38 protein-coding genes and 8 pseudogenes are annotated in these 43,567 nt (G+C 41.5%); 19 read left to right on the plus strand and 27 right to left on the minus strand.

The window, feature by feature from the left end:
• Positions 1-174: 174 nt before the first annotated feature.
• The 10 genes and pseudogenes from C3Z13_RS12680 to C3Z13_RS05235 all read left to right on the plus strand — a co-directional run.
• Positions 175-980: pseudogene (locus C3Z13_RS12680) on the plus strand (OPT family oligopeptide transporter); the annotation flags it as partial.
• Positions 981-1,029: 49 nt separating this feature from the next.
• A complete protein-coding gene (locus C3Z13_RS12685; RefSeq protein ID WP_281258776.1) occupies positions 1,030-2,142 on the plus strand; it encodes an OPT family oligopeptide transporter in 1,113 nt (370 codons plus the stop codon).
• Positions 2,143-2,266: 124 nt separating this feature from the next.
• A complete protein-coding gene (cysQ, locus tag C3Z13_RS05200) occupies positions 2,267-3,073 on the plus strand; it encodes a 3'(2'),5'-bisphosphate nucleotidase CysQ (RefSeq protein ID WP_103855223.1) in 807 nt (268 codons plus the stop codon).
• 70 nt (positions 3,074-3,143) lie between these two features.
• Complete coding sequence (zwf, locus tag C3Z13_RS05205; RefSeq protein WP_103855224.1) at positions 3,144-4,637, plus strand: glucose-6-phosphate dehydrogenase; 1,494 nt, start codon at positions 3,144-3,146, stop codon at positions 4,635-4,637.
• Positions 4,638-4,685: 48 nt separating this feature from the next.
• Positions 4,686-5,385, plus strand: a pseudogene (gene pgl, locus C3Z13_RS05210) (6-phosphogluconolactonase).
• Positions 5,386-5,434: 49 nt separating this feature from the next.
• Positions 5,435-5,869 (plus strand): nucleotidyltransferase substrate binding protein, encoded by a 435-nt coding sequence (locus C3Z13_RS05215; protein ID WP_103853546.1) that lies wholly within the window; start codon positions 5,435-5,437, stop codon positions 5,867-5,869.
• The gene (locus C3Z13_RS05220) at positions 5,862-6,170 is read left to right on the plus strand and encodes a nucleotidyltransferase family protein (protein ID WP_103855225.1); all 309 of its coding nucleotides are present in this window, start codon (positions 5,862-5,864) and stop codon (positions 6,168-6,170) included. The genes C3Z13_RS05215 and C3Z13_RS05220 overlap by 8 nt, the downstream gene beginning before the upstream one ends.
• Position 6,171: 1 nt before the next feature.
• Complete coding sequence (locus C3Z13_RS05225) at positions 6,172-6,531, plus strand: DUF1304 domain-containing protein (RefSeq protein WP_103855226.1); 360 nt, start codon at positions 6,172-6,174, stop codon at positions 6,529-6,531.
• A 45-nt stretch (positions 6,532-6,576) separates the two neighbouring features.
• Entirely contained in the window at positions 6,577-8,031 is a 1,455-nt protein-coding gene (gnd, locus tag C3Z13_RS05230) for a decarboxylating NADP(+)-dependent phosphogluconate dehydrogenase (protein WP_103855227.1), read from the plus strand.
• Between the two features lie 103 nt (positions 8,032-8,134).
• On the plus strand, positions 8,135-8,407 hold the full coding sequence (locus C3Z13_RS05235; RefSeq protein WP_103855228.1) for a YfcZ/YiiS family protein: 273 nt from the start codon (positions 8,135-8,137) through the stop codon (positions 8,405-8,407).
• Positions 8,408-8,509: 102 nt separating this feature from the next.
• On the opposite strand, the gene C3Z13_RS05240 is transcribed toward C3Z13_RS05235, so the two are convergent.
• The 12 genes and pseudogenes from C3Z13_RS05240 to ulaG all read right to left on the minus strand — a co-directional run bounded on the left by C3Z13_RS05240 (position 8,510) and on the right by ulaG (position 20,519).
• Positions 8,510-9,082 carry an RICIN domain-containing protein gene (locus C3Z13_RS05240; protein ID WP_103855229.1) on the minus strand — a complete coding sequence of 191 codons (573 nt, stop codon included), beginning with the start codon at positions 9,080-9,082 and terminating at the stop codon, positions 8,510-8,512.
• A gap of 9 nt (positions 9,083-9,091) precedes the next feature.
• The gene (locus C3Z13_RS12690) at positions 9,092-9,583 is read right to left on the minus strand and encodes a cytolethal distending toxin subunit B family protein (RefSeq protein ID WP_281258777.1); all 492 of its coding nucleotides are present in this window, start codon (positions 9,581-9,583) and stop codon (positions 9,092-9,094) included.
• Complete coding sequence (locus C3Z13_RS12695) at positions 9,526-9,918, minus strand: exonuclease/endonuclease/phosphatase family protein (RefSeq protein WP_281258778.1); 393 nt, start codon at positions 9,916-9,918, stop codon at positions 9,526-9,528. The genes C3Z13_RS12690 and C3Z13_RS12695 overlap by 58 nt, the downstream gene beginning before the upstream one ends.
• A gap of 11 nt (positions 9,919-9,929) precedes the next feature.
• A complete protein-coding gene (locus C3Z13_RS05250) occupies positions 9,930-10,568 on the minus strand; it encodes an RICIN domain-containing protein (RefSeq protein WP_103855230.1) in 639 nt (212 codons plus the stop codon).
• 151 nt (positions 10,569-10,719) lie between these two features.
• A pseudogene (gene iolG / locus C3Z13_RS05255) lies at positions 10,720-11,726 on the minus strand (inositol 2-dehydrogenase).
• A gap of 1 nt (position 11,727) precedes the next feature.
• Positions 11,728-12,624: a myo-inosose-2 dehydratase gene (gene iolE / locus C3Z13_RS05260; protein WP_103855231.1), complete on the minus strand. Its 897-nt coding sequence runs from the start codon at positions 12,622-12,624 to the stop codon at positions 11,728-11,730.
• A 27-nt stretch (positions 12,625-12,651) separates the two neighbouring features.
• Positions 12,652-14,591, minus strand: a pseudogene (iolD, locus tag C3Z13_RS05265) (3D-(3,5/4)-trihydroxycyclohexane-1,2-dione acylhydrolase (decyclizing)).
• Positions 14,592-14,852: 261 nt separating this feature from the next.
• Positions 14,853-16,849: pseudogene (gene tkt, locus C3Z13_RS05270) on the minus strand (transketolase).
• Positions 16,850-17,008: 159 nt separating this feature from the next.
• A pseudogene (gene araD, locus C3Z13_RS05275) lies at positions 17,009-17,702 on the minus strand (L-ribulose-5-phosphate 4-epimerase).
• Complete coding sequence (locus C3Z13_RS05280) at positions 17,696-18,556, minus strand: L-ribulose-5-phosphate 3-epimerase (protein WP_103855233.1); 861 nt, start codon at positions 18,554-18,556, stop codon at positions 17,696-17,698. Before C3Z13_RS05280 ends, araD begins: the two are co-directional and overlap by 7 nt.
• A 48-nt stretch (positions 18,557-18,604) precedes the next feature.
• Positions 18,605-19,351 (minus strand): HTH-type transcriptional regulator UlaR, encoded by a 747-nt coding sequence (gene ulaR / locus C3Z13_RS05285; RefSeq protein WP_103855234.1) that lies wholly within the window; start codon positions 19,349-19,351, stop codon positions 18,605-18,607.
• Positions 19,352-19,427: 76 nt separating this feature from the next.
• Entirely contained in the window at positions 19,428-20,519 is a 1,092-nt protein-coding gene (gene ulaG / locus C3Z13_RS05290) for an L-ascorbate 6-phosphate lactonase (protein WP_103855235.1), read from the minus strand.
• A 315-nt stretch (positions 20,520-20,834) separates the two neighbouring features.
• Here ulaG and C3Z13_RS05295 point away from each other — a divergent pair, with 315 nt between their 5' ends.
• Genes C3Z13_RS05295 through C3Z13_RS05305 form a run of 3 tightly spaced genes read left to right on the plus strand, consistent with a single transcriptional unit; the run spans position 20,835 to position 23,847 of the window.
• On the plus strand, positions 20,835-22,613 hold the full coding sequence (locus C3Z13_RS05295) for a PTS ascorbate-specific subunit IIBC (RefSeq protein ID WP_103855236.1): 1,779 nt from the start codon (positions 20,835-20,837) through the stop codon (positions 22,611-22,613).
• Between the two features lie 56 nt (positions 22,614-22,669).
• Positions 22,670-23,143, plus strand: coding sequence for a PTS sugar transporter subunit IIA (locus tag C3Z13_RS05300; RefSeq protein ID WP_103855237.1), 474 nt, complete (start codon positions 22,670-22,672; stop codon positions 23,141-23,143).
• A gap of 23 nt (positions 23,144-23,166) precedes the next feature.
• On the plus strand, positions 23,167-23,847 hold the full coding sequence (locus C3Z13_RS05305; protein ID WP_103855238.1) for a 3-keto-L-gulonate-6-phosphate decarboxylase UlaD: 681 nt from the start codon (positions 23,167-23,169) through the stop codon (positions 23,845-23,847).
• A 279-nt stretch (positions 23,848-24,126) separates the two neighbouring features.
• On the opposite strand, the pseudogene hemB reads toward C3Z13_RS05305, so the two are convergent.
• The 10 genes and pseudogenes from hemB to C3Z13_RS05355 form a co-directional block, all read right to left on the minus strand.
• Positions 24,127-25,151 (minus strand): annotated as a pseudogene (gene hemB / locus C3Z13_RS05310) (porphobilinogen synthase).
• A gap of 78 nt (positions 25,152-25,229) precedes the next feature.
• Positions 25,230-26,015 (minus strand): twin-arginine translocase subunit TatC, encoded by a 786-nt coding sequence (gene tatC / locus C3Z13_RS05315; RefSeq protein ID WP_103855239.1) that lies wholly within the window; start codon positions 26,013-26,015, stop codon positions 25,230-25,232.
• A 9-nt stretch (positions 26,016-26,024) separates the two neighbouring features.
• Positions 26,025-26,597, minus strand: a complete 573-nt coding sequence (tatB, locus tag C3Z13_RS05320) for a Sec-independent protein translocase protein TatB (protein WP_103855240.1) — start codon at positions 26,595-26,597, stop codon at positions 26,025-26,027.
• Positions 26,598-26,600: 3 nt separating this feature from the next.
• Positions 26,601-26,828 carry a Sec-independent protein translocase subunit TatA gene (gene tatA, locus C3Z13_RS05325; RefSeq protein ID WP_103855241.1) on the minus strand — a complete coding sequence of 76 codons (228 nt, stop codon included), beginning with the start codon at positions 26,826-26,828 and terminating at the stop codon, positions 26,601-26,603.
• A 131-nt stretch (positions 26,829-26,959) separates the two neighbouring features.
• On the minus strand, positions 26,960-28,597 hold the full coding sequence (gene ubiB / locus C3Z13_RS05330) for a ubiquinone biosynthesis regulatory protein kinase UbiB (protein WP_103855254.1): 1,638 nt from the start codon (positions 28,595-28,597) through the stop codon (positions 26,960-26,962).
• A 72-nt stretch (positions 28,598-28,669) separates the two neighbouring features.
• Positions 28,670-29,065, minus strand: a complete 396-nt coding sequence (locus C3Z13_RS12250; RefSeq protein WP_342750348.1) for a ubiquinone biosynthesis accessory factor UbiJ — start codon at positions 29,063-29,065, stop codon at positions 28,670-28,672.
• Between the two features lie 171 nt (positions 29,066-29,236).
• Entirely contained in the window at positions 29,237-30,079 is an 843-nt protein-coding gene (gene ubiE, locus C3Z13_RS05340; RefSeq protein WP_245872564.1) for a bifunctional demethylmenaquinone methyltransferase/2-methoxy-6-polyprenyl-1,4-benzoquinol methylase UbiE, read from the minus strand.
• A gap of 122 nt (positions 30,080-30,201) precedes the next feature.
• Positions 30,202-31,587: a DASS family sodium-coupled anion symporter gene (locus C3Z13_RS05345; protein WP_103855242.1), complete on the minus strand. Its 1,386-nt coding sequence runs from the start codon at positions 31,585-31,587 to the stop codon at positions 30,202-30,204.
• 225 nt (positions 31,588-31,812) lie between these two features.
• Positions 31,813-32,313, minus strand: coding sequence for a ribonuclease E activity regulator RraA (gene rraA, locus C3Z13_RS05350; RefSeq protein ID WP_103855243.1), 501 nt, complete (start codon positions 32,311-32,313; stop codon positions 31,813-31,815).
• Between the two features lie 49 nt (positions 32,314-32,362).
• Entirely contained in the window at positions 32,363-33,268 is a 906-nt protein-coding gene (locus C3Z13_RS05355) for a 1,4-dihydroxy-2-naphthoate polyprenyltransferase (protein ID WP_103855244.1), read from the minus strand.
• Between the two features lie 103 nt (positions 33,269-33,371).
• Between C3Z13_RS05355 and tsaA the strand changes: the two genes are divergently transcribed.
• Entirely contained in the window at positions 33,372-34,088 is a 717-nt protein-coding gene (gene tsaA / locus C3Z13_RS05360) for a tRNA (N6-threonylcarbamoyladenosine(37)-N6)-methyltransferase TrmO (protein ID WP_103855245.1), read from the plus strand.
• Positions 34,089-34,156: 68 nt separating this feature from the next.
• Here the strand turns inward: tsaA and C3Z13_RS05365 are convergent, their stop codons facing one another.
• Positions 34,157-34,894, minus strand: coding sequence for an MIP/aquaporin family protein (locus C3Z13_RS05365; RefSeq protein WP_103855246.1), 738 nt, complete (start codon positions 34,892-34,894; stop codon positions 34,157-34,159).
• Positions 34,895-35,295: 401 nt separating this feature from the next.
• On the opposite strand from C3Z13_RS05365, the gene glpK reads away from it, so the two are divergent.
• The 4 genes and pseudogenes from glpK to C3Z13_RS12705 form a co-directional block, all read left to right on the plus strand.
• The gene (gene glpK / locus C3Z13_RS05370; protein ID WP_103854131.1) at positions 35,296-36,804 is read left to right on the plus strand and encodes a glycerol kinase GlpK; all 1,509 of its coding nucleotides are present in this window, start codon (positions 35,296-35,298) and stop codon (positions 36,802-36,804) included.
• A 157-nt stretch (positions 36,805-36,961) separates the two neighbouring features.
• On the plus strand, positions 36,962-37,696 hold the full coding sequence (locus C3Z13_RS05375) for a hypothetical protein (RefSeq protein ID WP_103855247.1): 735 nt from the start codon (positions 36,962-36,964) through the stop codon (positions 37,694-37,696).
• A gap of 285 nt (positions 37,697-37,981) precedes the next feature.
• Positions 37,982-38,716, plus strand: a complete 735-nt coding sequence (locus C3Z13_RS12700; protein ID WP_281258779.1) for a pertactin-like passenger domain-containing protein — start codon at positions 37,982-37,984, stop codon at positions 38,714-38,716.
• Positions 38,680-39,543: pseudogene (locus C3Z13_RS12705) on the plus strand (autotransporter outer membrane beta-barrel domain-containing protein); the annotation flags it as partial. The gene C3Z13_RS12700 and the pseudogene C3Z13_RS12705, both read left to right, overlap by 37 nt.
• 108 nt (positions 39,544-39,651) lie before the next feature.
• Here the strand turns inward: C3Z13_RS12705 and C3Z13_RS05390 are convergent.
• From C3Z13_RS05390 to rpe, 4 genes are all read right to left on the minus strand, one after another.
• Positions 39,652-40,284 (minus strand): hypothetical protein, encoded by a 633-nt coding sequence (locus C3Z13_RS05390; protein ID WP_103855250.1) that lies wholly within the window; start codon positions 40,282-40,284, stop codon positions 39,652-39,654.
• A gap of 141 nt (positions 40,285-40,425) precedes the next feature.
• Positions 40,426-41,427 carry a tryptophan--tRNA ligase gene (trpS, locus tag C3Z13_RS05395; protein WP_103855251.1) on the minus strand — a complete coding sequence of 334 codons (1,002 nt, stop codon included), beginning with the start codon at positions 41,425-41,427 and terminating at the stop codon, positions 40,426-40,428.
• A gap of 23 nt (positions 41,428-41,450) precedes the next feature.
• Positions 41,451-42,125 (minus strand): phosphoglycolate phosphatase, encoded by a 675-nt coding sequence (locus C3Z13_RS05400; RefSeq protein ID WP_103855252.1) that lies wholly within the window; start codon positions 42,123-42,125, stop codon positions 41,451-41,453.
• The gene (rpe, locus tag C3Z13_RS05405; protein WP_103855253.1) at positions 42,125-42,799 is read right to left on the minus strand and encodes a ribulose-phosphate 3-epimerase; all 675 of its coding nucleotides are present in this window, start codon (positions 42,797-42,799) and stop codon (positions 42,125-42,127) included. Before rpe ends, C3Z13_RS05400 begins: the two co-directional genes overlap by 1 nt.
• Before the next feature lie 153 nt (positions 42,800-42,952).
• On the opposite strand from rpe, the gene C3Z13_RS05410 reads away from it, so the two are divergent.
• Positions 42,953-43,564 carry a LysE/ArgO family amino acid transporter gene (locus tag C3Z13_RS05410; RefSeq protein ID WP_103854130.1) on the plus strand — a complete coding sequence of 204 codons (612 nt, stop codon included), beginning with the start codon at positions 42,953-42,955 and terminating at the stop codon, positions 43,562-43,564.
• The last annotated feature ends 3 nt before the right edge of the window (positions 43,565-43,567 follow it).

Here is a 43,567-nt window from a genome sequence, read left to right on the forward strand (position 1 = left end):
TTTAAAGTGCGGTAGTTTTTCCGTATTTTATGCCATTAGGCAAGATTTAGACAAAATTTGATCCGATCTAACAAAATTCAGATAGAATGAAGCATTTTCATAACTAAATTGAGGAAAATTATGCAAACGACAATACCAAATTCGCCCAGTTTAAAAGAGCTAACCTTTCGGGGAATGCTCTTAGGGGCGTTAATTACGGTGATTTTCACCGCATCAAATGTTTATCTTGGGCTAAAAGTAGGGCTAACTTTTGCCTCTTCAATTCCAGCCGCCGTGATTTCAATGGCGGTGCTGAAAATGTTTTCGGGTTCAAATATCTTAGAAAATAATATGGTACAAACCCAAGCCTCCGCAGCAGGTACACTTTCTTCGGTGATTTTTGTGATCCCGGGTTTGTTGATGATGGGCTATTGGCAAGATTTCCCTTTCTGGCAAACCTTGTTAATTTGTGCCGCGGGGGAATTTTAGGGGTGATTTTCACCGTGCCATTACGCCAAGTGATGGTAGCGAAAAGTGATCTGCCTTATCCAGAAGGCGTTGCCGCCGCGGAAATTCTCAAAGCCGGCAACCACGAAGAAGGAAAAGGCGATAGCGGCATTAAAGAGATCGCAACAGGTGGTGTGATTGCCGCTGTGGTGAGCTTTGCCACTAACGGTTTACGCCTGATTGCCGATGGCACAAGCCTATGGTTTAAAGGAGGAAATGCCGTTTTCCAAGTGCCAATGGGCTTCTCTCTTGCCTTATTAGGGGCGGGTTATTTAGTGGGAATTGTAGGGGGTATCGCCATTTTAGTGGGAATTTTCCTCACTTGGGGCGTTGCAGTGCCTTATTTCACTAGCACCTCGCCAATGCCTATGGACGCCGATATGGTGAACTATGCAATGGGCATTTGGAAAAGCAAGGTGCGCTTTATTGGCGTGGGAACCATCGGCATTGCAGCAATTTGGACATTGCTGGTGTTAATGAAACCAATGATCCAAGGAATGGCGCAATCTTTCCGCGCATTAAAAGATCCCTCTGCGCAAACCAATGATCGCACACAGCTTGATTTATATCACAATCGCCGCAATCGCCTTGATTATGGTGGCACTTCACCACTTCATTGCGCAAGCACCGATTGCCACAGAATATGCCTTATTATTCGTCATTGTGTGTACCTTTTTAGCTGTGTTTATCGGCTTTTTCGTTGCCGCAGCCTGTGGTTATATGGCAGGGCTTGTAGGATCATCATCTAGCCCAATCTCAGGCATTGGGATTATTTCCGTGGTGCTAATTTCCCTCACTTTAATGCTATTAGGCAAAATCACGGGCTTAATCGACAGCACGGAAGGAATGAAATTTTTAACCGCACTCACCATTTTCTCCGGCTCGATTGTGGTTACCACCGCGGCTATTTCCAATGATAATTTGCAAGATTTAAAAACAGGATTACTGGTTCACGCTACCCCTTGGTGTCAGCAAGTGGCATTGATTATTGGCTGTGTGGTCGGTGCCTTAGTGATCGCACCGGTGCTAGAAATTCTGTATCACGCTTATGGCTTTACAGGAGCATTGCCGCGTGCCGATATGGATCCAAGCCAAGCCCTTTCGGCCCCACAAACCACTTTAATGACCACCATCGCAACGGGCATTTTCTCCAGCAATTTAGAATGGCGTTATATCTTTATGGGGATCGGATTAGGCTTAGCCCTCATCATCATTGATACGCTATTGAAAAAAGCCAGCCAAAATCGCTTTGCCCTGCCTGCCCTCGCTGTGGGAATGGGGATTTATTTACCTCCAGTTGTAAATATGCCTATCGTCATTGGTGCGGTACTGTCTTGGTTTATTAATCGACACTTAACGACTTCTGCACAACGCAACGGCAAAAATGTTGATGATGTGAAGAAAAAAGCAGAACGCTATGGCACGTTATTTGCGGCGGGTTTAATCGTAGGGGAAAGCTTAATCGGCGTGATTCTCGCCTTTATCATCGCTGCCTCTGTGACTTCTGGTGGCTCAGACGCGCCGCTTGCGCTTTCATTAGAAAACTGGGACAGCACCGCCGAATGGCTAGGTTTAACGGTGTTCCTTGCTGGCGTGGTGATTTACGCCCTTCGTTATTGCGTGCGAAAAAAGACTAAAAATTACACCGCACTTTAATATCTCATTATTTTGTGAATAATAAAGGGGCAATTGCCCCTTTTTCTTTTCCCACTTTCACCCTTGCCTTTACTCCCCCCTTTGCTATACTTTGTGCCATTGTTTCATCACTTGGGCGGCCACTTTGTTATTCGATTCTTCTTTACTGCAATCCGTGTTGGTAATTGCTGAGCAGGCGGGCGGTCATCTTAATCGTTTTTATGGAAAAAATATCCGTCCGCAGCTCAAGGCAGATAACACGCCGGTTACCGAAGCGGATCTTTTTGTCAGCCAATTTTTAATTGAAAAACTCACCGCCTTAACGCCCGAGATTCCTGTTTTATCGGAAGAAAATTGCAAAATTCCCTTTGCTGAACGGAAACAGTGGCAAACATATTGGCTGGTCGATCCCTTAGATGGTACGCAACAATTTATTAATCGCACTGGGAATTTTTCTGTTTTAATTGCCTTGGTGCATCAACATCGCCCGGTGCTTGGGGTGATTCATTCACCGCAATCACAGCATACCTATTATGCGCTACAAGGCGCAGGGGCATACAAAAAAACGCCGCAAAAAACCACCGCACTTGAAAAACAACCTGTTAATCTTAACCACCCTATTCGCATTGCCGTTGGCTCATATTCCGCAAAAAACAAAGTACGGTCGATTTTAAATCCAAATTTTCAATACGAGTTTCAGATTATCGGCTCGAGCGGCATTAAAAGCGCCTTGGTGGCAGAAGGCACGGCAGATTGTTATGTGCGCTTAGGGGAAACAGGCGAGTGGGATACCGCCGCGGCAGAAATTATTTTAGCGGAAATGGGCGGCAAAATTTTTGATCCGCATTTCCAGCCACTCACTTATAATCAGCGGGAAACCTTGGTGAACCCTGATTTTGTGATGGTGGCAGACGCGCAGTTAAACTGGCACAACATCTTTCAATTTAATTAATGAGAACTATTGGTAATTTGCCAAATTTGGGCATATTATTACCACTCTTTTAAAAATGGATAGCAATCATATGACAAACCTCAACGCAGAAAAAAACTGTATCGTGATTTTTGGGGCTTCGGGCGATTTAACCCACCGTAAATTAATCCCCGCACTGTACAATTTATATAAACTCGGGCGTTTAGCGGAAGATTTTTCCGTGCTAGGCGTAGCAAGAACAGAAATGACCGATGAGCAATTCCGTGAAAAAATGCGTCAGGCATTGATCAAAACGGAAAAAGCGGAAGGCGAGATGCTTGAGCATTTTTGTAGCCATCTGTATTACCAAACCATCAACACTTCTGATGCGAAAGATTATGGCAAACTGGTGCCGCGTTTAGCAGAATTACACGAAAAATATCACACCGAAGGCAACACGCTTTATTATATGTCCACACCGCCAAGCCTCTATGGAGTGATTCCAGAATGCCTTGCTGCACACGGTTTAAATACCGAAGAACAGGGCTGGAAGCGTCTAATCGTGGAAAAACCTTTTGGTTACGACATTAAAACAGCCAAAACCTTAGATATTCAAATCCACCGTTTCTTTGAAGAGCATCAAATTTACCGTATCGACCATTATCTTGGTAAAGAAACCGTGCAAAACCTGTTGGTGTTGCGTTTTTCTAACGGCTTATTTGAACCTTTATGGAACCGCAACTTCATTGATTATATTGAGATCACTGGGGCTGAAAAACTTGGTGTAGAAGAGCGTGGTGGCTATTATGACGGTTCTGGCGCAATGCGTGATATGTTCCAAAACCACTTATTGCAAGTGTTGGCGATGATCGCAATGGAACCGCCTGCGATTATTAACGCCGATTCAATGCGTGATGAAGTGGCGAAAGTGCTACATTGCTTACACCCATTAAGCGAAGAAGACGTGAAAAACAATCTCGTACTCGGGCAATACACACGCGGTTTCATTGATGGCAAAGAAGTGAAAGGCTATCTTGAAGAAAAAGGCGTGCCGCCAGATTCCAATACGGAAACCTATATGGCGTTGCGTTGCGAAATTGACAACTGGCGTTGGGCGGGTGTGCCATTTTATGTACGTACCGGAAAACGCTTACCTGCACGCGTAACAGAAGTGGTGATTCATTTTAAAACCACACCACACCCAGTATTCAGCCAAAATGCGCCAGAAAACAAATTGATCATTCGCATTCAACCTGATGAAGGCATTTCAATGCGTTTCGGCTTGAAAAAACCAGGTGCGGGCTTCGAAGCCAAAGAAGTGTCAATGGATTTCCGCTATGCGGATCTAGCGCAACCAAGTTTATTAAGCGCTTACGACCGTTTATTGCTTGATGCAATGAAAGGTGATGCTACCCTATTCGCGCGTACTGATGCCGTACACGCCTGCTGGAAATTTGTGCAGCCGATTTTGGATTACAAAGCCGCGCGCGGCCGTATTTACGATTACGAAGCCGGCACTTGGGGGCCAACAGAAGCGGATAAACTGATTGCTCGCACAGGGCGCGTTTGGCGTAAACCAAGTGGTTTAATGAAGAAAAAAGTCTAACCCAATCCCCCCGCTCTTACGGGAGCTAGGGGATCTTCGGAGAACAGAATGAACAACGTTATTTTTGAAAATGCACAAAGTGCGGTGGAAAAAATCGCTGAAGAACTCAAGCAATACAGCCTTGAAGGTCGTCCTGTGCATATTTCACTTTCAGGCGGCAGCACTCCAAAACTTTTGTTTAAAACCTTGGCAGCCGCACCGTACAACCAAGCTATCCAATGGAAAAACTTGCATTTCTGGTGGGGCGATGATCGTATGGTTGCCCCTTCTGATCCGGAAAGCAATTATGGCGAAGTGCAAAAATTATTGGTTCGATCATATTGAAATTCCAGCAGAAAACATTCACCGCATTCGTGGTGAAGCCCCGGTGGAGCAGGAACTCGCGCGCTTCCAAAATGAACTGGCAGAAGTCGTGCCGAACGGAGAATTTGATTGGATTATTTTAGGAATGGGCGCAGACGGGCATACCGCCTCATTATTCCCACATCAAACCAATTTTGATGACGAGAATTTAGCGGTGATCGCCAAACACCCAGAAACAGGGCAAGTGCGAATTTCCAAAACTGCCAAATTGCTTGAGCAAGCTAAACGCATTACCTATTTGGTAACCGGTGCGGCAAAAGCGGAAATTTTAAAAGAAATCCAAAGCACACCGGCGGAAAATCTGCCTTACCCCGCGGCGAAAATCAAAGCAAAAAATGGCGTAACGGAATGGTATTTGGATAAAGACGCGGCGAAGTTGTTGTAATAAAATGAAAGTGCGGTGATTTTTTTAGGAATTTTTATTGGGAAAATAAATGGAACAACTGGATCTTTCAGCGTTAGAAAAAGCGTTTAACTCACTTGAAATGACCTTAGCCAAACTGGCGGATAAGCAATGGTTTGCCACACAAGAAAACATTGTGCAAGACACCCTTATCGCTGGTTGCATTCAAAAATTTGAATTTGTTTATGAGCTAAGTATCAAGATGATGAAACGCCAATTAAAGCTGATCGCCGAAGCTCCCGATGAAATTGACAGTGCAGATTTCCGTGATATTTTGCGTTTGAGTGCCAAAGCAGGCTTGATTGAGCAAGTGGAGGATTGGCTGCTCTATCGTAAAATGCGAAACATCACCTCGCACACTTACGATCAAAATAAGGCTCAGCAAGTTTATGAACAAATGATCGGCTTTTTAGCTTCTGCCAAAAACTTGCTCAGCCAGTTACAACAGCGTAATAACGATGATTGATATTCAACCCCAACATCTTGAAATTGTGGAAAAAATCCTCCGCACTTATTTGAGTGAATATGAAGTGCGAGCTTTTGGCTCAAGAGTAAAAGGCACGGCTCGCCCTTTTTCAGATCTTGATTTGGTGGTAATGACAACACAGCCCCTTTCTTTAAGAACGCTATGTGAAGTCGAAAATGCGTTTTCAGAAAGTGATTTACCTTGGCAAGTGGATATTGTGGATTGGGCTACAACATCGGCAGAATTTCAGCAAATTATTTTGCAGAAATCGGAAATTATTCAAGCAGGAGATAAAAAATAGAATGCTCATTCTCGCAACGCTCTTACTTTATTTCGTTGCTATAGAGCATTTTTATATTCTTTATTTAGAAATATTTGCCATTGAAAGCAAGAGTGCAAAACGAATTTTTAACCTTGAAGAGCGTTTTATCACTCAAAAGAAAGTGAAAGTCTTGTTTGCCAATCAAGGGCTATATAACGGTTTCCTTGCCGCAGGGTTGATTTTCGCTCAGCTCACTCAAAATGTGGCAATGATTTATTTCTTGCTAGGTTGTATCATTCTTGCAGCCATTTTTGGTGCCGCAACAGCAAGAAACCACAGTATTTTAATCAAGCAGGGATTACCTGCAATCTTAGCTTTCATTGCTTATATATTAAGCTAGGAAACATATAAAACAATTTTCGCAATGATTACACAGGAGAAAACAATGTCAGTAAAAGGCGATATCGGCGTTATCGGTTTAGCGGTAATGGGACAAAACTTAATTTTAAATATGAACGACCACGGCTTTAAAGTGGTGGCGTATAACCGTACCACTTCAAAAGTGGACGAGTTCTTAGAAGGGCCAGCGAAAGGCACAAATATTATCGGTGCCTATTCCTTAGAAGATCTGGCAAACAAATTAGAAAAACCACGCAAAGTAATGTTGATGGTGCGTGCGGGTGAAGTGGTTGATCAGTTTATCAACGCTTTACTACCTTATTTAGAAGAAGGCGACATCATTATTGATGGTGGAAACTCAAACTATCCAGACACCAATCGTCGCGTGAAAGAATTGGCGGAAAAAGGCATTCGCTTTGTGGGTGCTGGCGTATCTGGCGGTGAAGAGGGAGCAAGACACGGGCCTTCTATTATGCCGGGTGGTAACGCAGAAGCTTGGCCTTATGTAAAACCTATCCTACAAGCGATCTCTGCCAAAACAGACAAAGGCGAACCTTGCTGTGATTGGGTTGGTCAAGAAGGTGCGGGCCATTTCGTGAAAATGGTGCATAACGGCATTGAATACGGCGATATGCAACTTATCTGTGAAGCCTATCAATTCTTAAAAGACGGTTTAGGCTTAAGCTATGATGAAATGCAAAAAATCTTCGCTGAATGGAAAAAAACCGAGCTGGATAGCTATTTAATCGACATCACCACCGATATTCTTGGTTATAAAGATGCCGATGGCGAACCATTGGTAGAAAAAATCTTAGACACCGCAGGACAAAAAGGGACAGGTAAATGGACGGGGATCAACGCCCTCGATTTCGGTATTCCATTAACCTTAATCACCGAATCTGTGTTTGCCCGTTGCGTGTCTTCATTTAAAGATCAACGTGTTGCCGCAGCAAAATTATTCCACAAAACCATTCAACCCGTGGAAGGGGATAAACAAGTTTGGATCGAAGCAGTACGCAAAGCCCTGCTTGCGTCAAAAATTATCTCATACGCACAAGGCTTTATGTTGATCCGTGAAGCATCAGAAAACTTTGGTTGGAACATTAACTACGGCGCAACGGCCTTATTATGGCGTGAAGGTTGTATCATTCGTAGCCGTTTCTTAGGCAATATTCGTGATGCTTATGAAGCTAACCCAGATCTGATTTTCTTAGGCTCAGATCCATACTTCAAAAACATCTTGGAAAATGCCTTGGGCGATTGGCGTAAAGTGGTAGCGAAATCCATTGAAGTGGGCATTCCAATGCCTTGTATGGCCTCTGCCATCACTTTCTTAGATGGCTACACCTCAGCAAACTTGCCTGCTAATCTTTTACAAGCACAGCGTGATTATTTCGGTGCGCACACCTATGAACGCAAAGACAAACCACGCGGTGAGTTCTTCCACACCAACTGGACAGGACGCGGCGGTAACACAGCATCAACTACTTATGATGTGTAATTAAACTAACAAGCGATGGGGGTTCTCATCGCTTTTTTGCATAACATAAAGTGCGGTGTAAAATTTCGCACTTTTTCCATTTATAAAAAATAGGAGTCATAAAATGAAAAAAGAGAATCCCGTAGAATGCGTAGGCTGCAACACCTTTGATGTTGGCACTATTATCGACAACAGCAACTGCACCAGCCACGTTGAACGTGTTTATGCCACAGAAGCCGAGGCTGATCTTGCCTTACAAGAATTCACCCAAAAAGCACGTGCTGCTGAAACCGATCCCTGCCAAATTCAAGCAGAAATTATCCCAGTTGAAAATCGCTTCTTGCTAAAGGCAGATTTCACCTTTAGTTGCCAAGCAGAATCATTAATTTTGAATTAGGATTACGTTAATAAAAGAGTGAGAGTGAATACTCTCACTTTTTGCATAGAAAAAGTTTGAAAATATAATCAGCTCAAAGAGGAGAACGGTTTAAGCCCATCTTTATTGAGGAGAGACTTCAATTTCTGCCACAGGAAAAGCTGGTGACAATTTTGCTGGCATCACAGCAGGTGCAAAAAACCACAATAATTTAGGTGATGTTCGTACTGCTTCGTTTTCTTGACAAGGTGCCAATCTATAATCACTATGACTTTTTCCAGCACTCAAGCACGTATTGGTACGCATTGATTTAATCTCAACAGCACCTAACTCAGTAGGTATAATCTTCCAAAGGGATCCCGTATCTTTGGCATCACAGCTGGCGGAAATTAATCTATTTTGTATGGTATAAAGACAGCGATTTAATCCTGGCACTTTAAATTGTGTCATACCAGCCTGTTTGAGAATCGTATCCGAAGCTAACACTTCACGAATAATCCATTGTAAATTTCGGTCATCATTATATTGCCCATTCTTGAGTGGAACCCCAGTTTCTATACTTCGCAATGAAATCAATGGATCCACCTGTTCCATATCATCTACAAAATCCGCTTCAGCATCAGCCTCACTAAGTGGGGCAATAACAGTAAAAATCAGTAAAATACCCATTTTTAATAATTTGTGAACAACAATCATAATATTTCCTTAGCGTGGTACGAAAAAACCGACCGGACGATGATCAGAAAGCAACTGGCTGCGTATTTGACCAAATAAAATTGAAGCAATAATCGCAGTACCAGCAAAGCTGGCAGAATTTCCAACTACCCCATAATCTAATGTGCCTCCACTTTGTTGAGTCGGAGCAGTAGGCGCAATAATATTAATATGTCGGGCTATTCCAGGTTCTGTGGTTTCTAAAGTACGCTGTAAATTAGAAGGAACACGATTAAAGTCCCCCACAATCATCCAATTCACCGCTCGCTGTTCAGGTCGATTATTAAAATAATCAAAAACTGACCGCACAATTGCAGCGGAATCAGCCCCACGACTTGCTAGCGCATGCACGGAGAAAAAAGCATCATTACCAATTCGAATACCAATAATTGGACGCGATACCACCGTTGGTGGAGGAATAATAATCACTTCATCCGCCTGTCTTCTCGTGATAATGGCAAGATTAACGCGATTAGCCCCCACATCGACACGAGAATAATAAATAAAACGTTATCTGGACGCGAAGCTGTACCTAAATTCCAAGTATATTCATGAATAGGAATACCTATCGTTGATGGTTGAACCATTCGACTCGTTATCACGGCTGAACTAGGCAATACCCCTGCCTCTTGAATAGCTAAAATATCTGCCGCACCAGCTCCGGTTATCAACTGTCGAACACTCACATTCCATTTATTTTCATTTGCTGCTGAAGAACCTTGCAAATTCCATGTTGCAACTTTGAAATCCTCAAGCTTAGCCATGGTTTGCATACTAGTGAGTAACATACTCACCGAAAAAAAGATTTTTTTCCACATAAATTCGCCCCTTATTTAGAACTTGGAATCGGATATGAATCAAGAATAGGCGGAATAATAAACCATTGTTGATCGATGGTCGTTTGTTCTCCAGATAAGCATTTCGTAAAAGTAATTGGCATATAGACTATTGAACGTTTCATCGGAATACGTAAACATTCCTGATTAGCCGCATTTTTTAATGCTACGGCACCATTAGTTAATGGTAATAAATCAAATTGTTGACTTAAACTATTTGGATTACACCCTGTATGGATAATGCCCGTTTTATAAGCACTAATACAAGTATTAGTTCTCACATTACGAAATGACACTGAACCATTTGCATTTTTCAATATGTACCAATTTCGTAAATTGCCAAATGTCTTTGAATCAAACGGAGAATACCCCCATAGCCAATTATTTCGTGCAATAGCCCACACCGTAATAATCCCAGAAGCATTGTTCATAATACTTATCATCGGATCACCTTTTATCGCAGCACTCACCGATATCGTGGAGCGATTTTCCTGAAGGTCACCAACAACTTGACCAACTTCTCCAGGTGGGGTAGGATTATCCGTCAGTGAATTGTTAGTGGTATCCTCCGCATTTGTCTGGCTACAGCACATTGTTAGCAAACAAGTACTATAAATAATATAACGTCTCATAAAAATTCTCTAATACGGATAATATGCAAACTAATGATTGTGGGCTAATATACGCAAAATACTTTTTTTCTTCAAACTAAAAAATCAATAATTATTTATTTACTGATATAAATCATTATTTATATCAATTTATTTAATTATACAGAGGCATTCAAATTTCACTCAATAGTACTGGCCGCCCCTCTTCCAAAGATTTTTTCGCAGCTAAGGCAATCCGCACAGGTTGTAAACCATCATTACCATTGACTAATGTTGGTTTATCATTCACCACAGAATCTACGAAACATGCCATTTCATCTGCGAAAGATTGCATATAACGCTCTAAAAGAAGTATTTCGGTTTTTCTGAGATAACACCGGCTTCACTAGAGTATATCGCTGTAGAATCAGTATCATTACGCGTTTGCACCGCACCTTTCGATCCAAATACTTCAGCGCGTTGATCATAGCCATAAACGGCTTTACGGCTGTTATCAATCACGCCAATGGCACCATTAGCTAATTTCAAGGTGATTACGGCAGTATCAATATCCCCAGCTTCACCAATAGCAGGATCAACGAGCACTCCACCTACTGCATAAACTTCTGTTACTTCACTGCCTGAAAGATAACGGATCATATCAAAGTCGTGGATTGTCATATCAAAGAACATTCCACCTGATACTTTAACGTATTCGATCGGGGGGGCAGCAGGATCTCTTGAGGTAACGCGAATTAAATGAGGCTCACCAATATCTCCTGCTACAACACGTTGTTTTATGGCTTTAAAGTTATGATCAAAACGACGGTTAAATCCCACTTGGAATTTCACACCGGCCTTTTCTACTTCTTTAAGCACTTCTTGAATGCGTTCCACGTTCGCATCAATTGGTTTTTCGCAAAAAATATGCTTACCTGCCCGCGCTGCTTCAATAGAAATTGGGGCGTGAGTGTTGGTTGAAGAACAAACTAACACAGCGTCAATTTCAGGATCTTGCAGAATCTTTTGGTAATCATCATAGACATTTGGAATACCTATTTCTTTTGCCCATTGCTGAAGTTCATCAGTGACACGAATATCAGAAATAGCTTTAATTTCTGCTCCTTTAACATATTTGCTGATGCTTTCAGAATGTACGCGACCAATACGCCCAGCACCGATAATACCTACTTTAATCATATTAAACTCCTGCTACATCTTTAATATATTTACGACCTTTCACTGCATATTCAAATGGATTGGCGACAGCAGGATCTTGTTCTGCTTCTACCACCATCCAGCCTTTGTAATTATGTCTATCTAAGATTTCAAAGATAGGTTTAAAATCAATCACGCCATCACCGGGTACAGTAAATGTCCCTTTTTCACGCCCTCTAAAAAACTTAGAATTTTTCGACCGCACTTCATTAACTACATCATCGCGAACATCTTTCAAGTGAACGTGAATAATACGATCAATATATTTTTCTAGTACATCAAGCATTACCTGTTGAGAGCCTTCGGAATAGTACAGATGACCTGAATCAAATAAGAGATAAACATCATCATTTACCACCGACATATAACGATCGATTTCCTCTGGTGTTTGAATCCCTGTTCCCATATGGTGATGTAAGCACACGCGCATTCCTTTTTCAGCGGCTAATTTGGCTAATTCATTATAACCCTCTGCCAATAGTTGCCATTCTGCATCAGTGAAAACGGTTTTCTCATTAAAAATTGATTTCGGCAATCCTTGAATACTGCGGCTTTGTTCGGAACAACCGATCACTTTCGCTCCCATCGCATGTAAAAAATCACGATGTTTAATAAAATCTTGCAGTGTTTGCGCTTTTTTTCCGTCCACGAAGAAAGTGCTAAACCAAGCATTACAAATTTCTATGCCTCGAACATCAAGCTTGTGTTTCAATACTTCAACATCGCGCGGGTATTTGTTTCCTACTTCACAGCCGGTATAGCCTGCCAGCGCCATTTCACTCACACATTGCTCAAAAGTATTTTCAGCACCTAATTCAGGTAAATCATCGTTTGTCCAGCCAATAGGTGCAATCCCTAATTTTACATTTTCAGCTTTCATAATTTTTCCTTCTTAAACAATGAATAATTAATAACGTCTTGCTTCATTTATGCGTTTCACCGCATTTTCATAAGCCTGTTGAACTCGTTCTTTTTCGGAAACTTCTGCTACTCCAACGTGCCACCAACTGCCATAAGAATGCACCATTGTTTTCGGCAACACTTTCACATCAATTAGCGTAGAGACAGATTGTTTTTTCGCATCTTGCAACGCTGCGACTAACTCTTCCTCTGTGGTTACACGATAGGTCTTACACCCATAAGAAGCCGCATTCATTGCAAAATCTACTGGAACAAAAGCGCCATTGAGCTTGTTCGTATCGGCATTTCTGAAACGGAATTCTGTCGCAAAGCTATCCATACCGTGTCCAATTTGAAGATTGTTGATACAGCCGTTGGTCATATTATCAAATAATATGACATTAACTTTTTACCTTCTTGAATAGAAGTAACCAATTCAGAATGGAGCATCATATAGGAGCCATCACCTAACAGTGCATAAACTTCTCGTTGTGGCTGAGCTAATTTCACCCCAAGCGCCGCATTCACCTCATAGCCCATACAAGAATAACCATATTCTAAATGGTAAGTATTCACACCTTTCGATTGCCATACCCGCTGCAAATCACCAGGTAAACTTCCCGCCGCCCCAACAATCACATCATTTTCACCTAATGTTTCATTAAGAATGCCAAGTACCCGGCTCTGAGTTAAACGTGAATTTGTCAGCCTAATAAATTCTTCAAACACTGCTTCACAATTTAAGTTATCGTCTACTTCTGGTACAAAATCATTTTCGCTATAAGACAGGTGATAAAGACGATCCAGCTCTTTTTCAAACTGTTGTTTGGCTTGAGAAATTTCTTCTCCCCAAGCACTTTGATAACCTGTCGATGCGAGAAGTGCGGTCAATTTTTCTAAAGTTTCTTTCGCATCTGCGGTGATTTGTACCCCATCTAATTTATAAGCATCAAAACGAGAAACATTGATGTTGAGATATTTCACTTCAGGGTGCTGGAAAATCCATTTCGAAGACGTGGTAAAATCTGTATATCTTGTTCCTACACCAATAATCAGATCGGCTTCTTTGGCAAGTAAATTGGCGGACAAACAACCAGTTTCACCAACGCCACCAACATTCAAATAATGGGAAGAAACCACCGCACTTTTACCTGCTTGCGTCTCCGCAAAAGGAATATTATAAATTTCAGCAAAGGCTTTTAATTGCTCCGCAGCCTCTGAATAACGCACCCCACCACCACAAATAATGAGTGGTTTTTTCTTTGATTGGATTAACGCCAAGGCATCTTGCAACATTGGCTCTGTCGGCAATGTACGCTCAATGCGATGAATACGCTTTTCTAGGAAAGATTCCGGAAAATCATAAGCCTCCCCCTGCACATCTTGCGGTAACGCAATCGTTACCGCCCCAGTTTGCGCAGGATCGGTCAGCACACGCATAGCATTAATACAAGCTGTCATTAATTGCTCCGGACGGCTGACTCGATCCCAATATTTACTCACCGCACGGAAGGCGTCATTGGTACTAATGCTTAAATCATAAGGTTGCTCAATTTGTTGTAACACAGGATCAGGCTGACGTGTTGCAAACACATCACCTGGTAATAAAAGTAAAGGGATACGGTTGGCTGTTGCCGTTGCCGCCGCGGTAATCATATTCGCCGCACCAGGCCCCACAGAAGATGTACACGCATAGATTTGCTTACGCAATTTCTGTTTAGCAAAACCGATGGCAACGTGCGCCATTCCTTGCTCATTACGTCCTTGCCGAACGACTAAATCGCCTAAATTTTGCTCAAGTGCTTGCCCTAATCCCAGCACATTTCCGTGTCCAAAGATCCCAAAGATACCTTCAATAAACTTCGTCACCTTGCCATCAAATTCAACGTACTGATTATCTAAGAATTTTACTAAGGCTTGCGCAACTGTAAGTCTGACTGTTTTCATCTTTCTCTCCTCGTTACCCTAAAAACGAATTTCTGCATTATATAATCACACTTTTATTTCAAATAAAACAAAAATGAAAAATAAATTTCATTTTTGTGGCAGGGATCAAATTTTGAGAAAAAAGAGTTGAAAAATCTAGCAAGCATTACGCTAAAAATAACAACAAAAACAACTCAGAATAAATCAAATACTTTATATACAGACAAAAAAAACCTTGAGCCAAAACTCAAGGTTTTTATCAAGATAAAGTGCGGTGGAAAATTATAAAATTTCTTTCGCTTTAGCCACCACGTTTTCTACGGTGAAGCCGAAGAGTTTGAATAATTCACCAGCAGGAGCGGATTCGCCGAAGCTGTTCATTCCCACAATGCGTCCGCCGAAGCCAACGTATTTGTACCAAAACTCGCTAATGCCCGCTTCAACTGCAACACGTTTGGTTACGCTGCTTGGCAATACGCTTTCGCGGTAGGCTTCATCTTGTTTGTCAAACACGTTTGTGGAAGGCATTGATACCACACGGATTTTTTTACCTTCTTGACGAAGTTGCTCCGCCGCTTTCATCACTAATTCTACTTCAGAACCCGTTGCGATAAAGATTAAATCTGGTGTACCTTCACTATCGGTTAAGATATAACCACCGCGCGCCACATCAGCCAATTGTGCAGGGGTTCTGTCCATTTGAGTAAGATTTTGACGACTGAAAATCATCGCACTCGGGCCATCTTTACGCTCAACCGCTGCTTTCCACGCAACCGCTGATTCCACTTGGTCACACGGACGCCACGTTTCTAAATTTGGAATTAAACGTAATGACGCCGTTTGCTCCACAGGTTGGTGTGTCGGGCCGTCTTCCCCTAAGCCGATAGAATCGTGGGTATAAACGAAAAGCACGCGTTGTTTCATTAACGCCGCCATTCTCACTGCATTATGGGCATATTCCATAAACATTAAGAAGGTTGCGCCATAAGGAATGAAACCACCGTGTAAGGCAATCCCGTTCATAATGGCAGACATACCAAATTCACGCACGCCGTAGTTGATGTAGTTACCATCTTGATTTTCTGTCGCACGAATAGGGCGAGAACCTGACCATAAGGTTAAGTTTGAGCCTGCTAAATCTGCCGAACCACCTAAAAACTCTGGCAATAATGGGGCATAGGCTTCAATGGCATTTTGTGATGCTTTTCGGCTTGCGATGCTTGCTGGATTGGCTTGTAATTTTTCAACAAATGCTTGGCTTTCTTGCGCCCAATTTGCTGGCAATTCACCACTTAAACGGCGTTCAAGCTCTGCACTTAATTCTGGATAGGCTTGGCTATATGCTGTCCATTTTTCATTCCACGCTTGTTCTGCTTGTTTGCCTTTTTCTTTGGCGTCCCATTGCGCATAAATTTCCGCAGGGATTTCAAATGGTGCATAGTTCCAACCTAAGTTTTTACGCGTTAAAGCGATTTCTTCATCACCTAATGGCGCACCATGACTGTCGTGTGAGCCGGCTTTGTTTGGTGAGCCAAAACCAATGGTGGTTTTGCAGATAATCAAGGTTGGACGCGCTTTTTCTGCTTGCGCTTGTTTAATAGCTTCCGCAATGGCTTCTGGATTATGTCCATCAATTTGACCAATCACTTGCCAGTTATAGGCTTCAAAACGTTCTTTGGTGTTATCGGTGAACCAGCCGTCCACTTCACCATCAATAGAAATATTGTTGTCATCATAGAACGCAATTAATTTGCCTAAGCCTAAGGTGCCCGCTAATGAGCAAGCTTCGTGGGAAATCCCTTCCATTAAACAACCATCGCCTAAGAAAGCGTAAGTGTAATGGTCGATAACCTCGTGGCCTGGGCGGTTAAATTGTGCCGCTAAGGTTTTCTCGGCAATCGCCATTCCTACCGCGTTGGTAATGCCCTGACCTAATGGCCCTGTAGTGGTTTCCACACCGGGTGCATAGCCATATTCTGGGTGGCCTGGAGTTTTGGAATGTAATTGACGGAATTGTTGTAAATCTGAAATGGTTAAATCATAGCCCGTTAAATGTAAAAGGCTGTAAATTAACATTGAACCGTGTCCATTTGATAACACAAATCTATCGCGGTTTGACCATTTTGGATTGGTTGGATTATGCACTAAAAAATCACGCCATAATACTTCTGCAATGTCCGCCATTCCCATCGGCGCGCCCGGATGCCCTGATTTGGCTTTCTGCACTGCATCCATACTTAAAAACGAATGGCATTCGCTAATTCTCTTCGAGTTGACATTTTTGTTCTCCTAATTATCAAATGTAAAACTGAACTCTGGCTATTCTACCCGATTTATTATGAAAAAATAGCAATTAATTTGATTAGTTTTTCTAGGTTTTATCGTGATTCAAAAAGAAACCAAACATTACTGCTTGGTTTCTCTATCTATTGTTTTCTCTACTGCCCATAATACGCATTCTTACCGTGTTTACGGAGATAATGTTTATCCAATAATTCTTGCGGCATTGGCGTTAAATTCGGGTTGAGTTGGCGACTGAATAAATTCATATAACCAATTTCTTCTAACACCACCGCATTATGTACGGCATTATCTGAGTCAGTTCCCCAAGCAAAAGGGCCGTGGGAATGGACTAATACAGCAGGGACATCTTTCGCCTCAATTTTGCGATTACGGAAGGTTTCGACAATCACCTTGCCGGTTTCCAGTTCATACTCGCCTGCAATTTCTTCTGGCGTCATTTTTCTTGTACAAGGAATACTGCCATAGAAATAATCGGCGTGTGTGGTGCCCGCGGCAATTAAATCTAACCCTGCTTGTGCCCAAATGGTGGCGTGGCGCGAATGGGTATGCACAATGCCACCAATTTCAGGAAATTGGCGATATAATTCCAAATGCGTTGCGGTATCAGAGGACGTTTTTCGTTCCCCACACGCGTTCGCCTGTATTCACATCCACAATCACAATATCATCGGCGGTCATGGTTTCATACTCTACCCCCGAAGGTTTAATCGCCACCAATCCTGAAGTGCGGTCAATTTCACTGACATTTCCCCAAGTGAAGGTGACTAAGTGGTGTTTTGGTAAAGCCAAATTGGCTTGTAAGACTTTTTCGCGTAATTCCGCTAACATGGGAAGCCTCCTTCTTGCATTTTTTGTTCAATAAAACGGCGTGCTTTGATGATTTCTTCAATCGGCTCTTGGGCTTTTTCTGTCCACATTTCAATCAAGAAAGCACCTCGGTAATTGAGTTCAGCAAGGGTTTTAAAGCAGGTCACAAAATCCACACAGCCCTTACCAAATGGCACATCACGGAATTGCCCTGCGCAGGTTTCTGTGACTTTATAAGTATCTTTCAAATGAATCGCAGAAATCTTGTCGATGCCTAATTTCAATTCCTCTACCACATTGTCATTCCAGGCAGACAGGTTGCCGAGGTCTGGATACACGGTAAACCAAGGGGAACGGATAATGTCATCCCATTTTTTCCAACGCGTAATGGAGCTCATAAATTGCGTATCCATAATTTCCATAGAGAGGGTTACTTGATTACTTGCTGCTAACTCAACCGCCCATTCCATCCCTTGATGAAAGCGCTCAAGCGTACCTTCATCTTGCTCTTCGTAATACACATCATAGCCTGCCAGTTGAATAGTGCGAATACCAACATCTACCGCCAGCTGAATGGCTTTTTCCATGATTTCATAGGCTTTTTGGCGTGTAGTTTCATCGTGGCTGCCAAAAGGAAAGCGGCGATGCCCTGAAAGGCACATAGAGGGAATCGTCACGCCGGTATTGATGATAGTTTGCACCAGTTCAAGGCGCTGTGCTTTTGTCCAATCTAAGCGGCTGAGGCGCTCATCGCTTTCATCAATGGAGATTTCCACAAAATCAAAGCCACAGGCTTTGGCGATGGAAAGTCTATCTTGCCAGCTGATATGTTTAGGTAAGGCTTTTTCATAAATGCCTAATTTGTGTTTTCTCATTTTGTTTTCCTAATAAAATTAGTGAAATTTTGACCGCACTTATGTTTATTACGCAAGAATAACTTCAAGGCCTAATAAGGTTAGCTGTTCAATAATTTGTGGATCGGCTTCTTTACCCGTAATGAGTAAATCTATATCTTGTAATTGGGTAAATAGCATCCCTACTTGTTTGCCTAATTTCGAGCTATCTAGTAGTACAACGTATTTTTCTGCTTTTGAGGAAAGTTGTTGCTCTGAGTTGGCAATAATCATATCTGTTTTGAATAGACCATCACGCGTAAAACCTTTACCGCTAGTAAACATAATATGTGCAGAGTAATTGGTTTCATTTTGTTGGTTAAGAGAGAGTGTTATTGCTTTTTCCTTATTATATTGTCCTCCCATAATCACTAGATCAGAGTGTCGACATTCAATTAGGTAATTAGCCAGAGGAATGTAGTTCGTTATGATTTGGACATCTTTTCTGCTTAGTTGCTTACCTAATAATTGCACTGTTGAACCACAGGTTAAAATAACACTTTCCCCGTTCTTACATAGCTGCGCGGCTGCTTTCGCAATACGTTGTTTTTCATCAAAGTGATTGATGGTTGTTTTTTCAATAAGGGGAATGGTTCCTTTGATTGCTTCTGCCCCATTACGAATTTTTTTTAGTTTGCCTTGTTGATCGAGTTTGCTAATATCTCTACGCGCTGTTGCTGGAGAGATATTTAATAATTGCATAATTTCAACAGTAGACAGTACATTTCGTTCTTCAAGTAAATTGAGCAATGCTTTATGTCGATAGTTTTCGTTCATTATATTTCCTTAATGATCACTAGAAGTTACTGCAATAATGAGCGAAATCCCCTGCTTTCACAGGGGATGACCAATTTTAAAGCATGGCTTTAAATTGGATATTCGGCTCTTGCTCAAAGCAGTCATCAAAACCTCTAGGATGATGGTATTCAATGAGGTCTTTATCCCTTGGATAAACATATTTTCCGCCAACTTCCCAAATGAACGGATGGAATTTATATTGTAAACGTTCTTTGCGCATTTTCCATAAGGCAATGATCTCATCTGTGCTTGCCATAAAGTTCGTCCAGATATCATGATGGACAGGGATGATGACTTTACAGCGAAGACTTTCTGCCATTCTAAGTAGATCAATGGATGTCATTTTATCGGCAATACCGACAGGATTTTCGCCATAGTTATTTAATGCAACGTCAATATCAAATTCTTTTCCATGTTTAGCAAATTGGATAGAGAAGTGGGAGTCCGCACCGTGATAAATTGTGCCACCAGGAGTTTTGAATACATAGTTAACCGCTTTGCGTCCCATTTCTTCATCACTCGGACATAGCCCTTTCAATTCTCCACCTTGTTCTTCTGCCCCTTCCACTGGAAGGGTAACAAGGCAAGTTCTATCAAAAGAATCTAAGGCGTGAATTTCAACATCCTTAATTTTCACTACGTCTCCCGGTTTTACTGTAATTAGACGATCTTCTGGTACGCCCCATTTTTTCCATAATTCTGTGCAATGCCACGGGCCTACAAATTTTACATGGTCTAATTTAGGATTGTTCACAATAGCGGCGGCCACATTTACATCAATATGATCGCTGTGGTAGTGGGAGGCGAGAATAAAATCCACTTCATTAATAGCAAAAGGATCAATAACCATTGGTGCTGCGCGTAAATTGGGCTGTAATTTACGCACGCCAGCCATATTTGCCATTTGGTGACCTCGAACCATATCTTTTACTTTTTTGGTTGATTTACCGCGGCTACACCATAAATCCATACATAAATTTGCTCCACCGGGTGTTTTAATCCAGACGCCAACGCAGCCTAGCCACCACATAGCAAAGTTACCTTCTGGGACAACTTCTTGCTCTATTTCTTCATTTAACCAAGTTCCCCATTCAGGAAAGGTAGATAAGATCCAGCTTTCGCGGGTGATTTCATTTACATTTGGCATAATCGACTCCTATAAGGTTTGTTATCTTCTTTAATCTTTTTTAATCATAAATAATCATTAAGGGTAAATAAAGATGATTTTCATCGAATTGTGACATAGATCACGTTTTATCTGATTGCATCCTTCTGTTTACGGATATCTTTCCTTATTTTTATTAGTTGTGATTTTATTTTATATGATTATTTTTGTGACTTTGCTCACATATTGTCAAAAATAATCTTTTTATCTGATTGTAATTGAGTATTATAGTCACGATTTTTGTCGCGTTAGATAAAAACATCTTTTCATAATCATTGTTTATTCAAGGGGATAAATATGGATACAATAATGCACTATTTCGGTATTTTTAATACGCAAGTCTTATCTAAGGCACCTTTCTTGTTAGGTATTGTTGCGTGTTTGGGATATATTCTTTTAAAGAAAGATACAACTACGGTTATTAAAGGTACGATCAAAACCATTGTGGGTTTTATGATCGTGCAGGCAGGGTCAGGGTTCTTAGTTACAAACTTCAAACCTGTAATTGAAGGGCTTTCTAAATTTCATAATCTGACAGGGGCTGTTATCGATCCTTATACCAGTATGCAGGCAACCATCCAAACTATGGCGGACAATTATGGTTGGGTTGGTTATGCTGTTATTGGCGCATTATTTTTAAACATCTTATTAGTTGTATTTAGACGTTTCACGGGCATTCGCACTATTATGCTAACTGGACACATTATGTTCCAACAAGCTGGTTTAGTTGCGGTATTTTATATGATCATTGGCGCTTCAATGTGGGAGACAGTCATTTATACTTCGGTATTAATGGCGTTATATTGGGGGATTTCGTCAAATATTATGTATAAACCAACTCAAGCAGTTACTGGTGGAGCAGGTTTTTCCATTGGACATCAACAACAAATTGCTTCTTGGATCGCAACCAAAGTTGCGCCAAAACTGGGGGATAAGACTGACAGTGTTGATAATATGAAGTTGCCAAAATGGCTACATATTTTCCACGATAGTATTTCTGCAACAGCATTAGTTATGACGATATTCTTTGGGATTATCTTGCTCTCTTTTGGTTTAGATAATTTGCAAGCAATGGCGGGCAAAACCCATTGGTCTATGTATATTTTAGAAATGGGACTAAAATTTGCTGTTGCAATCCAAATTATTGTAACTGGTGTTCGTATGTTCGTGGCTGAATTGTCTGAGGCTTTCAAAGGAATTTCTGAACGTCTTATTCCTAATTCTGTGTTAGCGATTGACTGTGCTGCCATTTATGCCTTCTCGCCAAATGCGATGGTATTTGGTTTTATTTGGGGGGCGATTGGTCAATTTGTTGCAGTCGGATTGTTACTTGGGTTTAATTCTCCGATCTTAATTATTCCTGGTTTTATTCCAATGTTTTTCTCTAATGCGACTATTGGTGTATTTGCGAACCAATTTGGTGGCTGGAAAGCAGTGATGAAAATTTGTTTTGTGATGGGGATTGTCGAGGTAATGGGGTCAGCGTGGGTAATCCAACTTTTGGCTACGCAAGGTGCAGAGTTTAATGGTTGGATGGGAATGGCTGACTGGGCATTATTTTTCCCACCAATTTTACAAGGTATTGTAAGTGTGCCGGGATTCTTCTTTGTTATTCTTGCGCTTGCTATGGTCTATATGTTCTTTGCTTCTCGTAAATTGCGAGCTGATGAAGCAGCAGCGGCTGCGGCAGGGAAAACATTGGAACAAATGGATGGCTACGGCAATGATGATGTGGTTGAGCAAGAGTTAGGTGCAGAAGTGCAAGCAGAAAGCCCAATGGGAGAAAATCCAGTACGCATTTTGGCGGTATGTGGCTCAGGACAAGGTTCATCAATGATGATGAAAATGAAAATTAAAGGTTATTTAGATAAACAAGGAATTGCCAATATTATGGATTCTTGCGCTGTGACTGATTACAAAGGAAAATTAGATGGCGTGGATATCATTGTGTGCTCTAAACACCTTGCCGATGAAATTAATGGTGGAGAGCGCGTTTCTGTACTAGGCGTACAAAATATGCTAAACCCAAATTCCTTTGGCGATGAATTAAAAGCGTTAATTAAGAAGTATCAGTAATTTGTGTATCCTGCCGCATTTTATCTAAGTGCGGTAGGAATTTTGGAGATTTTTATATGTTAAAGCAATCATTAATTGAAAATAATTCAATCAAGTTACATCAGAAAGCGGAAAATTGGGAAGAGGCGATTAAACTTGGAACAGATATGCTTGTTGCTTCAGGCGCAATAGAGCCTCGTTACTATGATTCCATCATCAATATGATCAAACAAATGGGGCCTTATATTATTTTATCACCTGGTTTAGCTATGCCGCACGCAAGACCCGAAGATGGTGTAAATCGCACAGCCTTTGCTTTAGTTACATTGGACACGCCTGTGCAATTTGAAGGAGAAGAAGAACCGATTAGTGTATTAATTACTCTCGCAGGAAGCGACTCTGATCAGCATATGCAAGGGATTATGGAAATAACTCAAGTATTAGAAGACGATGATCCAAATAGTGAAACAGGTGTTGATTTAGAAAAAATACTTCAGTGTCAGCGTGCCGAAGATGTCCATCTCGTTATTGATCAAGCATTATCAAATTAATTGTTAATTAGAAGGAAGAAATTATGTCAAAACCTTTACTACAAATTGCGTTAGATTCTCTTTCATTAGAAAAAGCTGTTGCAGATGCTAAACAAGCTGAAGCTTTAGTGGATATTATTGAAATTGGCACAATTCTCGCTTGTGCTGAGGGAATGAAAGCTGTTAGCACACTACGCGCCTTACATCCCAATCACATTCTAGTCTGTGATCTTAAAACAACAGATGGTGGCGCGATTTTAGCAAAAATGTCTTTTGAAGCCGGGGCTGATTGGCTAACAGTTTCTGCTGCCGCGCATCCTGCAACTAAAGCAGCTTGTAAAAAAGTAGCAGATGAATTTAACCAAGCTCATCCAGAGCTCAAAGTGAAAAAAGAAATTCAAATTGAGATTTACGGCAACTGGACACTTGAAGACGCTAAACAGTGGGTTGATCTTGGTGTCACTCAAGCGATTTATCACCGTTCTCGTGATGCCGAATTAGCAGGTAAAGGTTGGACAGCGGAAGATATTGAAAAAATGAAAGCACTAGAATCTTTAGGGTTACAACTTTCCATTACAGGCGGGATTGTGCCTGAGGATATTCATTTATTCAAAGATATCAAAAACGCCAAAGCCTTTATTGCTGGGCGTGCGTTAGTGGGAGAAAAAGGTCAAGCTACAGCGCAAGCTATCCGAAATGAAATTGATAAATATTGGTCTAAGTAAATTTTTAAATCTAAATAGAGAAATGGCACTTTGAATAGTGCCATTCTGGATTTTGTCTAGATACAACAATTGTATGCTTTGCGTATGTAATTAACATATTTAAGCAAGTAAGACAAAATTTTTCTATATAACGGATAAGTTTGTCAAGCAAAATTAAATCGTATTTGCATTTTATATGCGTTATCAATAGCATGTAGCTATTATGATAAAAATTATCCACTCAGAATTAAAACCGAAAAGAATGGGGGGGAATTTTTATGTTTTTATTTGCTTAGACTTCTATTTAGCTTGATTTTCTAAGTAAATCCACTCTGCCACTTGTTTGGCGAAATAGGTGAGAATGCCGTCTGCGCCTGCGCGTTTAAAGCACAGCAGACTTTCCATAATACATTCTTTTTCTTTCAACCAGCCGTTTTGAATAGCCGCCATATGCATTGCGTATTCACCCGATACTTGGTAAGCAAAAGTTGGCACGCCAAAGTGTTGTTTCACGCGGTACACCATATCCAAATAAGGCATTCCCGGTTTTACCATCACCATATCCGCACCCTCTTGAATGTCTAATGCCACTTCTTGCAGGCCTTCATCGCTGTTGGCAGGATCGAGCTGGTAGGTTTTCTTATCGCCACCTTTCAGATTGGCTGAAGATCCCACCGCATCGCGGAATGGGCCATAATAATTCGAGGCATATTTGGCAGAATACGCCATAATTTGCGTGTTGATAAAGCCTTTTTCTTCAAGTGCGGTGCGAATTTTGCCAATTCTTCCGTCCATCATATCACTTGGTGCGACAATATCAGCCCCTGCTTCGGCGTGGGAAAGGGCCTGTTTCACCAACACTTCCGTGGTGATGTCATTGAGAACATAGCCGTCATCATCAATAATGCCGTCTTGTCCGTGTACCGTGTAAGGATCGAGTGCCACGTCTGTTAGCACGCCCAATTCTGGATAAGTTGCTTTTAACGCTTTGACCGCACGTTGTACTAAGCCATTAGGATTGTAGGCTTCTTCCGCCAATCAGGGATTTTTTACTTTTGATCAATCACAGGGAACAAGGCGATCACTGGCACGCCATATTTGACTAACAATCCCGCTTCAATAAGTAACTGATCTAAGGTTAAACGCTCCACGTTAGGCATTGACGGCACAGGTTCGCGATAATTTTCACCTTCAATAATAAACACCGGATAAATTAAATCATCTGCTGTGAGCTTGTTTTCTGCCATTAAGCGGCGGCTGAAATCGTGCTTACGCATACGGCGTAAACGGCGTGCAGGAAAGCCTGTAAAAATTTGTTGAGTCATCATTATTCTCCAAAATCTTTTCGTTATAAGGATAAGGGGCGAACACATTGGTTTGCCCTAAAACTGGTTGGAAAGAAATTATTCTTTGTTTTGTTGTGCTTCACTCTCGTTGCTGTCGGTGTCGCTGCCCGTGTCGTCATTATCTTCTTTCGGGCGATAAAAACGCGCAAATAATAACCCCACTTCAAATAATAGGCACATTGGAATAGCAAGCAAGGTTTGTGAAAAAATATCCGGCGGTGTAAGCAACATTCCCACCACAAAGGCGGCAACGATAATGTAAGGACGTTTTTTCTTCAAATCGTCAATAGTGGTAACCCCAGACCAACAAAGCAAAATAATCGCCACTGGAACTTCAAAACACACGCCAAAAGCAAGAAATAAGGTGAGAACGAAATCTAAGTAGCTACTAATATCCGTGGCAATGGCAACCCCTTCTGGCGCGGTTTTGGTAAGAAAACCAAACACGAGCGGAAACACCACATAATAGGCGAACGCCACGCCTAAATAAAACAGCACAGTGCTAGAAAATAACAGCGGATAAATTAAGCGTTTTTCGTGCTGATACAATGCTGGCGCGATAAATGCCCACACTTGGTAAAGCAAGAATGGCACAGAAATAAACACCGCGACAACACCCGTTAATTTCAATGGGGTAAAGAAAGGCGTCGCGATATTGGTTGCGATCATACTCGCCCCTGACGGCATTACGCTGAGTAATGGCGAGGCGACAAAATTATAAATATCGTTGGCAAAATAAACCAAGCCTAAAAAGACCAGCGCCACCACGAACACGCAACGTAATAGACGATCACGCAGTTCAAGTAAATGGCTAATTAAAGGTTGGGTTTCTTCAACAGTCATAAAATGCCTTTATGCTTTTTCTGATTGGGATTTTGTTGAAGGGGCAACATCAGCAAGGGTATCATCTTCAGGATAGTATGCACTGGTTAGCTCCAATTGAGATTCATCTTGCTCGGCAAGCTCTGCCATATCCGCAGGGGAAAGTGCGTTTTCTGCTGATGTATCACTTTGAGTGCTGTCGTGATGTGCGGTTTCTTGCTGTGCAATTTGTTCAGAATTTTGCACCGCACTTTTTAATTCTTGCTCTTGCACTTGATGCTCAAAGGACGTTTGCGTGCTTGCCGCTTTTTCTTCTAAATTGGCTTTAATTTTTTCCGCAGAAGCCTTTAATTCTTCCACCGTTTGGCTCAATTCAGGAGAAAGCTGCTGTAAATTAAGGTGTTCGGCTTTTTTGATGCTTTCCTGTAATTCCTGCAATTTTAATTCTTGGCTCAATTCATTTTGAACATTCGCCGCTAAGCCACGAATGGTGCGAACCCAGCCCATCACGGTACGAATCGCCACGGGCAAGCGTTTAGGGCCTAGCACCACTAAGCCCACAATAGAAATTAACAGTAATTCAGAAAAACCAATATCAAACACGGATTATGCCTGTTCTTTGTCTTTTACAGTTTCCGCTTTCGCTTGTTGTGCGTCATCGACAATTTTTTTCGGCTCTGCAGCTGTTTCATCATCTTTCATTGCGTTTTTAAAGCCTTTCACTGCAGTCCCTAAATCTGAACCCACATTACGCAATTTTTTTGTGCCGAAGAAAACTAATACAATTAACAAAACAATGAGTAATTGCCAAATACTTACGCCACCTAAACCCATTTTTTTACTCCTATAACTAACTTAATGAAATCGTGCCAAAATATAACTTTTTTATTCATCTTGAACAATAGACAATTTGCATTATTTCACATTTTATTGATTTATCGCCACATTTTGCCTATAGATAAAGGCTATGGCATTATCAGAGCTATAAGCCAAAGCACTCCACCGCCTGTTAATAAACCGATATTTTCCCATAAAGGTAAAGCGGAAAATTGCCATAATGTTCCCAAAAACAGCACCGTTCCCATTATCAGCGCAAGGGCTTTTTTCTGCCAGCGTTGCTGTCTTGCCAACTTTTTATTGATTTCGTGTAACTGTTGGCGAATTTGTGTTTGCTGTTTCAAGGCGTCCATTAATGTCGCGGGGAATTGGGGTAAATGCTCGGTAATATAAGGCAAACTGGCTTTTAAATTTTTGGCGAACGCTTTAATGCCCATTTGCTCATCTAACCAATTTTGTAAAAAAGGTTTTGCTGTATCCCATAAATCCAACTGCGGATAAAGTTGTCGTCCCAAACCCTCAATATAAAGCAAGGTTTTTTGCAACAACACCAGTTGCGGTTGCACCTGCATATTAAATTCGCGTGCCACATTGAATAAATTGAGCAATACCTGCCCGAAAGAAATTTCCGATAAGGGCTTGGCGAAAATTGGCTCGCACACTTCACGGAAAGCCTGTTCAAATTCATCAATATTAGTATCTTGCGGCGTCCAGCCTGCATCAACGTGCATTTGTGCTACGCGGCGATAATCACGGTTAAAAAAGGCGACAAAACTTTCTGCTAAATAGCGTTTATCGTTATCGTTCAAACGTCCAACAATCCCGCAATCAATGCCGATGTATTGTGGATTTTCAGGGTGATTTGGATTAACAAAAATATTGCCTGGGTGCATATCGGCGTGGAAAAAGCTATCACGGAACACTTGGGTAAAAAACACTTGCACGCCACGTTCTGCCAGCAATTTCATATCCGTGCCGTTGGCTTTTAGGGTTTCCACATCAGAAACGGGAATGCCGTAAATACGCTCCATTGTGATCACATTGCGATAGCAAAATTCTTGATACATTTCAGGAATATACAACATCGGGCTATCGGCAAAGTTGGCTTTGAGCTTAATGGCGTTCGCCATTTCGGTGCGTAAATCCAGTTCATCACGCAAGGTTTTTTCATATTCGCGGATCACCTCCACCGCCCGCAACCGATAGCCTTCGCTTGATAAACGGGGAATCCAACTCGCCAGCTTGTACATCCAGCTCAAATCCGCATCAATTTGTGGCTGAATATTTGGGCGTAGCACTTTCAGCACCACTTCTTTGCCCGCAAGGGGTTGTTCGGCATTAAAGCGAGCGGTATGCACCTGTGCAATGGATGCGGACGCGAGCGCGATTTCATCAAAATCTTCAAACCAAGTTTCTAATTTTCCGCCAAAGGCTTGTTCAATTTGTTCGCGAGCGATTTTGCCGTCAAATGGCTCAACTTGATCTTGCAATAATGCCAATTCATCAGCAATATCAGGGGGGAATAAATCTCGTCTTGTGGAAAGCATTTGTCCGAGCTTGATCCAAACTGGCCCAAGCTCTTGTAACGCAAGGCGTAAACGCAAACCAAAGGCGAGATCTTTATGCTGATTGCGTAGCCAAAATAAGGTTTTTCGCCAACAGCGCAAAGGTCGCGTATAGGCGTTGTGGGGCAAGGCTTCATCAATGCCGTAAATTAAAAAAGTGCGGATAATTTTGTATAAACGTTTGAAATCTTTAAAAGTCATCAGATTAAATTCGGTTCTTTTCAAGTTGAGCTAATTTTTGTTCCACAAGTGCGGTCTGTTTTTCCAGTGTTTTTACTTGCTCGCAAAAAATCTGCAATGGCAAGGCTTGGCGAGATCACCGCCCATTCTTCCGTTAAACGCTCGCCGCAATATTGTTGGCTTTCGCTCAATTTGCGTTTTGCGATTTGACAAAAACCACGAATCCACCGCACTTTGTGCGATCACATCGCCGACAAAAGGAGAAAGCAGTTCGGCAGGATCTTTTTCTAAAAATTCTAGCAGAGCGGTGAAGTCTTGCAACACTTGCAGATCCCCTTGAAGCTGAATAGATTGATCATTCAGATAGCGGGATAATTGCTGTTTGCTCGGCATTTTGAATAATAATTGAGCGTTCAGGCTGACCGCACAATCTACCTCGCCCTCATAGCGATTGAGCAGGTCGATACGTTGCGGTGAAAATAAAAATATATCGAAAAATCAAACTGTTGCGGCTGGATTTTCAGCACCTTGCCGTTAAGTTTGCGTAAATAAATTTCGCTATGTGTGGTGCGTTTTAACAATAATTGAGTAAGGATTCCAACGCACCGTTGAGCCATTGTGGCAGCATTAATTGTTGCAGGAAGTTCATTTTTTGCTCGCTTAAAATTTATAGCCACGGTGCAACGCCACAATGCCCGCGCTGAGATTGTAGTAACTCACTTGCTCGAACCCCGCTTGCTCCATCATTGTTTTAAGATCTTCTTGTTTCGGGTGCATTCGGATTGATTCGGCTAAATAACGGTAACTATCGCCGTCATTCACCACCACTTCACCGATTTTCGGCAAAATATTGAAAGAATAAAAATTATATATTTTGCTGAGTGGATCTAAAATCGGTTTGGAAAATTCCAACACCAACAAACGTCCACCGGGTTTCAGCACGCGAAACATTGAACGCAATGCTTTGTCTTTGTCTGTAACATTACGCAACCCGAAACTGATAATCACGCAATCAAAGGTGTTATCAGCAAAAGGCAAGGTTTCCGCATTGGCTTGCACATAATTGATGTTGCCAATCACGCCAAGGTTACGCAACTTTTCTCGCCCTACATTGAGCATTGAGGAATTAATATCCGCCAAAATTACTTGCCCAGTTTCCCCCACAATGCGAGAAAACTTGGCACTGAAATCCCCCGTTCCCCCTGCCAGATCAAGCACTTTCTGCCCTTTGCGTACGCCGCTGCAATCAATGGTAAAGCGTTTCCAAACACGGTGAATGCCAAAAGAAAGCAAGTCATTCATTAAATCGTATTTGCCCGCCACCGAATGAAACACGTTAGCTACGAGCTTTTGTTTTTCTGCTTTCGCCACAGTTTGGAAGCCAAAATGGGTGGTTTCTTGCTCGTTATCAATAGGATCTACGTTAAGCTGTTCTACATCAGTTTGCGCAAAGTGCGGTGCATTTTCTTGCTGTTTTTTGTGGGTATTGTTGTGGGAAGTCATAACCTTGTCCGAAAATAATCTGAATGCTACTTAGGATAACAAAAAATAGCGGATTTCTCCGCTATTTTTATTCGATGTGAAAAAGAAAATAAGGGCGAAAGGTTGCTTTCGCCCTTATCATTTTAGAACCACAATAAATAAGCCACTGTACCAATCACAAATACGCTAATGAGATTGAGCAAGATACCAGCTCGGATCATTTCACGTTGTTTCACTTCGCCAGTACCAAATACAATCGCGTTTGGCGGTGTGGCGACTGGTAACATAAAGGCACAAGATGCCCCTAAGCCGATGATTAACGCAAGGCCAAGCTCTGGCATTCCTAAAGATTGTGCAATGGAGATAAAAATCGGTACTAATAAGGCCGCACTTGCGGTGTTAGACGTAAATTCCGTTAAGAAGATGATAAATGCTGCCACCAATAAGCCGATGAGATAGAAATGTCCGCCTTCAATTAAGAATACGATACCATCAGCCAAAATGCGGCTCGCGCCTGAATCACGCAATACGGAACTTAGGGTTAAACCACCACCAAACAGCATTAACACACCCCAGTCCGTGTTGTTTTGTAATTGTTTCCAAGAAGCAACTCCTGTGGCACAAATCACCACCGCAGCGAAGAGCGCAATCACACTATCAAAGCTGGCAATTTTTTTCTCAAGCCCTAGTAAGGAAGAAAGCATTGGGTTGATTTTGCTGCTGAATACCCAGCATAGTGCGATCAAAACGAAAATCGCAAGGGTGATAATGCGTTTTGGATTAAACTCAATTTTCTCAAACTCTTGTTTGAAGTGAAGATTAAGTTTTGGTCGGAATACCATATATAATGTGCCGATCATTATTGGCAATAACAGGATCATTACAGGTAAACCATAACCTAACCAATCAGAGAATGTCAGTTTAAGTTGGGTGGCTACAATATTATTCGGTGGGCTACCCACGAGTGTTCCCATACCGCCGATACTTGCACTATAAGCAATCCCTAATAGTACGAAAACATAGGTATTATGCTCACGTTCTTTATCCATTTGGCTTAAAATCCCCATTGCCAGTGGTAACATCATTGCCGCGGTTGCGGTGTTACTCATCCACATTGATAAAAATGCGGTAATGGTAAAGAGATAAAGCACCGCCACCAATAAACGTCCGCCTGCTAATGCCATAATTTTGTTGGCAATCATACGGTCAATATTTTGTTGGTGTAAGGCTGTGGCAAGCGCAAATCCCCCAAAGAATAGGAAGATATTTGGATCAGCAAAGGCAACCAGCGCCTGCTTGGTGGTAACCAAATCCAACACAATGGCCAATAGCGGCACTAAAAGCGCAGTGATGGTAACGTGCAAGGCTTCGGTAAGCCATAACACGGCGATAAATGCCAGCATTGCTAAGCCTTTGTTCGCTTTGGGATCGAAAGGCAGAAAATTCAATAAAATAAAGAAAAGCACCATATCGGCAATAAGAATAATTCCATTGCGATGTGAGGTGGTTTGAGTTGATGTTGCATTCATAGTAATTCCTCTTTATGGTTGTTATTTGTGCTAACTTTTTTGGGTTAGCCATAAAGACAAGCTAACGTTATCAACTTGTTAATAAAAAGCAACAAAAAATTTGTGGTTTTGTGAGGCAGGTCAGAAAAATAATTGGGGAAATCGTACAAAGGGATAAGAAAAGGAAAAATAAGGACAAAAAATAATGGCAAGAAAAACTTGCCATTATGTTAATCCTTAATCAAATTATTCTTCTTCGGTATCTTCTAACTCTAACGGCTCTTGCGAAAGAATAATGCCAGTTAAATCTGCATACACATAGTCTTCCGGGTAGAAAGTAACACCACCAAAATTCACTGGCACATCGACTTCCCCTTGCGTATCATCACTTGCGCCCACTGGAATTGGCGCAAGGGCTTGAATACCAATATCTAAATTTTCTAATTGTTGAAGTTGGCGAACCGCACCGTAAACAATAATTCCTTCCCAGCCATTATCTAGGGCAAGCTGAGCAAGATCCGCATCAATCAAGGCTTGGCGCACTGCACCACCACCATCAATTAATAATACGCGACCTTCACCGTTTTCTTCTAAAATCTCGGCAATTAAGCCATTGCTTTCAAAGCATTTTACCGTGGTAACCTTGCCGTAAAATGAGGTTAATCCGCCAAAATTAGAAAAGATCGGTTCAACAACATCAACTTGATCTAAATAAACATCGCACAATGTGGAAGTATCAATACACATAAGTTCACCTTTTTACGCTGAAAATGATTGTTCTAGTATATGCCTATTGCTAGCCCACTAGCAAGCCGAAACTAAAAAGTAAGTTGGTTAAAAGCGCTAACATCGACATTTGCCCAAGCATTGGACGCAATAATAGGGGATCTTGGCTACGATAAACATACAGGGCGTGCTTTACCAGTAAAGGATACACCAAAAGGAAAATAAAACTGAATAAATGATGGAAATTTGCCAACGCAAAAATCACATAGCACAATGCGCCTACGCCGAGCAATATACAATGATAAATACGCCCATTTTTTGCCCCAAGACGCACCGCAAGCGTATTTTTACCTACTTTGCGATCTTGCTCAATATCGCGTAAATTATTGATATTTAATACTGCAGTAGCAAAAAACCCCGTTGCAAGTGCGGGTAAAAAAATCATTAAATTTAATTGATGCGCTTGTAAATAATAAGTGCCACATACGCCCAAAATACCAAAAAACAGCAGCACGGAAATATCGCCCAACCCCATATAACCATAGGGCTTTGCGCCTACGGTATAAGTAATCGCGGCAATAATGGTAAGCCCACCTAAAAGAGAAAATGCCAAGAGATCCGCATAACTTTGATACGCAATGCCAATTAACAGAAAACCGAAAAATAAACTTGCTAAGATCACCGCAATAAGCCCTTTTTTCAGCTGCTGCGCACTAATCACACCGTGCTGAATACCGCGCAACGGGCCGATACGCTCTGCGGTATCACTGCCTTTTTGGTGATCGCCATAATCATTGGCAAAGTTAGAAAGAATTTGTAGCAACAAGGTGGTAATCAAGCATAACAGACTGATTTGCCAGCTAAATTTATGATCCCAATAGGCAAGTGCTGCCCCCATAACAATTGAAGCGGCGGCTAAAGGCAGGGTTTTTGGTCTTGCGGTTTCCACCCACATTTTAACAACTTGTTTATCCATATTTTTCACTTATCTTTCTAAATCCTGATTTTGGCGTAAAATATCCCACAGAATGGGCTATTGTACTCATTTATTTTCGCCATTTTAACTGTTTAAGGAAAATATGTCGCAACTTAATTTAACCCTTTCCCCTATCGGGATTATTCACACGCCTTATAAAGAGAAATTTTCCGTGCCACGCCAGCCCAATTTAGTGCAAGACGGCATTGGCACAATCCGCTTACTCGCCCCTTATAACCAACCTGAAGCTGTGCGTGGCTTGGATCAATTTTCTCACTTATGGCTTATTTTCCAGTTTGATAAAATCCCTACAGGAAAATGGCAGCCCACCGTTCGTCCACCACGTCTTGGCGGTAATCAACGCATTGGCGTATTTGCTTCACGCGCCACACATCGCCCCAATCCTTTAGGGCTTTCCAAAGTGGAATTGAAACGCATTGAAATCAATCAAGGCGAAGTGTTGTTGCATTTAGGCTCGGTCGATTTGGTGGACGGCACCCCTATTTTTGACATTAAACCCTATATTGCCTATGCCGACAGCGAACCCAATGCCAACTCAGGCTTTGCCCAACAGCCACCCGAAGCAAAGCTACAAGTACGCTTTTCCCCACAGGCTCAAGGGCAATTAATAAAGTGCGGTGCAAAATATCCACATTTTCAGCGTTTTATCACAGAAGTGCTACAACAAGATCCCCGCCCCGCTTATCAACAAGGAAAAACCTCTGATCGTATTTATGGAATGAAATTGTATGATTTTAATGTTCGGTGGTGGGTGAGAGATGATGAGTGGGTGGAGGTGATTGAGATTGCAGAAGAATAAGGCTAGCCTCACATAAAAAAGCGTCCAAATATCCCCAATTTGAACGCTTTCCTTTTTCCTATTCGTGTTTACATTAAGGCGTTGTACAGTAAACCTGCCAACACAGCCCCTGTAACTGGGCCTAAGACAGGTACCCAGCTGTATTGCCAATCCGCAGACGTGTTTAAGGTTTTACCTAGTAAGCCAAGGGTTAGACGAGGCCCAAGATCACGGGCAGGATTGATGGCATAACCTGTTGTACCGCCTAAGCTCAAGCCGATTGCCCACACTAAGATCGCTACCGGTAAGGCACCAAGCGAACCTAAACCAATTGGCGTTGGGTTTCCTTCTGGAAAATTCAGGCTTGCGCCAGTGATGTAGAAAATCACAAATAATAAAACAAAAGTGCCAATCACTTCACTAATAAAATTGCTAGCATAGTTGCGAATAGCTGGCTCTGTACAGAAACACGCGCGTTTTGTGCCTTGATCTTCAGTGGCGGAGAAATGATCTTTATAAAAAATATATACAAGTAGCGCGCCGAACATTCCCCCGGCAATTTGCGCGGCTACATAGCCTAAAATCATTGAAGGCGCGAAACTGCCAATGACCGCTAAGCCAAGCGTTACTGCAGGGTTAAGATGTGCGCCACTATAAGGCCCTGTTACGACCACGGCCACATAAACTGCAAATGCCCAAGCGGCAGTAATCACAATCCAGCCCGCATTTTGCCCTTTGGTTTTATTTAAACAGACATTTGCAACGACACCATTTCCCATTAAAATCAGTAATGCCGTACCAATAAATTCAGCCAGATAAGCATTCATAATGCACTCCTTTTTAATCTATTTTATGAGATCTGTAATTTTCTTTCGTTTAGATCCAAAAAGTGTTCTTTTGAATATTATTGGTGCGTATTCCATTATTAATAGAAAATCCTATAAAGCAATACTTTTTGTAAGGATTTATCTACTTTTTATCCAATTTGCTATCTGGATCACATTTTTAATTTATTGATTACTATTGAAATCTAGCAAATAACTCATCATAGGGAGTGGTAAAAATATTTTGTGAAGTGGATCAAAAATTTGAATATTTCCCATTTTAAACTTGAGCGTTTTCGATTATTTTCTTTCAGGTAATTCTTTCGTTTTAGCTCAAAACTAATGTTCTCGTGAGTAAAAAGGTGCAACATTTTACTTATCTAACAGACAAAAGAGGATCGATTATGACAGAGAAAAAATATATTATCGCTTTAGATCAAGGCACAACCAGTTCCAGAGCGGTATTGCTCGATCATAATGCCAATGTTGTTGAAATTGCGCAGCGTGAATTTACCCAAATTTACCCACAAGCAGGCTGGGTAGAGCATAATCCAATGGAAATTTGGGCAACACAAAGTTCCACCTTAAACGAAGTGGTGGCGAAAGCCGGCATTTCTTCTGATAGCATTGCCGCGATAGGGATCACGAATCAACGTGAAACTACTATCGTATGGGAAAAAGAAAGCGGCAAACCTGTTTACAATGCCATTGTGTGGCAATGTCGCCGTACTGCGGATATTACCGATAAACTCAAAGCAGACGGCCACGAAGATTATATTCGTAAAACCACAGGATTGGTGGTAGATCCTTACTTTTCTGGTACTAAAGTGAAATGGATTTTGGATAATGTAGAAGGAGCAAGAGAAAAAGCTGAACGTGGCGAATTGCTTTTTGGTACGGTGGATACTTGGCTTGTGTGGAAACTCACCCAGGGACGCGTACACGTTACGGATTACACCAATGCTTCTCGCACAATGTTATTTAACATTCATACCAAACAATGGGATGACAAAATGCTCGAAATTTTGGACATTCCAAAATCAATGCTACCTGAAGTGCGTAATTCTTCGGAAATCTACGGACAAACCAATATCGGCGGAAAAGGCGGAGTGCGTATTCCAGTGGCGGGTATTGCAGGCGACCAGCAAGCCGCTCTTTATGGACATCTTTGCGTTCACGCAGGGCAAGCTAAAAATACCTATGGTACAGGCTGCTTTATGTTAATGCACACGGGCGATAAAGCCGTACAATCGCAAAATGGCTTGCTCACCACCATTGCTTGTAATGCCAAAGGCGAGCCTGAATATGCTTTAGAAGGCTCAATTTTTATGGGTGGTGCATCAATTCAGTGGTTGCGTGATGAACTTAAAATTGTTCACGATAGTTTCGACAGCGAATATTTCGCACAGAAAGTGCCTGATTGTAACGGTGTTTATGTTGTTCCCGCCTTTACTGGTTTAGGCGCGCCTTATTGGGATCCTTACGCCCGAGGTGCAATTTTAGGCCTATCTCGTGGCGCAAACCGCAACCACATTGTGCGCGCTACCCTTGAATCTATCGCCTATCAAACTCGTGATGTGTTAGAGGCAATGCAATCCGATTCAGGGGAAAAACTTAAATCCTTACGTGTGGACGGCGGCGCAACCGCTAATAATTTCCTAATGCAATTCCAAGCTGATATTCTCAATACCCCAGTTGAACGCCCCGTGGTGAAAGAAGTTACCGCACTAGGCGCCGCTTATCTTGCAGGGCTTGCCACAGGATTCTGGAAAGATTTAGACGAATTGCGTGATAAAGCCGATGTTGAACGCACTTTTCTGCCTGATGACGATGAAGCCAAACGCATTAAACGTTACAAAGGCTGGAAAAAAGCCGTGAAACGTGCATTAGAATGGGAAAAAGATGAAGATTAATATTCCTTGTTAGAAAAAGTGCGGTGAAAAATCACCGCACTTTTTATATGGCTCTTTTACGCAATGGAATTTTTATATAGCCCTATCTTTTGTGGTACTATAAGCAGGCTTATTTATGCAAACACGATTATTTTTTATCATAAGCTAAGGATAACCAATGACAAAATTTTCACCAAACTTACTTTGGGCAATATTAGTTGCCTGCTATTCACAAGCGAATGCGATTGATTTGACTTGTTCTAATGGGTATGGTTGTAATTTTACGACTCATATTTCTAAATCTAGTGCTTATCAAATTTACGAACCTCAATTTTCAAGAGAAAATACGCGTCTTTTATTAGAAGGAGAATTTCCTTCTGATGATAAAGCCTTCAATATTACCGTTCTAAAAGGAAATTATAAAAATAGAGCTGTAACTTCTAATGGAATAAATAAAGATGGAGAGAAGGTTGGTGGTTCACTATTTATGGTAATGGATATTTCTAAGAAAAATCGTATTACTTTAAAAGAGGGGGTATTCGCCACTTTAGATCGTTATCCTAGTGAGGGCAGTGCTATTCTTGGGCTTGGGCAAGGTGATACGGGAGTGATTGAACAAGGCGTAACATTGACAGTTGGTTCAAGCATTGAGCAAATTAATGGAGAAGATGAGTACGGCGGTATAGCAATTAATCTGCATCGAGGAGATTTAATCGCAAAAGGGGGAAAAATTATTTTAAATGGTTATGGCAGCGAGGGGATCAATGCCTATAATTCCAATATTCAGCTAGATAATTTATCTATTTTGATGAATGCAGATAGAGCAAATGCAATATCAAATTTTGGAGGGATAAATTTTAAAGGGAATAATTTATCAATAACAGGAAATCAAGATGGGCAATTTGCGTTTTAGTCTTTCCAAAGAAGTTGAAGATCAAATTACTTTGAATTTAACGAATAGCCAAATTTCTTTAAATAATAAAAGCAAAGTTCTTGATTTAGAAGGTCCAACACGGGGGGGATGAAACTAAGCTATTAGTTTCTAAAATGACCTTTAAAGATAACCGTATTTCAGCTGGTACTTTCTTTCATTATATTACTGAGAATGCAAGAAAAAGATGCCATTGATCTTCAAATTAATGGTGGTGAAATTAAAGCAGATCGATTAATTAATATTAATGATCAGCATATCATTGATATGATTAGAGAAGAAGAACCTGATGCTCCTGAAATCACCAACAACCTATCCCTAAAAATCCAAGCCGATCAAGGCGCAAAATTGCAAGGTGTTAGCTATATTAACCCTAATTACGAACACGGCACGGTGGATTTAACCTTAAATGGCAATAGCCATTGGAAATTTAAAGGAGATAGCACCTTAGATAATCTCAGCGTCAATAATTCAACCGTTGAGTTTGAGCCAGATTCTGCATTCCACACCTTAACAATTAACCAAGATTTATCGGGCAACGGTGAATTTATTCTAAATTCCGATCTCGCTTCTGAAAAAGCTGATCAAATTATTGTCAAAGGTAGCGTAACAGGTGATCATCGTTTACAAGTACGAAACTCTCGCAACGAACCGAAAAAAGAAAATGGCAAAGTCATTTTAGTGAAAACCAATTCAGGTGATGGAACATTCAGCTTAAAAGATAAACCTTATGTCGATGCAGGAATTTATCGCTATGAATTAGCGAAAGATAATAATAACTGGGTATTGGCACATAAAGGAAATCAGCCGATACTGAAGAACCGCAACCGCAACCGCAACCGCAACCGCAACCGCAACCGCAACCGCAACCGCAACCGCAACCGCAACCGCAACCGCAACCGCAACCGCAACCGCAACCGCAACCGCAACCGCAACCGCAACCGCAACCGCAAGGCGATGATGAGGGGGCGAGAACATTTAGTCAATATGCCAATAATGTGATTTCAATCCAACAGGCGGCGCGCGCTTATTTATATACACAAGGGGAAACAGTAAGCGAACGCGTTGGATTCTTGCATAACACGGAACGCTTAACCGGATTCTGGGTGCAAAATAGCAATAATTGGAGCGAAGTGGATTCTTATCAAACACTCTTAGCCAACACATCTGGCTTTAAACAGCGTAATCATTTGCTGAGCGTTGGTTATGATACGCATTTTGTCAATCAAGATACCTATTACTATGCAGGGCTTTATACGGGGCTTGGCCAAGGCAAAATTGATTTCGACAAAGATTATGGCAGCGCGAAAATCAAAGGCAACCATATCGGTATTTATGGCGGAATGCAGTGGCAAAATGGCTTATTCCTTGATGCTGATTACAGCTACAACCGCTTACGCTTAAGTGGTGATGAAGTTGATAAACAAAGCTTCAATGCGCATAGCTTACGCCTTGGTACAGGCATTAAATTGCCAATGTCTGCTAATTGGAGTGTTGTGCCACAAGCGAGCATATCGGCAACCAAATTCAATGGTAACACAACTTATCGCAGCAAATTGGGCGCTCAATTTATGGGAAATATTGCATTTTCATCGCTTAGCCTAAAACCTTATGCCGGAATTTATTGGCTAAATGATTTTGGCTCAAGCGATATTGTTATCAATCAACATAAAGCCGATATTCAATCATTCGGCAACCGCGCTCAGTTTGAATTAGGTACAGCACTGCAAACCACATTGGGTTCTTTCGATGTATCAGTGAAAAATCAAATGGGAAGCCGTTATAGAGAGAATGTACAGCTAAATTTGGGGTATAGCTATCAATGGTAATGAAAGTGCGGTGCTTTTTTATTAAATTTTTAAACCGCATATAAGAGAAAAGGCAACGTATTAATATTTACTTGAACGTTGCCTTTTTAGTACGAAATATATTAAGCCTTATTTCACAAACTCACTAAAGGTCAATTCATAGTGATCCCCATCTTTATCGTAGGAAATATAGCGCGGGAATTGTTCGCCTGCGTATTTTTTCACTACAAAAGATTTTTCACCCGTGCGGAATTGATAGGTGATTTCGGTGTGCGATTGATTATCTCGCGTTACTTTTCGTTCGCTTTTTTTCACCAATACATTTTTCATTGGATACAATTTTTTGCCGTTAGTAATTTGGAAATTTTGTGGCAATTTATCGTAATAGCTAAGCTGGAACGCCACAGTGAATAAATCAAAGGTTGGCATTTCAAGTGGCTCGCTTTTCAAACCGTTTTTCACTTTACCATAAGCAATTTCATTACCTTTTATGATCGTTTTGGCATAAGGCTTACCATTACGCACATCTTGGTAATTGGTCATTTTAAAATCCGTTTTGCTTTGTGTCCCAACGGATTTAAATTCAATGTTATACAGCGGAATATTGATCTTAGCATCAACGCGATATTGCGATCCGTTGGCGTTAAAATGCACATAAGCAGGCATTAAATAATTTGAGCTGTATTTGATATTGGTATCTAAATTTGCCCACGCATTAGGCAAAGCAAACAAGCTAAGCAAAAGCACTTTGAATCGTTTCATTAAAATTCCTTCTAATACTAATTAAATGAAGTGTTTATTTAGATTGCATTGCGAAACAATAGTTCATTACAAAAGAAAGTGCGGTGAAAATTAGGCGAATTTTTCGCCTAATTTATGATTAAAATAAAATCGCGATAAGTATTAAAGGGCAACAAAACCGATAGCTTTGTACACCGCATCTAATGTGGCTTTCGCGCGTGCTTGTGCTTTTTTCGCCCCTTCGGCAGCGATTTTATGCAATAAAGCTTCATCATTACGGAAATGGTGGTAGCGTTCCTGCAACTGGGTGAGCATTGCAGACACTTCATCGGCAACGGCGGTTTTTAAATGACCGTACATTTTGCCTTCAAATTCTGCTTCTAATTCGGCAATGCTTTTGCCAGTAATCCCCGCCAAAATATCTAACAAGTTAGACACGCCCGCTTTATTTTTTACGTCATAACGAATTACAGGTGGCTCATCAGAATCCGTTACCGCACGTTTAATTTTTTTCACCACAGATTTTGGATCTTCTAATAGACCAATCACGTTGTTGCGATTTTCGTCTGATTTCGACATTTTTTTCTCTGGCTCAAGTAATGACATCACGCGTGCGCCCGCTTTCGGAATAAATACTTCTGGAATGGCAAAATGTTCGCCATAAAGCGCGTTGAAGCGCTGTGCAATATCACGGGTGATTTCTAAATGTTGTTTTTGATCTTCCCCCACTGGCACTTGATTGGTTTGGTAAAGCAAAATATCTGCTGCCATTAAAACAGGATAGGTAAATAATCCAACATTCACATTTTCGGCGTGGCGTGCGGATTTATCCTTAAATTGGGTCATACGCCCCATTTCGCCAAAATAGGTGTAACAATTTAGCACCCACGCAAGCTGAGCGTGTTCTGGAACGTGCGATTGAATAAAAATCGTGCTTTTTTCAGGATCAATGCCGCAAGCTAAATACAACGCTAGCACATCAAGGGTAGCAGAATGTAATTTTTGCGGATCTTGACGCACTGTGATGGCGTGTTGATCCACGATACAAAACAGGCATTCATAATCATCTTGCATTTTCACCCATTGGCGTAACGCGCCAAGGTAGTTACCAATAGTCAATTCACCAGAAGGCTGAACGCCACTAAATACGATAGGTTTGGTCATTGTTATATCCTTTTTAATTCATATTAAACAATTTGCAGAATTTGCGCGAAATCATCAAAAACCCAATCAGGGTGCGCTTCTGCAATAGGAATATTATAGTTGTAGCCGTAGGTTAATCCCACCACAGGGCAGCCTGCGGAAGTGGCGGCAATGATGTCATTTCTTGAATCACCCACAAATAAAATTTGTTTTGGGTATAAGCCGAATTTACCGCATAAGTAATACAATGGCGCAGGGTGTGGTTTGATTTGCGGTAAGGATTGCCCGCCCAAGGTTTCGCTAAATAAATGATCAATACCAAAGGCTTTTAGCACAGGGAGAACGTGTTGCGTTGGCTTATTGGTTACCACGGCTAAAATAAAGCCACGCGCTTTTAACTCAGTCAGCGTTTCTTTCACATTAGGATATAAACGGCTGAGATTACACAGATTTTCGCCATAATAAAAATTAAAGCGGGTTTTTACTTGCTCAATTTCTACCGCACTTAATGTTTTGCCTGTTTGTGCAGCAGCCCATTCCAATGCGCGTCCAATCAATACGCCCGCGCCATTGCCGATCCAAGTTAGCACCAATTCTTCAGGGGCTGGTGGTAAATCCACTTCACTTAATGCAGAATTCACGGAAAGCGCTAAATCAGGCAGGCTGTTTACTAGCGTGCCGTCTAAATCGAAACCAATCAGTTTAAATTGTGATGCCATTATTTGCTTACCTTACTTAATTCTTGACGCATTTCGTCAATCACTTTTTGATAATCTGGTTGATCGAAAATTGCTGATCCAGCCACAAAGGTATCCGCCCCTGCGCGTGCAATTTCCGCAATATTGTTTACTTTCACCCCACCATCGACTTCCAAACGAATATCCAAACCGCTTTCATCAATGCGTTGGCGAGCTTGTTTTAATTTTTCCAACGTCGCAGGAATAAAAGACTGACCGCCAAATCCTGGGTTTACCGACATCAGCAAGATCATATCCACTTTATCCATCACATAATCCAAATAGCTCAGTGGCGTAGCGGGATTAAACACTAAGCCTGCTTTACAGCCATTATCACGAATAAGTTGCAATGAGCGATCAATATGCTCTGTGGTTTCAGGGTGGAAAGTGATGTAATTCGCCCCAGCTTTGGCAAAATCAGGGATTAAACGATCCACCGGTTTCACCATTAAATGCACATCAATGGGCGCGTTAATGCCATAATCACGCAGGGCTTTGCATACCGCAGGGCCAAAGGTTAAATTCGGCACATAATGATTATCCATTACATCAAAATGAATTAAATCTGCACCGCACTTTAGCACGTTTTCCACGTCTTCGCCCAAGCGGGCTAAATCCGCTGATAAAATAGATGGCGCAATTAAAAAAGGTTTCATTTTATCCCTCTAAATAGGCTGAAAATAAGTGTCGATAGTGTACTACTTAATAAGGCAAAGTTTAAGGAAATTTGCCCTTTGCGATTGATTATTTTCACCTGTGGCTTTTATAATCGCCATTTTGAATCATTAGGGGATCACAAAGGGAAAGCAATGGAATTTTATCTACAAGGCTTTTTAATGTGCTTTGGGCTTATCGCCACCATTGGCGCACAAAACACATTTTTACTTAAACAAGGCTTGCTCAAACAGCACGTTTTCGTGCTTTGTGTACTATTTTTTCTCTGTGATTGCTTGTTATTTTCCCTTGGCGTGTTTGGTTTAGGGCATTTCATCAGCCAAGAAAAAATCGCCAGTGTGGTATTAGCCTTAGTGGGGGGATTATTTTTGCTGGTTTATGGTGGCCGCGCTTTCCTTTCCGCTTATCGCAACAACACCGCGCTCGCCTTAGAACAAGGGGCAAGCTTATCCCTTAAAAGAACGGTGGCGATCGCCCTCGCACTCACTTTTCTTAATCCACACGTTTACTTGGATACCATTGTTATCGTAGGCGGTATTGCTGGCACCTTAAGTATTGAGCATAAAACCGCGTTTCTAATCGGCACGATTTCCGCGTCAGGATTATGGTTTTTCAGTGTGGGCTATGGCGCAAGATTGCTGATCCCCTTTTTCCAAAAAGCAATCACTTGGCGTTTGTTGGATTGCTCAACTGGGATCATTATGTGGTTTATTGCCTTTAGCTTGATTAAATATGCTTTGGCATAAAAT

It is taken from the genome of Avibacterium endocarditidis, from assembly GCF_002921145.1.
Taxonomy (GTDB): Bacteria; Pseudomonadota; Gammaproteobacteria; order Enterobacterales; family Pasteurellaceae; genus Avibacterium; species Avibacterium endocarditidis.

What these genes read in the sequence shown, in the direction of transcription:
- C3Z13_RS12685 (WP_281258776.1), top strand. Translation starts at nt 1,030, where the DNA reads ATGATCGCACACAGCTTGATTTATATCACAATCGCCGCAATCGCCTTG.
- zwf (WP_103855224.1), top strand. Translation starts at nt 3,144, where the DNA reads ATGACAAACCTCAACGCAGAAAAAAACTGTATCGTGATTTTTGGGGCT.
- C3Z13_RS05215 (WP_103853546.1), top strand. Translation starts at nt 5,435, where the DNA reads ATGGAACAACTGGATCTTTCAGCGTTAGAAAAAGCGTTTAACTCACTT.
- C3Z13_RS05220 (WP_103855225.1), top strand. Translation starts at nt 5,862, where the DNA reads ATGATTGATATTCAACCCCAACATCTTGAAATTGTGGAAAAAATCCTC.
- C3Z13_RS05225 (WP_103855226.1), top strand. Translation starts at nt 6,172, where the DNA reads ATGCTCATTCTCGCAACGCTCTTACTTTATTTCGTTGCTATAGAGCAT.
- gnd (WP_103855227.1), top strand. Translation starts at nt 6,577, where the DNA reads ATGTCAGTAAAAGGCGATATCGGCGTTATCGGTTTAGCGGTAATGGGA.
- C3Z13_RS05235 (WP_103855228.1), top strand. Translation starts at nt 8,135, where the DNA reads ATGAAAAAAGAGAATCCCGTAGAATGCGTAGGCTGCAACACCTTTGAT.
- C3Z13_RS05240 (WP_103855229.1), bottom strand. Translation starts at nt 9,082, where the DNA reads ATGATTGTTGTTCACAAATTATTAAAAATGGGTATTTTACTGATTTTT.
- C3Z13_RS12695 (WP_281258778.1), bottom strand. Translation starts at nt 9,918, where the DNA reads ATGTGGAAAAAAATCTTTTTTTCGGTGAGTATGTTACTCACTAGTATG.
- C3Z13_RS05250 (WP_103855230.1), bottom strand. Translation starts at nt 10,568, where the DNA reads ATGAGACGTTATATTATTTATAGTACTTGTTTGCTAACAATGTGCTGT.
- iolE (WP_103855231.1), bottom strand. Translation starts at nt 12,624, where the DNA reads ATGAAAGCTGAAAATGTAAAATTAGGGATTGCACCTATTGGCTGGACA.
- C3Z13_RS05280 (WP_103855233.1), bottom strand. Translation starts at nt 18,556, where the DNA reads ATGAGAAAACACAAATTAGGCATTTATGAAAAAGCCTTACCTAAACAT.
- ulaR (WP_103855234.1), bottom strand. Translation starts at nt 19,351, where the DNA reads ATGAACGAAAACTATCGACATAAAGCATTGCTCAATTTACTTGAAGAA.
- ulaG (WP_103855235.1), bottom strand. Translation starts at nt 20,519, where the DNA reads ATGCCAAATGTAAATGAAATCACCCGCGAAAGCTGGATCTTATCTACC.
- C3Z13_RS05295 (WP_103855236.1), top strand. Translation starts at nt 20,835, where the DNA reads ATGGATACAATAATGCACTATTTCGGTATTTTTAATACGCAAGTCTTA.
- C3Z13_RS05300 (WP_103855237.1), top strand. Translation starts at nt 22,670, where the DNA reads ATGTTAAAGCAATCATTAATTGAAAATAATTCAATCAAGTTACATCAG.
- C3Z13_RS05305 (WP_103855238.1), top strand. Translation starts at nt 23,167, where the DNA reads ATGTCAAAACCTTTACTACAAATTGCGTTAGATTCTCTTTCATTAGAA.
- tatC (WP_103855239.1), bottom strand. Translation starts at nt 26,015, where the DNA reads ATGACTGTTGAAGAAACCCAACCTTTAATTAGCCATTTACTTGAACTG.
- tatA (WP_103855241.1), bottom strand. Translation starts at nt 26,828, where the DNA reads ATGGGTTTAGGTGGCGTAAGTATTTGGCAATTACTCATTGTTTTGTTA.
- ubiB (WP_103855254.1), bottom strand. Translation starts at nt 28,597, where the DNA reads ATGACTTTTAAAGATTTCAAACGTTTATACAAAATTATCCGCACTTTT.
- ubiE (WP_245872564.1), bottom strand. Translation starts at nt 30,079, where the DNA reads ATGACTTCCCACAACAATACCCACAAAAAACAGCAAGAAAATGCACCG.
- C3Z13_RS05345 (WP_103855242.1), bottom strand. Translation starts at nt 31,587, where the DNA reads ATGAATGCAACATCAACTCAAACCACCTCACATCGCAATGGAATTATT.
- rraA (WP_103855243.1), bottom strand. Translation starts at nt 32,313, where the DNA reads ATGTGTATTGATACTTCCACATTGTGCGATGTTTATTTAGATCAAGTT.
- C3Z13_RS05355 (WP_103855244.1), bottom strand. Translation starts at nt 33,268, where the DNA reads ATGGATAAACAAGTTGTTAAAATGTGGGTGGAAACCGCAAGACCAAAA.
- tsaA (WP_103855245.1), top strand. Translation starts at nt 33,372, where the DNA reads ATGTCGCAACTTAATTTAACCCTTTCCCCTATCGGGATTATTCACACG.
- C3Z13_RS05365 (WP_103855246.1), bottom strand. Translation starts at nt 34,894, where the DNA reads ATGAATGCTTATCTGGCTGAATTTATTGGTACGGCATTACTGATTTTA.
- glpK (WP_103854131.1), top strand. Translation starts at nt 35,296, where the DNA reads ATGACAGAGAAAAAATATATTATCGCTTTAGATCAAGGCACAACCAGT.
- C3Z13_RS05375 (WP_103855247.1), top strand. Translation starts at nt 36,962, where the DNA reads ATGACAAAATTTTCACCAAACTTACTTTGGGCAATATTAGTTGCCTGC.
- C3Z13_RS12700 (WP_281258779.1), top strand. Translation starts at nt 37,982, where the DNA reads ATGATTAGAGAAGAAGAACCTGATGCTCCTGAAATCACCAACAACCTA.
- C3Z13_RS05390 (WP_103855250.1), bottom strand. Translation starts at nt 40,284, where the DNA reads ATGAAACGATTCAAAGTGCTTTTGCTTAGCTTGTTTGCTTTGCCTAAT.
- trpS (WP_103855251.1), bottom strand. Translation starts at nt 41,427, where the DNA reads ATGACCAAACCTATCGTATTTAGTGGCGTTCAGCCTTCTGGTGAATTG.
- C3Z13_RS05400 (WP_103855252.1), bottom strand. Translation starts at nt 42,125, where the DNA reads ATGGCATCACAATTTAAACTGATTGGTTTCGATTTAGACGGCACGCTA.
- rpe (WP_103855253.1), bottom strand. Translation starts at nt 42,799, where the DNA reads ATGAAACCTTTTTTAATTGCGCCATCTATTTTATCAGCGGATTTAGCC.
- C3Z13_RS05410 (WP_103854130.1), top strand. Translation starts at nt 42,953, where the DNA reads ATGGAATTTTATCTACAAGGCTTTTTAATGTGCTTTGGGCTTATCGCC.